Genomic DNA, 57,671 nt, shown 5'->3' on the forward strand with positions numbered 1-57,671 from the left:
CCCGCCGATGCCCCGGACGAGAAGGCCGGTTATGCGTTCATGAATTATCTCCTGCGCCCGGACGTCATGGCCGGCATCAGCAACTACGTGCACTACGCCAACGGCAACGAGCAAGCCGACAACCTGATCGACCCGGCAATCAAGAATGACACCAAGGTTTATCCGAGTCCGGAGATGATGGGCAAATTGTTCGCGCTGGAAGCAATGCCGCTAAACATCGACCGCATCCGCACGCGGGTTTGGAACAAGATCCGTACGGGTAGCTGACTCGCTTTTCCCCTGTAGGAGCTGCCGCAGGCTGCGATCTTTTGATCTTGCTTTTGAAAGGCAAAGTCAAAAGATCGCAGCCTCGTTTCACTCGTCAGCTCCTACAGTTTGGGTGAGCCGTTTGGTTGATATCAATACACTGGCATCGCACTAATAAAGTGCAGAAAATTGAGACGCGCCTAACAAAAAACAACTTACCCATATTTAATATTTAAATAGAAAATCGTCAGACAATTAGGCAAAAGCCGCACAACTAAAACATTCTTTCATCGCCACACGCTTTGTTTACGGCAGTTTCCCGAAACACTCCGGTTTGATCTCAAAAAAATCCTTTACGTCAGATTTCAAATTGTGTCAGGTTTCTGATGCCTTCATTGGGCGAGTGATAGGACTATCTCGCCAGAGATTGTCGCTATCGGACAAAAACTGTTCCATTGCTAAACAAGGAAGTGTGTTTATGTCGAAAGTTAAAGCTAATGCTATTGATACCGCCGAACAGGCTTTTTTGCTGTCTGCGGCGCCGCAACCTCTGGCCGCAGCCAGCTCGGCGTTTAACCAGATCGATAGCTTCAGCCACCAATACGATCGTGGCGGCAACCTCACGGTCAATGGCAAACCCTCCTTCTCTGTCGACCAGGCCGCAACCCAGTTGCTGCGCGACGGCGCTGCCTACCAGGACAAGGATGGCAGCGGCAAGATCGAACTCACCTACACGTTCCTGACTTCGGCATCGTCCAGCACGATGTACAAACACGGGATCAGCGGGTTCAGTCAATTCAGTGCACAACAACAAGCCCAAGCCAAGCTCGCCATGCAATCCTGGGCAGACGTGGCCAACGTGACCTTCACCGAGAAAGCCTCAGGTGGTGACGGCCACATGACCTTCGGTAACTACAGCGGTGGCCAGGATGGCGCTGCAGCGTTCGCCTATCTGCCAGGCACCGGTGCTGGTTATGACGGCACCTCGTGGTACCTGATCAACAGTGGCTACACGCAGAACAAGAACCCGGATCTGAACAACTACGGTCGTCAGACCCTGACTCACGAAATCGGTCACTCATTGGGCCTTGCTCACCCTGGCGACTACAACGCCGGCAATGGCAACCCGACTTACAACGATGCGTCCTACGGCCAGGACACCCGCGGTTACAGCATCATGAGTTACTGGAGCGAGAGCAACACCAACCAGAACTTCAGCAAGGGCGGCGTAGAAGCGTATTCCTCCGGCCCGCTGATGGACGATATTGCTGCGATCCAGAAGCTCTACGGTGCCAACACCACCACCCGAACCGGTGACACCACCTACGGCTTCAACTCCAACACTGGTCGTGATTTCCTCAGCGCTTCGTCGTCGAGTGACAAAGTGGTGTTCTCGGTGTGGGACGCGGGCGGTAAGGATACTCTGGACTTCTCGGGCTTCACCCAGAACCAGAAGATCAACCTCAATGACGCCTCGTTCTCCGACGTTGGTGGCATGGTAGGCAACGTGTCCATCGCCAAGGGCGCGATCATCGAGAACGCCATCGGTGGTTCGGGCAACGATCTGCTGATCGGCAACAGCGTGGCCAACGAGCTCAAGGGCGGTGCCGGCAACGACATCCTCTGGGGTGGCGGTGGTGCTGACAAACTGTGGGGCGGTGCGGGTTCGGACACGTTTGTGTTCGCAGCCAGCTCGGACTCCAAGCCAGGTGCGATCGATCAGATCCTCGATTTCGTCAGTGGTCTGGACAAAATCGATCTGACCGGAATCACCAAAGGCGCCGGCCTGCACTTCGTCAATGCCTTCACCGGTGCGGCGGGCGATGCAGTGCTGACTTCGTCGGGCGGTAACAGCCTGCTGTCGGTGGACTTCTCCGGGCATGGCTCGGCTGATTTCCAGGTCAGCACCGTAGGCCAGGCGGCGTTCAACGACATCGTAGCGTGATGTGAAGCAGGAAAGCGGCGCGTGATGCGCCGCTTTCTCTCCTTGCATCGTGTTGCTCTGTAAGCAAGGCTACACGCCGGAGCGAATATTCCCATGATCTACAAAGCTTTTCCCTACAAGGCAATGGCGTGGCTCGTGGCGGCGCTGATCACGATTTCAGGAGAAACCAGCATGGCAAGCAGCCTCAGACTCGAAGAACCCTCGGTGTTGGCCGGCCAGTGGCAGGCAACGTTGTCTACCCGGGATGAAGACCCGCAAACGCAACAGCAGCAGGACAAGCCTTCGAATACTTGCCTCGTCGAATTGCTCGCAAACAAGACTTTGGGTCAAGGCGCTGACTGCCTGGGCGCATGGCTTGATGAAACACCGATCGGCTGGTTTCCCGATCCTGACGGCCTGTCGATCACCGGCAAGGAAGGTTCAAGAATCCAGTTCTTCAGCCGACAACGTGACGGGCTTTACTTGACCACTTTGAAGTCGGGTCTGGTGATCACGTTAACGCACACAGTGAAACAGCCTTGATTATCGAATCCGCGACAAAGTTTTAATATTAAGCGCCACCAGCCGGTTATAAGAGACGCCGAATGACAACTGCACCGCTGTTAATTACGCAAGTTGTTATGAAAGTGTAAGCGGGTACTTGCAAGTCATCTTTCGCAGGTAAGCGGAACATTAATTGAGGCCTCGTCCAAGTGTGGCGAGACCGAACATTTCAGGAAGAATCAATGAAGATGGCGAAGGCCCCAGCCACCGCTCCGTTATTCAAGGCTTTGGGTGACTATAAAAGCATCCTGATCAGCGTCGGCTGCTTTACCGCGCTGATTAACGTGCTGATGCTGGTGCCCTCCATCTATATGCTTCAGGTCTATGACCGGGTGCTGTCGTCGCAGAACGAAACGACCCTGGCGATGCTGTCGTTGATGGTCGTCGGCTTCTTTGCCTTCATCGGCATGCTGGAAGTGATCCGCAGCTTTATCGTGATCCGCATCGGCAGCCAGCTGGAGCGCCGCTTCAACCTGCGTGTTTACCAAGCGGCGTTTGAACGCAATCTGTTCAAGGGCGAGGGCAACGCCGGGCAATCCCTGGGCGACCTGACGCACATTCGCCAATTCGTCACGGGGCCTGCGCTGTTCGCGTTTTTCGATGCGCCGTGGTTCCCGGTCTATCTGTTTGTGATCTACCTGTTCAACGTCTGGCTCGGCGTGCTCGCTACCGCGGGCGCACTGTTGCTGATAGGGCTGGCGTGCCTGAACGAATACATGACCAAAAAGCCGCTGGGCGAAGCCGCCGGTTATTCGCAGAAGTCCAGCCAGTTGGCCACCAGCCATTTGCACAACGCCGAAACCATTCAGGCGATGGGCATGCTCGGTTCCCTGCGTAAACGCTGGTTCCAGGTGCACTCGCGCTTCCTCGGCCTGCAAAATCAGGCCAGTGACACCGGTGCGGTGATCAGCTCTCTCAGCAAAACCCTGCGTCTGTGCCTGCAATCGCTGGTGTTGGGGCTGGGCGCATTGCTGGTGATCAAGGGTGACATGACCGCCGGGATGATGATCGCCGGTTCGATTCTGATGGGTCGTGTACTGAGCCCGATCGACCAGTTGATAGCCGTGTGGAAACAGTGGAGCGGGGCGAAGCTGGCTTACCGCCGTCTCGATGCACTGCTGCAAGCGTTTCCGCCCAGCGACGACGCCATGGCGCTGCCGCCGCCGAAAGGCCAGATCACCTTCGAACAGGTCAGCGCCGGCCCACCGGGGCAACGTGCGGCGACCCTGCAAATGGTCAATTTCAATCTGAATGCCGGCGAAGTGCTCGGCGTGCTCGGCGCCTCCGGCTCGGGCAAATCAACCCTGGCGCGGGTGCTGGTTGGTGTCTGGCCGACGCTGGGTGGCACTGTGCGTCTGGATGGCGCTGATATTCATCGCTGGAACCGCGACCAGCTCGGCCCGTACATCGGCTACCTGCCGCAAGACATCGAGCTGTTCAGCGGCAGCATCGCCGAGAACATTGCGCGTTTCAGCGAGGCCGATCCACAGAAGGTCGTTGCCGCCGCGCAACAGGCCGGCGTGCACGAAATGATCCTGCGCCTGCCGCAAGGCTACGACACGCAACTGGGCGAGGACGGCAGTGGCTTGTCCGGCGGCCAGAAGCAGCGCGTGGCCCTGGCGCGTTCAATGTACGGCACGCCGAGCCTGGTAGTGCTGGATGAACCGAACTCCAACCTCGACACCGTCGGCGAAGCAGCGCTGGCCAGTGCCATTGCCGCGCTCAAAGCCCAGGGCACCACGGTGGTGCTGGTGACGCATCGCTCTTCGGTGCTGGCCCAGGCTGATAAATTGCTGGTGCTCAACGACGGGCGTCTGCAAGCCTTCGGCCCGAGTCAGGACGTGCTTAAGGCACTCTCCGGCCAGCAAGAACAACAACGGGAAAAAGCTGCACAGGCACCGGGCGGGCTCAGCATGAGCCGACAGTATCAGCCCTCGACAAGGAATTCGGGTGTATGAGCAGCACAAGCATGAACACTGAAAACGAAGCGAGCATGGAGCACGCGTACATCACCGAACGCCCGGAACGCGACGCTAAATTCTTCGCGCGCATGGGCTGGATTCTGGCGATCGTCGGTGCCGGCAGTTTCTTCACCTGGGCGGCACTGGCGCCGCTGGATCAAGGCATTCCGGTGCAGGGCACGGTGGTGGTCTCGGGCAAGCGCAAAGCCGTGCAGTCAATGAGCAGCGGTGTGGTCAGCCGGATTCTGGTGCGCGAAGGCGAAATCGTGAAGCAGGGCCAACCGCTGTTCCGCCTCGATCAAACGCAAGTCGCCGCCGATGTGCAGTCGCTGCAAGCGCAGTACCGCATGGCCTGGGCCAGCCTCGCGCGTTGGCAGGCCGAGCGCGACAACCTCAAGCAAGTGACCTTTCCGGCAGAGTTGAGCAACGACCCGGACCCGCGCCTGGCACTGGTTCTGGAAGGGCAGCGGCAACTGTTCAGCAGCCGTCGCGAGGCGTTCTATCGTGAGCAAGCAGCATTGCGCGCGAGCATCGAAGGCGCCACCGCGCAACTGGCCGGCATGCGCCGCGCCCGCACCGATCTGAATGCCCAGGCCGACTCGTTGCAACAACAGTTGAGCAACCTGCAACCGCTGGCCGACAACGGTTACATTCCGCGCAACCGCTTGATGGAATACCAGCGTCAACTGTCGCAAGTGCAGCAACAACTGGCGGAAAACACCGGCGAAAGCGGCCGCGTCGAGCAGGGCATCCTCGAATCGCGCCTGAAACTGCAACAGCACGGCGAGGAATACCAGAAGGAAGTTCGCACGCAACTGGCCGAGGCGCAGTTGAAAAGCGTGACCCTGTCTGAACAACTGACTTCCGCCGGTTTCGACTTGCAGCACAGCGAAATCATCGCCACCGCTGACGGTGTGGCAGTCAATCTTGGCGTGCACACCGAAGGCGCCGTGGTGCGGCAGGGCGAAACCCTGCTGGAGATCGTCCCGCAAGGCACCACGCTGGAAGTGGAAGGGCACCTGCCGATCAACCTCATCGACAAGGTCGGCACGCATTTGCCGGTGGACATCCTGTTTACCGCGTTCAACCAGAGCAAAACCCCGCGTGTACCCGGCGAAGTCAGCCTGATTTCCGCCGACCAGATGGTCGATGAGAAAACCGGCGTGCCGTATTACGTGCTGCGCAGCAGCGTCAGTGATCAGGCCATGGAAAAACTCAACGGGCTGGTGATCAAGCCCGGCATGCCGGCAGAAATGTTCGTGCGCACCGGCGAACGTTCACTCCTCAACTATTTGTTCAAACCGCTGCTCGACCGGGCCGGCTCCGCGTTGACCGAGGAATAAGGATGTTCGGCTGTATGAATAAGCTTTCCATACTCGGGGCGGCAATGATGCTGCTCGCGAGTCACTCAGCGGTAGCGGCCATGGGGCCGTTTGAGATTTACGAACAGGCACTGCGCAATGACCCGGTGTTCCTCGGGGCGATCAAGGAGCGTGATGCGGGTCTGGAGAACCGCGCCATTGGCCGTGCCGGCCTGCTGCCGCGCCTCGGTTACACCTATAACAAGGGGCGCAACTCGTCGAAAGCCACTTCCCTGGATGACCGCGCGCGCAACCGCACCGACGACCGCAACTACAGCAGTTACGGCTCGGCCTTGACCCTGCAACAACCGCTGCTTGATTACGAGGCTTATGCCGCGTACCGCAAAGGTGTCGCGCAGTCGCTGTTTGCCGACGAAAACTTCCGTGGCAAAAGCCAGGAATTGCTGGTGCGCGTGCTGGATAACTACACCAAGGCGCTGTTCGCACAGGATCAGATCGACATCGCTCAGGCGAAGAAGAAAGCATACGAGCAGCAGTTCCAGCAGAACGAACACATGTTCAAGCAGGGCGAGGGCACCCGTACCGACATTCTCGAAGCCGAGTCGCGCTATGAGCTGGCCACTGCCGAAGAGATCGAGGCGCGTAACGAGCAGGATGCCGCGCTGCGTGAATTGGGCGCACTGGTCGGCGCACCGGCGGTGGATATCGGCGATCTGGCGCCACTGGATCAGAACTTCCAGACCTTCGCCCTGCAACCGGCCAATTACGATACCTGGCACGAGATGGCGGTCAGCAACAACCCGAATCTGGCTTCGCAACGTCAAGCCGTGGAAGTTGCGCGCTACGAAGTGGAGCGTAATCGTGCCGGGCATCTGCCGAAAATCAATGCCTATGCCTCGATGCGCCAGAACGAGTCGGAAAGCGGCAACACCTATAACCAGCGCTACGAAACCAACACCATCGGTTTTGAAGTCAGCGTGCCGTTGTATGCCGGTGGCGGTGTGTCGGCGTCCACGCGTCAGGCCAGCCGCAGCATGGAACAGGCGGAGTACGAGCTTGATGGCAAGACGCGCGAGACGTTGATCGAACTGCGTCGGCAGTTCAGCGCCTGCCTGTCCGGGGTGAGCAAATTGCGCGCTTATCAGAAAGCGCTGAGCTCGGCTGAAGCGCTGGTGGTGTCCACCAAGCAAAGCATTCTCGGTGGTGAGCGCACCAACCTCGACGCACTGAACGCCGAGCAGCAGCTGTTCACTACGCGCCGCGATCTGGCGCAGGCGCGGTACGACTATCTGATGGCCTGGACCAAGTTGCATTACTACGCCGGGACCTTGAACGAGCAGGATCTGGCGCGGGTGGATGAGGCTTTTGTGGTCGCTCAACAGCCCTCACCCTAACCCTCTCCCAGAGGGAGAGGGGACCGATCCGGGGATATTGCAGAAGTACACCGACTTGAACGAGCGTCACCGAATCCAACACCGACCCGGTTTTTCAGGTTGATGTAAGACGCAAGACATCTCGGTCAGCTCCTTCTCCCTCGGGGAGAGGGCTGGGGTGAGGGAAATGCTCTACCGAATCCATAATCGACGCGGTGTTTCAGGTCGATGCAAGACGCAAGACACCTCGGTCAGCTCCCTCTCCCTTGGGGAGAGGGCTGGGGTGAGGGAAATGCTCTACCGAATCCATAATCGACCCGGTGTTTCAGGTCGATGTAAGACGCAAGACACCTCGGTCAGCTCCCTCTCCCTCGGGGAGAGGGCTGGGGTGAGGGGGACAGGCAACACCGCAAAAGAACCTGCATAAAACAATAAAAGTGAGTGGTGAACATGGACGTACGCATCAAGCCGATTTCGGTCGGCACCCTGCTGCTTGTGATTTCTGCAAACCAGGTTCAGGCGCAATACCTGGAAACCGGTAAACCCGGCGACGCCGCCAGTTGGCGCAGTGCCGAATTCCTCCGTGACTGGGGTCTGGAGCGCATGCAGGCCGACCAGGCCTACGCCGCCGGCATCACTGGCAAAGGCGTGAAAATCGGCGCGCTCGATTCCGGTTTCGCTGCCGACCACCCGGAGTTCGCCACGGATCGTTATCACCCGGTACTGGCGAGCGGAAGCTACGTTGACGGCACGCTGTTCAACGTCGATGGCACCCTCAATCCCAACAACGACTCCCACGGCACTCACGTGGTCGGCACCATGGGCGCCTCGCGCGATGGCGGCGGCATGCACGGCGTGGCGTACAACGCGCAGATCTACGTCGGCAACACCAACAAGAACGACAGCTTCCTGTTCGGCCCGAATCCCGATCCACGTTATTTCAAAGCGGTGTACGACGCCTTGGCCGATGCTGGCGTGCGGGCGATCAATAACAGTTGGGGCAGCCAGCCGCCGGATGTCAGCTACCGCACCCTCGCGGATCTTCACGCCGCCTACGCGCAGCACTGGAACCAAGGTACCTGGCTCGACGCCGCTGCCGATGTCTCGCGGCGTGGCGTGATCAACGTGTTCAGCGCCGGCAACAGCGGCTACCCGAATGCCAGCGTGCGCTCGGCGCTACCGTACTTTCAGCCGGATCTGGAAGGTCATTGGCTGGCGGTGTCCGGGCTCGATCAGAGCAATCAGCAGAAGTACAACCAGTGCGGCATCGCCAAGTATTGGTGCATCACCACACCGGGGGCGAAGATCGACAGCACCATTCCCGGCGGCGGTTACGCGATCAAGTCCGGCACCTCAATGTCGGCGCCGCACGCCACCGGCGCTCTGGCGCTGGTGATGGAGCGCTACCCGTACATGAACAATCAGCAGGCGCTGCAAGTGCTGCTGACCACTGCCACGCAACTGGACGGTTCGGTGACCGACGCACCGACAGAACGAGTCGGTTGGGGCGTGGCCAACCTGCAGCGGGCGATGCGCGGCCCGGGGCAATTACTTGGCGCGTTTGACGCGAATCTGCCTGCCGGACAGCGCGATGTCTGGAGCAACGACATCTCGGATAACGCACTGATCCAGCGTCAGCGCGAAGACCTCGCCGAACACAGCGCCTGGCAGCAGACCCTGCAGGCCAAAGGTTGGCAAAACGGCATCCCCAGCGGCGCCAGTCAGCAGGATCAGAGCGATTACGCGGTCGGCATGGCCCGTGATGCAGCGGCAGCGACGCGGGTGTATCAAGGCAGCCTGATCAAGTCCGGCGGTGGGCAATTGCTCCTCAGCGGCGACAACACCTATCGCGGCCCGACCACGGTCAACGGCGGTTTGCTCACGGTCAACGGCTCGCTAACCTCGGCGGTGACGGTCAACGCCAGCGGCACCCTCGGCGGTTCCGGGAGCATCGGCGCATTGCTCGCCAACAGCGGCGGTCGCGTGACGCCGGGCAATTCCATCGGCACCTTGAACGTGGCTGGCGATGTGACTTTCGCAGCGGGTTCGACCTACGCGGTGGAACTGTCGCCCACCGCCAGTGACCGCATCGTCGCCGGCGGCAGCGCGACCATCAGCGGCGCTACCGTCAGCCTGTCACTGGAAAACAGCCCGACGCTGCTGAGTACTGCCCAAGTGCAAAGTCTGCTCGGCCATCAGTACAACATTCTGCAAGCGGCCGGCGGCATTCAGGGCCAGTTCGGCGCGGTGTTGCCCAACTACCTGTTCATCGGCGGCAGCCTCGATTACGCCGCCAGCGGCATTCAACTCAACATCGAACGTAATGCCACATCCTTCGCCAGTGTTGGCCAAACCCCGAACCAACGCTCGGTGGCCGCTGCGATCGAAGGGCTGGGCGCCGCTAACCCGGTGTTCGAAAGCCTGCTGCTGTCGTCATCCGCGGCATCCGCGCAACAGGCGTTTCAACAATTGAGCGGCGAAATCTACCCGGCGCTCGGTTCGATGCTGATCAACGACAGTCGTCAATTGCGCGATGCCGTGGACGAGCGTTTGCACAACGCGACGGCGGCGCAAAGCAATGGCTGGGTCAAAGCACTCGGCGCCTGGGGCAGCACCGATTCAAGCCACGACACGGCGGGTTACAGCACTTCGATTGGCGGCTTGCTGGCTGGTGTCGACGGCGCGCTGGATGAGCAGACACGCATTGGTCTGGTGACGGGTTACAGCGACAGTTCGTTGAGCATGGGCTCGGGCACGCATTCTTCGGCCAAGGTCGACAGCTATCACCTCGGCGCCTACGCGGGCCACGACATCGGCGCGTGGCGACTGAGCACTGGCGCGGCGTACAGCTGGCATCGCGGCGACGTCAAACGTGATCTGCAGTACGGCGAGGTCAGCGCCAAACAGAAGGCCAAGGTCGATGCGAGCACCACGCAAGTGTTCGGCGAAGCGGCGTATCAACTCCACCTGCAACCGTTGGCGCTGGAGCCGTTCGCCAACCTCGCCTATGTGCACGTCGACACAGAAGGGTTTACCGAGAAGGGCGATGCCGCCGCGCTGAAAAGCTCGGGCGATCAGCGTGACGCGGTGCTCAGCACCCTCGGCGTACGAGCGATCAAGACCTTCAATCTGTCGCCGGCGCAATCGCTCGATGTCAGCGGCCATCTCGGCTGGCAACACAGCCTCAGCGACATCGATGCCGAGCAACACCTGCGCTTCGCCAGCGGCGCCACGCCTTACCGCGTCGAGAGTTCGGCGCTGGTGCGCGACGCCGCGCTGGTCGGCGTGCAAGCCAGTCTGGCGCTGAGCCGCGACGTACGCGTGAACCTTGATTACAACGGACAACTGGCCAGTCGCGAGAAGCTTCATGGCGTTGGCCTGAGCCTTAACTGGCAGTTCTAAGCAAGATATCCCGCCAATGATCGTTCCCACGCTCTGCATGGGAATGCCTCTAGGGACGCTCTGCGTCCAGTGACGCGGAGCGTCAAGGGCTGCATTCCTTTGCTGCGCGTGGGAACGATCATTGCTCTGCGTGGGAACGATCAGGATTTTTCGCAACATCACTAAGGAAGGTCGCTGGATGAATAACAACAATACCCCCGCGCAAACGGGTGGCCGTTTTGCCCTGAAAACCCTGACATTCGCGGTGTTGTGCGCTATCGGCACGGCGCAGGCCGCGCCTTACGTGGAAACCGGACGCAGCGGTGATCCTTCAAGTTGGCGCAGCAACGAGTTTCAGGCCGATTGGGGCCTGAGCGCCATCGGTGCCGATTACGCCTACGCCGCTGGCTACACCGGCAAAGGCGTGAAACTGGGCATCTTCGATCAACCGGTCTACGCCGCGCACCCGGAGTTTTCCGGCAGCAATAAAGTCATCACCCTGGTCACCAGCGGGATCCGCGAATACACCGACCCGTACACTCCGGTGAAAGCGGGCGACGCGTTCCGCTATGACGGTTCGCCCTCTGTCGGCTCCGATGGCAAACTCGGCGCCCACGGTACTCACGTTGGTGGCATCGCCGCCGGCAGTCGTGACGGCGGGCCGATGCACGGAGTGGCTTTCGGGGCGCAAATCATCAGCGCCGACAACGGCGACCCGGGCCCGGAAGACGGCATTGTGCGCGGCAACGACGGCGCGGTGTACAAGGCCGGTTGGGATGCTCTGATCGCCAGCGGCGCGCGGATCATCAACAACAGCTGGGGCATCGGCATCACCGACCGCTTCGACCTCGGCGGCAAGGATCCGGCGTACCCGCACTTCACCGTCAATGACGCGCAGTTGCAGTTCAACGAAATCCGCACGTTGCTCGGAACCAAAGCCGGTGGCGCGTATGACGGTGCCATCGCCGCCGCACGCAGCGGTATCGTGACAATCTTCGCCGCCGGCAATGACTACAACCTCAACAATCCGGATGCCATTGCCGGCCTCGGCTATTTTGTCCCGGAGATTGCGCCGAACTGGATCACCGTCGCCGCATTGCAGAAGAACCCTGATCTGGCCAGCGCCAATCCGTACATCATGAGTACGTTTTCCTCGCGTTGCGGCTACACCGCGAGCTTATGCGTCTCGGCGCCGGGCACGAAAATCTACAGCGCAATCATCGAAGGCACCAACGCCGACAACCTGACCACCGGCTACAAAAATTACAACGGCACCTCGATGGCCGCGCCGCACGTGGCCGGCTCCATGGCCGTGCTGATGGAACGCTTCCCGTACATGAGCGGCGATCAGGTCGCCACGGTATTGCGTACCACCGCGACCGACCTCGGTGCACCGGGCATCGACGCCTTGTATGGCTGGGGCATGATCAACCTGCGCAAAGGCATTGATGGCCCGGCCATGTTCGTCACCGAGACAGACATTCCTGAGGAGTTCCGCATTCAGGGAGCCTATGGCTCCGGCCAGTTTGTCGCGGATTTGCCTGGCATCGGCGCGATCATCGATCAAGGCAAACCGACCGAGCGTCTGTGCAGCGACATCACCTGCGGCCTCGACACCTGGCGCAACGACATTTCCGGCCACGGCGGCTTGACCAAGCAGGGCATCGGTACGCTGGTGATGACCGGCAACAACAGCTACACCGGCCCGACGCTGGTCAATCAGGGCCGACTGGCCATCAACGGTACGCTGGCCTCGGCGGTCACCGTGAATGACAGCGGCATCCTTGGCGGTAACGGCCGCATCGGCGCACTGTCGGTGAAAAACGGCGGTACGGTGGCGCCGGGCAACTCCATCGGCACCTTGAATGTTGCGGGTGACGTGACCTTCGAGCCGGGTTCGACCTATGCGGTGGAAGTCTCGCCGACCGCCAGCGACAGGATTGTCGCCGATGGCAAGGCAGTGATCGAGGGGGCCACAGTCAGTCTGTCACTGGAAAACAGCCCGACGCTGCTGACCACCACTGAAGTGAAAAGCCTGCTCGGTACGCAGTTCAATATCCTGCAAGCGGCGGGCGGTATCGAAGGGCAATTTGGCCAGGTGCTGCCCGACTACGCCTTTCTCGGCGGCACCCTGGCGTATTCGGCCAGTGGCGTTCAGTTGGAGGTTGGGCGTAATGGCGCGTCGTTCGCCAGTGTCGGTCTGACGCCAAACCAGCGAGCGGTCGGTGCGGCTGCCGAGCGGCTGGGCGCAGGCAATGCGCTGTTCGAAACACTGCTGCTGTCGCCCAATGCGGCCGTGGCGCAACAAGCGTTCCAGCAGTTATCCGGTGAGATTCATCCGGCGATCGGCACGCTGTTGATCAACGACAGCCGTTACCTGCGCGAGGCAGTCGGCGAGCGCCTGCGCGAGCGTGATCTGTTCAACGCCGATGCACCGACTGATGATCGCAGCAATGCCTGGGTCAAGGTGCTGGGTTCGTGGGGCACCAGCGATGGCGGCAATAAAAACGCGGACTCCACCAGTTCCATCGGTGGTCTGCTGGCCGGTGTCGATGGCTTGATTGCTGAAGATACCCGCCTGGGCTTCGTTACTGGTTACAGCGACAGTTCATTGAGCATGGGCAGCGGCACGCATTCGTCAGCCTCGGTTGACAGCTACCACCTCGGTGCATATCTGGGGCATCAAATCGATGCACTGCGCCTGACCGTTGGCGGCGCCTACAGCTGGCATCGCATCGACGCGAAACGTGATCTGCAGTTCGCTGACGTCAGCGGCAAGCAGAAGACCAAACGCGACGCGAGCACGGCGCAATTGTTCACTGAAGCCGCTTACGATCTGGGCTTGCAACCGATGAACCTTGAGCCGTTCGCCAACCTGTCTTACGTGCACCTGAACACCGACAGCTTTACCGAAAAAGGCGATGCCGCCGCGCTCAAAGGTGGCGAAGACAACCGCGATGTGCTGTTGTCGACGCTCGGCGTACGCGCCAAGCGCAGTTTTGCTCTGTCGGACCAGCATCAACTGGAACTGGGGGCGAGCCTGGGCTGGCAGCACAACCTGAGCAGTGTCGACGCTGACAGCCATCTGGCGTTTGCCAATGGCAACAGCGCGTTCACCGTGCAGAGTGTGTCGATGGATCGCGACGCCGCCGTAGTCGGCGTGCGGGCGGGGCTGGCGCTCAACCGCGATGTGCGTGTGAACCTGGATTACAACGGGCTGATCGGCGCGAACGAGAAGGACCACGGGGTGGGCCTGACGCTTGACTGGCAGTTCTAGGCAGCGCCGGCAGTTCCAGACGAAACTGCCGGGTTTTTTAAAGGAAGAGAGGGCACAACATGGGATTGTTCGATTACAGGAATGCCGATGGCAAAGCGTTGTACAGCGACGCCATCGCACTCACGCTGTATGCCTACACGCCGACCGGCCAGCCATTGCCGGCGACGGGATGGGCACCCGTTGCCGCGACCGTGCTGGGTTATCAAGGCAAGGTCGGGGCGCAGGGTACGTTCTTCGGTGAGAAGGACGGCTTCACCAGCGCCGAAGCCGAAGTACTTGGCAAATACGACGCCGCCGGCAAGTTGGTTGGCATCGGCGTTGCCTTTCGTGGCACTGGCGGGCTGGGTTATAGCGATACCTTTGGCGACATGAAAAACAACTTGCTGGCAGCGATCGGACCATCGGATTACGCCAGCAACTACGCAAAAAACGCTTTCGACAATCTGCTCAAGGCTGTCGCCGCGTTTGCCATTGCCAACGGCATCGCCGCCAAGGACGTGTTGATCAGCGGCCACAGCCTTGGCGGGCTCGGGGTCAACAGCGTGGCCGAATTGAGCGCGAGCAACTGGGGAGGTTTCTTCAAGGACGCCAATTACATTGCGTTCGCCTCGCCAACCCAGAGCAGCACCGGTAATAACGTGCTGAACATCGGTTACGAGAACGATCCGGTATTTCGCGTGCTCGATGGCACTACGTTCAACACCGCGTCGATGGGCAAGCACGACAAACCGCATGATTCGACCACCGACAACATCGTCAACTTCAACGACAATTACGCCTCCACCGCGCAAAACCTGGTGCCGTTCAGCATCGTCAACCCGCTGAGCTGGTCGGCGCACGGCTCGCTGGGCTATGTCGATGGCCTGAATCGAGTGATCGATTCGAAGTTCTACAACCTCACCGGCAAGGACTCGACGATCATCGTCTCCAACCTGGAAGCGTCGTCCCGAGGCAAGACCTGGGTCGAGGATCTCGGCCGCAGTGGCGAGCCGCACACCGGCAGCACATTCATCATCGGCACCGACAGCAATGACTGGCTCAAGGGGGGCGCGGGCAACGACTTCCTTGAAGGTCGCGCGGGCGATGACCGTTTCCGCGATGACGGCGGTTTCAACATCCTGCTCGGTGGCCAGGGCCACAATACCTTCGAGTTGCAGAAACCATTGCAGAACTTCAGCTTCGCCAATGACGGCGACGGCACGCTGTATGTGCGCGACGCCTACGGCGGCATCAGCATGACCCGCGACATTGGTGCGCTGGTGAGCAAGGAGTCGGGTTCGTGGTGGGGCAGCAAGGAAATCACCTGGGGTGTGACGGCCAAAGGGCTGACCAATGGCAATGAGCTGACGCAGTACAACCATTCGCTCAGCGGTGATGGCTACGGCAACGCGTTGCATGCGACGGCCGATGGCGACTGGCTGTTCGGTCTCGGTGGCGACGACAGACTGATCAGCGACAAAGGCCACGTGACCTTTGTTGGCGGCGCCGGTAACGATGTGATGACGGCGGTTGGCGGCGGCAACACCTTCCTGTTCAGCGGCGCGTTCGGCTTCGATGCCATCAATGGTTATCAGGGCGGCGACAAACTGGTGTTCATGGGCGTCGAAGGCGCGGGGCAGGGCTACGACTACAAGCAACATGTGGCGCAGACCGGTGGCGATACGGTGCTGAAGATTGGCGACTTTGCCGTGACCCTGATAGGGGTGGGAGTGGCTAACCTGTCGGACTCGGCGTTCGTGTTCGCCTGACCAACGCCCCGGTAGGAGCTGCCGCAGGCTGCGATCTTTTGATTGTGTTTTTAAAGATCAACAGATCGCAGCCTCGTTGCACTCGACAGCTCCTACTGGGGGTTTACATGGGGTGTTGAAATGCTCCGGAGCGCTCCGTGAGGGGCGCACTGGCTGTGAGCTATCTCTGAACAATTCCAACAAAGAGAGAGGCAATAGCAATGGGTGTGTATGACTACAAGAATTTCGGCACGGACGATTCCAAGGCGTTGTTCAGCGATGCCATGGCAATCACTCTGTATTCCTACCACAACCTCGATAACGGTTTTGCCAGCGGTTATCAGCACAACGGTTTCGGTATCGGCCTGCCAGCCACACTGGTCACTGCGTTGATTGGCGGTACCGACTCGCAAGGTGTCATCCCGGGCATTCCATGGAATCCCGACTCGGAAAAACTCGCCCTCGATGCGGTTAAAGCGGCCGGCTGGACGCCGATCACCGCCTCGCAACTGGGCTACGAAGGCAAGACCGATGCGCGAGGAACCTTTTTCGGCGAGAAGGCCGGCTACACCAGCGCTCAGGTCGAGATCCTCGGCAAGTACGACGCCCAAGGCCATCTCACCGAGCTTGGCATTGCCTTTCGTGGCACCAGTGGCCCGCGAGAAATCCTCATTGGCGACTCGATCAGCGACGTGATCAACGACCTGCTCGCAGCCTTCGGCCCCAACGACTACGCGAAAAACTACGTTGGCGAAGCGTTCGGCAATCTGCTCAATGACGTGATGGCCTTCGCGAAGGCTAACGGCCTCACCGGCAAGGACATATTGGTCAGCGGCCACAGTCTCGGCGGCCTGGCCGTCAACAGCATGGCCGACTTGAGCGGCGGCAAGTGGGGCGGATTCTTTGCCGACTCCAACTACATCGCCTATGCCTCGCCAACGCAAAGCAGCACCGACAAAGTGCTTAACGTCGGCTATGAAAACGATCCGGTGTTTCGAGCTCTCGACGGCTCGACCTTCACCGGCGCCTCGGTAGGCGTGCACGACGCGCCGCATGCCTCGACCACTGACAACATCGTCAGCTTCAATGATCACTACGCCTCGACCGCGTGGAATCTGCTGCCGTACTCGATCCTCAACATTCCAACGTGGATTTCACACCTGCCCACCGGTTACGGCGACGGCATGACCCGTGTACTGGATTCGAAGTTCTACGACCTGACCAGCCGCGACTCGACAATCATCGTCGCCAACCTGTCCGATCCGGCGCGAGCCAACACCTGGGTGCAGGATCTCAATCGCAACGCCGAAACCCACAAGGGCAGCACGTTCATCATCGGTAGCGACGGCAACGATCTGATCCAGGGCGGCAGCGCCAACGACTATCTGGAAGGCCGTGCCGGCAACGACACCTTCCGTGACAGTGGCGGCTACAACATCATCCTTGGCGGGCAGGGCAGCAATACCCTGGACTTGCAGCAAGCGGTGGGCAAGTTCGACTTCGCCAACGACGGCGCCGGCAATCTGTACATCCGCGATGCCAACGGCGGGATCAGTATCACCCGCGACATCGGCAGTATTGTCACCAAGGAACCGGGGTTTCTCTGGGGGCTGTTCAAGGATGACGTCACTCACAGCGTCACCGCCAGCGGCCTGAAGGTCGGCAGCAATGTCACGGCGTACGAGTCCAGCGTCAAAGGTAGCGCTGGCGCCGACACGCTGAAGGCGCATGCCGGTGGCGATTGGCTGTTTGGCCTCGACGGTAACGATCACTTGATCGGCAGCACGGGTAATGACGTGTTTGTCGGCGGTGCCGGCAATGACCTGATGGAATCGGGGGGCGGAGCGGATACGTTCCTGTTCAACGGCGCGTTCGGCCAGGATCGGGTGGTCGGTTACACAACGAACGACAAACTGGTCTTCCTCGGCGTACAGGGTGTTCTGCCGACTGAGGATTTCCGTGCCCATGCCGCGACCGTTGGGCAGGATACGGTGCTGACGTTTGGCAACGACTCGGTGACACTGGTGGGCGTGTCGCTCAATAGCCTGAGTGCTGACGGTGTCGTGATCGCCTGATGTTGATGGGGTGCCGGTAAGGGCCCTTTCGCGAGCAAGCTCGCTGCCACACTGGATCTGTGTCGTTTACAGAACCCTGTGGGAGCGAGCCTGCTCGCGAAGAACGATCACGCGGTTTAAAAGTGACTCAACAGCCACTCCCTGACTCAAATCCCTGCCAAACAGGAAATGCGGCCTAAAGCCAGCACGTGCACACACGTCCTATAGCTAGCCGCCATTGAGTACAGGAGATTCAAACGTGAAAGGTTTCAAGGGGTATATCGGCTTCGTCGCACTGACGCTGTGTTCGGCCAATGTCTGCGCCGATCTGCCTCAAAGCTCGATTCTGAGCCGCTACGGCATCACCACCGACCAACTGCCGAGCCCGCCGAAAACCGAAGCAGTCGAACCGGTCGAAGAGAAAAGCCGCTTTCAGATTCAGCCTGAACAACCGTTCGTGACTCTGCGTCTGGGTGACGGCAAGCAGCCGCAGACCACCGGCAATCTGAGCATTGATCGCATGGCGCAGCAGGATCTGGAACGCTGCCGGCGTTTGCAAGGTGAAGTGGTCAAGCGGGGCGGCACGTACATGCCTTGCGATGGCAGCATTCCGGGCATGCCAACCTTCGAATAACACAAACATCCCCTGTAGGAGCTGCCGAAGGCTGCGATCTTTTGATCCGGATCTTGTAAATCACGAGCGAAAGATCGCAGCCTGCGGCAGCTCCTACAGAGATTGCGGGGGTTTCAGTCCTCTTCGCGGACCGTCGCGACTTCATCGGCGCGGACTTTCACCTTGGCCCCGGAAATATCCTCGAACTCATAGAAGCCATCCTTGGTTTTGGTCTTCGGCATGTCCTTGGTCAAATACTGGGTGCCGTTCTGCAAGGTCACCACTGTCTGGGTCGAGCAACCGCCCAGCACGAGCAGCGCGACGACTGCCAGGGGAATGCCCAGCCTGTTGATTTTCATACCCACCTCTACTTCCTCATGCGATGTGAACCCGAGCATTGTCGGTCCTGTAACGCGGTTGGTGCCACTGCGCCGGAAAAAGTTCGATTGCCCGGTTAAAAAATGCCATTGATCCTTTTCCATTTGCACCGGGCAGGGCAGAGCTGGTATCTGTACGCATAACCAGTACTCGTTCGCCATGGCCCTGAATTCCCGTGACTGCCAATCCCCTCGACGACCCGTTCTATTACCTCAACAACTTCCGGCAAGTGCTTGATTGGCTTGAGCTGCGCTATGCCGACGTGATGAGCGAAACCGAGCACGGCTTCATCCGCGATTTCAAGGCATTGCCCAAGGCCTCGCAGGGCCTGCTGGTGCGCATGGTGATGCGCAAGGGCGTGCACTTTCGTGTCGGTAAACTCAATTACCCTGAAATCGGTGACATCGCGCACGCCGCGCAACCGCTGCTGAATCATGGCTGGCTCGACGAATTCGCAGCGCTGACGATGGCCGAACTGTTCGATGTGCTGCTCAAGGCCGAGGTTCTCCAGGCATTTGGCGCGTTCATCGAGCAACCCAAGGGGCGCAAGGACGATTGGCTGCCGTTGCTCACCGAACAGTTCGCCGATGCCCGTAGCCTGCGCGATTGGGCGCCGTTACTGGCAGAGCGCCTGTTCAGCCTGACCATCATGGACCTGTGCGATCGCCTGCGTCTGATGTTCTTTGGCAATCTTTATCAGGACTGGTCGGAATTCGTCCTCGCTGATCTGGGGATCTTTACCTACGAAAAAGTCGAATTCTGCGCTGATTCGCGCGGCCTGCGCAGCCGCCAGGATGTCGACGCCTGCCTGTTCCTGCATAACTGCCAGTTGCGCTTCGAGGCCGGTGAACCGCTGCAAGCCATTGTCGAGCAAGTCGGCGCCTTGCACTTCGACAACCCCTGGTTGCAACGTCGACGTGGCAAGGTGTTGTTCCAGATCGGCCAGTATTGCGAGCGCATCAGCGAGTTTGCGCTGGCCTTGAGCATCTACCGCGACTGCGCCTATCCCGGCGCGCGATTGCGCATGATCCGCGTGCTGGAACGCTGCGGCGAATACGCCCTTGGCCTGGAACTCGGCACGCTGGCGGAACAGACGCCGCAAAGCGCTGCCGAACAGCAAGGCCTGCAGCGAATAATGCCGCGATTGCGGCGCAAACTCGGCGGGCGGCCACTCAAGCGTACAGCGGCGAAACCGGTCGAACGCCTCGATTTGCAGTTGCTGCGCAGCGATCCTGGGTTGTCGGTGGAGTTTTACGTGCAGGCGCACCTGCATGATGACGACGGCCCGGTGCACTACGTGGAAAACAGCCTGATCAACTCGTTGTTCGGTTTGTTGTGCTGGCCGGCGATCTTCGCGCCGTTGCCCGGTGCATTCTTTCACCCGTTCCAGCGCGGGCCGGTCGATCTGCTCAATGAAGACTTCCAGCCGCGCCGCGCCGAGCTGTTCCAGGCCTGTCTCGACGAGCTCGACGATGGTCGCTACGCCTCGACCATTCGCCAGCGATTCGTCGCCAAATGGGGTATTCAGTCGCCGTTCGTGTTTTGGGGCGCACTCAATGAACAGCTGCTCGAACAGGCGTTGGCCTGCCTGCCGGCTGAACACCTCAAGCACTGGTTCAATCGGCTGTTGCTCGACATCAAGGCCAACCGCGCCGGCATGCCCGATCTGATCCAGTTCTGGCCGCAACACAAAACCTACCGGATGATTGAAGTCAAAGGCCCCGGTGATCGCTTGCAGGACAACCAATTGCGCTGGCTGGAGTTCTGCCACGAACACCAGATGCCGGTGGCCGTGTGCTACGTGCAATGGGCGGAGCAGAGCGCTTGAGCTACAGCATTGCGGTGCGGGCGCTGTGTGAGTTCACCGCCAAGACCGGCGACCTCGACCTGCGTTTCACCCCGTCGCCGACGGCACTCGAAGGCATTGCCGGCCACCGTACCGTGGCCTCGCGGCGCAACGAGAAATACCAAAGCGAAGTGGCCCTGGAAGGCGAGTTTCGCCAGTTGAAGGTCAAGGGCAGGGCGGACGGCTACGATCCGGGGCAAAACTGCCTGGAAGAAGTCAAAACCTACCGGGGCGACCTGAGCAAACAACCGGCCAATCACCGCCGGTTGCACTGGGCGCAAGCGAAAATCTACGGCTGGCTGATGTGCCGCAAACTCGATCTGCAGCGGATCAATCTGGCGCTGGTGTATTTCGACATCGTCAGCGAAAAGGAAACCTGTCTGGTCGAGGCATTCAGCGCTGAGGCCCTGCAAGTGTTTTTCGAGCAACAGTGTGGCGTGTTCCTGCTCTGGGCCGAACAGGAAATGGCCCATCGCGAGGTGCGCAACCTGGCGGCGCAGCAACTGAGCTTTCCTCACGCCGAGTTTCGTTCGGGGCAGCGGCATCTGGCTGAATCGGTGTTCAAGGCGATCAGCACCGGGCGCTGCCTGATGGCCCAGGCACCGACCGGCATCGGCAAAACCCTTGGCACGTTGTTTCCGATGCTCAAGGCGCTGGCGCCGCAGCAACTGGACAAAGTGTTCTTCCTGACCGCCAAGACGCCGGGACGCAAACTGGCGCTCGATGCCAGCCAGGTGCTGTTCGAACAGTCGCCGAACCTGCCCTTGCGGGTTCTGGAAATGGTCGCTCGGGACAAGGCCTGCGAACACCCGGACAAAGCTTGCCATGGCGAATCCTGCCCGTTGGCACAAGGTTTCTACGATCGCTTGCCGGCCGCGCGTGAGGCCGCCAGCCGCATCAGTCTGCTCGATCAGCCCGCCATGCGCGCCGTTGCCGCGCAGCATGCGGTGTGCCCGTATTACTTGAGCCAGGAAATGGCCCGCTGGGCTGACGTGGTGGTCGCCGACTACAACTATTACTTCGATTTCAGTGCACTCCTGTTCGGTCTGGCCCAGCTCAATCAGTGGAAAGTCGCCGTGCTGGCCGATGAGGCGCACAACCTCGTTGAGCGCGGACGGCAGATGTACAGCGCCAGTCTCGATCAGTTCGTCCTTGGCGCCGTGCGTAAAACCGCCCCTGAACCGCTAAAAAAATCCCTGCAACGGCTCAACCGTGAATGGAACACGCTGCATGCTCCGCAACTGGCCGCGTATCAGGCCTACGACAAGGCGCCGGAAAAACTGCTGCAAGCGATCTCCCTGTGTTGCGCGGCCATCGGCGATTACCAGAATGACCATCCACAGGGACTCGACAGCGCATTGCAAGGCTTCTATTTCGAGCTGCTGCAGTTTGCCCGGGTCGCGGAGTTGTTCGATGAGCATTACCTGTTCGATATCAGCAAGCGCGACCTCGAGCGCAAGCGCCCGCTGTCGCAACTGTGCCTGCGCAACGTGGTCCCCGCGGCGTTTATTGGCCCGCGTCTGAAAGCGGCGCGCAGCAGCGTACTGTTTTCCGCCACGCTGAGCCCGCGCAACTATTACGCCGATTTGCTTGGCACACCGGACGATACGGTGTGGGTCGACGTCGAATCGCCGTTCAGCCCGGCGCAGTTGCAGGTGCAGGTGGTCAGCCGGATTTCAACGCGCTTCAATCACCGCCAGGCGTCGCTGGAGCCGATTGTCGAGCTGATCGCCAGGCAGTTCGGCGAGCGTCCGGGCAATTACCTGGCGTTTTTCAGCAGCTTCGACTATCTGCAGCAGGTCGCAACGTTACTGGCCGAGCGGCATCCGCACATCACGGTGTGGCAGCAGTCGCGCGGCATGCTCGAAGGGCAGCGGCAAGCGTTTCTCGACCAGTTCACCGTGCGAAGTCAGGGCGTAGGTTTTGCCGTATTGGGCGGGGCATTCGGCGAAGGTATCGATTTGCCTGGCGCACGCCTGATCGGCGCGTTCATCGCCACGCTCGGTCTGGCGCAACTCAATCCGGTCAATGAACAGTTGAAACGCCGCATGGCGGCAATCTTCGGCGCCGGGTATGACTACACCTACCTGTATCCCGGTGTGCAGAAAGTGGTGCAGGCCGCCGGCCGGGTGATCCGCACACGCGAAGATCGTGGTGTGCTCATGTTGATTGACGACCGCTTTGCCGAGCCGCGGATCCAGCAGTTGCTGCCGCGCTGGTGGTCAATCAAAAACGAGGCGGACGCTTTTCAATTCGCCGGATTAACGCATACTCCAGCACATAACTGTGTGCGGTGAATGTGATGATTGAAAAGAACAAGCCCGCGGCGATCGAGGAGATGCGTTTCAGGCTGTTGATCGATGCGGTCGTCGACTATGCGATCTACATGATCGACCCGGATGGCATCATCACCAGCTGGAACTCGGGCGCCAAACGCTTCAAGGGTTACGAAGAGGCGGAAATCCTCGGCGAGCATTTTTCGCGCTTCTATACTGCCGATGATCGCGCTGCCGGTCTGCCGCGACGTGCGCTCGATACCGCGATCCGCGAGGGGCGTTTCGAGGGCGAAGGCTGGCGGGTGCGCAAGGACGGCACCAACTTCTGGTCGCACGTGGTGATCGACCCGATCATTGATCCCGACGGCAAGTTGCTCGGTTTCGCCAAGATCACCCGCGACCTCACCGATCGCAAGATGGCCGAAGAAACCCTCAAGCAAAGCGAACAGCAGTTCCGCCTGCTGGTGCAGGGTGTCACCGACTATGCCATCTACATGCTCAGCCCCGAGGGCCGGGTCAGCAACTGGAACCAGGGCGCCCAGCGCATCAAGGGTTATCTGCCGGAAGAAATCATCGGTCAGCACTTCTCGATTTTCTATACCCCCGAAGACCGCGAACTCGGCGAGCCACAGCGGGCGCTGGAAATAGCCACTCGTGAAGGCCGCTTTGAGAACAAGAGCTGGCGCATGCGCAAGGACGGCACGCGGTTTCTCGCCCATGTGGTGGTCGATGCGATTCGCGGCGATACCGGCACTTTGCTCGGGTTTGCCAAGATCACCCGCGACATCACCGAAGCGCATCAGGCCCAGCAGGCGCTCGAGAAAACCCGTGAAGCCCTGTTTCAGGCGCAGAAGATGCAGGCCATCGGTCAGCTCAGCGGCGGCATCGCCCATGACTTCAATAATCTGCTGACAGTGATTCTCGGCAATCTGGAAATCGTGCAAAAGCGCATCGGTGACGACGCGAAAATCAGCCGTTTGCTGGAAAATGCCACCCAAGGCGCATTACGTGGCGTGTCGCTGACCCAGCGCATGCTGGCTTTTGCCCGCCGTCAGGAGCTCAAGACCGAGTCCGTCGACATCCCCCAACTGGTGCAAGGCATTACCGGACTGTTGCGCAGTTCCCTGGGGCCGGGCATCCGCGTCGATGCGCGGTTTCCCGAGGATCTGCAACCGGTGCTGGCGGACAGCAATCAACTGGAACTGGCCTTGCTCAATCTGGCGACCAACGCCCGTGACGCCATGCCCGACGGCGGCACGGTGATCATCAGCGCTGAAGCACAAGTGGTGCTCGAACTCGGTCATGCGGATCTGCCGGCCGGGCGTTATGTCTGTCTCAGTCTGATCGACAGCGGGGAGGGCATGGATGCGCAGACGCTGGCCTCGGCCAGAGACCCGTTTTTCACCACAAAAGGCTTGGGCAAAGGCACAGGGCTGGGGCTGTCGATGGTGCACGGGTATATGGAACAACTCGGTGGCCGCTTCGTCCTCAAAAGTGCAAAAGCCCAGGGCACCACGGCTGAACTGTGGATTCCGGTGGCTGACGAGGGTGTCTACAGCAAGCCGCTGTATCCGCCGGCAGAGCCGATCACGGTGCCCAGGCTCAGCGTGTTGGTGGTGGATGACGATTCGCTGGTGTTGACCAGCACCAGCCTGCTGCTCGAAGACCTGGGGCATCGAGTGATCAGCGCCACGTCGGGTTCGCAGGCGCTGACGCTGTTCGATCAGGGTGAGGTCATCGACCTGTTGATCACCGACATGGCCATGCCCCATATGAGCGGTGCGCAACTGGCCCACGCGGTGCGGGTGCTCAAACCGGATCTGCCGATCATTCTTGCTACCGGCTACGCCGAGCGCCTGGAGGGTTTTGCCGCACAACTGCCGCGGTTGCCCAAGCCGTTCACGCAGATGAATCTGGTGGCGATCATTGCGCAATCGATGAAATGAGGCGCCGGTCAATCCGGCTGAACTTGCGCGCAAACGGGGACTTCTAAACGTTTTTCCAACCCCGGAGCGTGCATCTTTTGTCTCGCATACTGACTGAGCCCACCGCTGAAGAAACCCTGACCGAACATGACGCCAAGATGTTCGGCTCACCCAAGGAACGGCTGGATTTCTATCGGCGGGAGATCCAGTACGAAACCAGCATTCTTGCCAACCGCACCGATGCCTATCTGGCGGCGCAGTCGTTCCTGGTGATCGCCTTCGCCTCCTGCATGGCCAACCTCAATCCGGAGTGGGGCAAGTTGTTCACGCTGGTGGTGCCACCGTTTCTGGCGCTGCTCGGGCTGCTCAGTTCCTTGAACGCCTGGCCGGGGATTCGCGCAGCGTACGACATCATCGATCACTGGCATTTCAAGCAGAGCCACTTGCTCCACAGCGAGCCGCTGATGGGCCTGGCGTATGACGAATCGCCGTTGTTCAGCGAGATGGAATCGAGCCACAAGGGTTATCGCAAGTCGCTGCTGTTCTCGGTGCGCACGCCTTGGATCTTTGCGACGTTCTGGGTGTTGTTGGGAAGTTATGCGGTGTTTATTCAGGTGACCAATCCTGGAGGGTGATGGGCAGGTATAGAAAAGCCCGGCTTATGTGGCCGGGCTTTTTCATTCGCTTGGATTTTGTGTTGCCATTCAGATCGATCCCCCTCACCCCAGCCCTCTCCCCCAAGGGGGCGAGGGGGAAGGGAGCAGATCTTCGCTGTAGTCAAAATCTGCGTTCGACTCGGTATCTCAGTGTCGTGGTCAAAATCTGCGTTCAACCCGGTATCTCAAGTCGGCATACCTCAACCATTCACCCCGGTCAGTTCCCTCTCCCTCTGGGAGAGGGCCAGGGTGAGGGGCTTTCAGGGTTCATATCGCAGAGAGCCAATATTTGCACTGCTCAAAATTTGCGTGCAACCCGGTATCTCAAGTCGGCGTACCTCAACCATTCACCTCGGTCAGTTCCCTCTCCCTTTGGGAGAGGGCTAGGGTGAGGGGCTTTTCCGCCTCACTCCACGGTCTCAAGCTCTCGACGCAACGCCACCGAGTTCTGCGAAGACATCGGGATTGGCGGGAAATCTTCATTCAAGACGCACAAATGATCGATGGCATCTTCAAACATCGAATCGGCTTTCTTGCGCAGCGCGCGGTAGCGCTCGAACTGTTCGATGTCCAGATCCTTGACGTCAAGCAGCGCATTGGCCGCTCGGTTGAGCGTGTGGGCGTTATCGAACAATTGACGATTGCGTTCCAGAGCCAGTGCTCTGCAAGCCTTGATTTGTGCAGGAGTCGAGCATTCTTTCATGTTCGTGACCTTATTCTTCAAGGATTCCGTTTCATAGGCGTATCGCCGCAGGGGAACCGAACCTGCCGGGCCCCGCCGGACACATCTGGCGGGGGGTTATGCTTGTGACTGTCGGCGATTAAGCAAGGATCCATTTTTTTACAGAAAAAAATTCGATCAATCCGTCGATAAAATCCGCGATTAAAAATCACGTTTTTTGTTTCTTGCGCTGTTCATAGCGAGCGAGGATCGGTTGGGTGCTGATCCCGTGAAGCAGGATGCTCAGCGCGACCACCGACAAGGTCAGGTCGGTGCATTGCGTGGCCACCGTGTCGGTCAGCCCGTGATTCAAGGCATAAAACAGATAAAACAGGCTGCCGATCCCGCGAATGCCAAACCAGCCGATCAACAGCCGTTGCCGTCCCTCCAGCAGCGCGCCCCATGGCATCAGCGCGACGCAGGCCGGGCGGATCAGGCAGAACAACACACCGCCCACCAGCAACGCCCGCCAATCCCAATGCGCCACCAGCACGACGCCGAGCAAGGTCACCAGAAACACTTCCATGGCGCGCTCGACCAGACTGCCAAATGACAACATGTCACCCATCATGATCCCCGCGGCAACCTGGCTGCTTTCCAGCCTTTCGGTGTCGCCATGCACCGCGTGTTGCGGTTCGACGTTCTGATGGCCGACCACCGGTTGCACCAGATGCTCGGCAGGCGGCTGGCCGGCGCCGGTGGATTGCACTTCGACCTGACGCAAACCCAGCCCGGCGGCGAACACCGACAGGAAGCCATAACCGCCAATCGCCTCGGCAACCACATAGGCCAGGGCAATCAACGACAACGCCAGATAATCATTGGGGCTGAGGGTGCTGTCGTCATTGCGGATTCGTAGCGAAAGCGTCACGCGCCCGATACCTCGGCCCATCCAGTAACCGGTGAGTAACCCGGCCGGCACCGCCCACAACACACTGCGCAAGACCCAGCCCTGCCATTCGCTGGCGCTGCCATCACCGTGCAGCAACAACAGGCCGAGAATCACGAAGGGGAAGGCGATGCCGTCATTCAATCCTGCTTCGCCCGAGAGCCCGAAGCGCACACTGTCGACATCCCGCGCATCGTTGACCTGGACAAGTGCCGCCAGTACCGGGTCGGTCGGTGCCAGAATCGCGCCGATCAACAGCGCCGGCCCCCACGGCAAGCGCAAGCCAAAATGCAGCAGCAGACAAACACCGATGATGGTCAGCAACATGACTGGCCCGGCCAGGCCAAAAGCAATCCGCCAACGCTTGTCGCGCAAAGGCAAACGTAACTTCAAACCGCAGACAAACAGGGAAAACAGCACCGCGACTTCCGTCAGGTGCTCCATCCACAGCGAAGCGTTTTCCAACGACAGTTTCAGCAGATCGAGGCCACTGGGGCCGATGCCGATCCCCAGCAACAGACACACTGCCGAAGTCGTCACCGGCATCCAGCGCAGATACGAAGAAGTCAGTGCCAACGTCAGCAGCACGGCACCGAGTACGGCAACCCACACAGTAAAACTCATGATTTGCCGCCTTCAGTGATTAATGACGGCCGCCTGCAGAGACCCTTTCGCTCCTGACGCCGCCCCTGTAGGCGTTGCCGCAAGCTGCGATCTTTGATCTTGTTTTAAAAATCAGAATCAACAGACCGCCGCCTGCGCAAACCCCTGCAGTGCATTTGCTCAAAGCATCGGCTTGCCACCGGTCACGCCATAGCGCTGGCCGGTGATATAACTCGCTTCGTCCGAGGCCAGCAGCACGTAGATCGGCGCGACTTCCACGGGTTGACCGGGGCGGCCGAGCGGGGTGTTGCCACCAAAGTTCTGTACTTCTTCATCGGGCATGGTCGAGACGATCAGCGGCGTCCAGATCGGCCCCGGCGCTACGCAGTTGACGCGAATTTCCTTCGGACCGAGCATCTGTGCCAGACCGCCAGTGAAATTGGCAATCGCGCCTTTGGTGGTGGCATAGGCGAGCAGGGTCGGTTTAGGCATGTCCGAGTTCACCGAACTGGTGTTGATGATCGACGCCCCGGCACGCATGTGTTTGATCGCTGCCTGACACAGCCGGAAGATCGCGGTGATGTTGACGTCGAAGGTCATCACCCATTCTTCGTCGGGGATTTCTTCGAAGGTTTCGTGGGTCATCTGAAACGCGGCGTTGTTGACCAGCACGTCGATGCGGCCGAAGCGTTCGACGGTTTTGTCGACCAAGGCCTGACACTGGGCCTTTTGCGCAATATCGCCCGGCAGCAGCAGGCATTGACGCCCGGCCTGTTCGACCCAGCGCGCGGTTTCCTTGGCGTCTTCGTGTTCGTTCAAATAGGCGACCGCCACGTCGGCGCCTTCACGGGCGAAAGCAATGGCCACGGCGCGGCCGATGCCGCTGTCGGCGCCGGTGATCAGGGCGATCTTGCCGGCCAGTCGCCCGGAACCGACATAGCTTTGCTCGCCGCAATCGGGATAGGGTTCCATTTTGCGTTGCGAACCGGGAACGGTCTGGGCCTGTGCGGGGAAGGGTGGTTTTGGATAGTCGGTCATCGCGGGTCTCCGAGGTCTCAGGGCTGGTATGGGCGGTTGACCCGGTGTGTTTGCCGTGAGTTCGATCGGATCTACGCCGAAGATTTTGCGTGAACACACATCCCCTGTAGGAGTGAGCCTGCTCGCGATAGCGGTATTTCAGTCAACAATGATGTTGGATTTTAGAACGCTATCGCGAGCAGGCTCACTCCTACAGGGGGATGTGGTGTTTTCAGGTGTTGCGCTGAGTCAGGGCGCGTTCCATGCGGGCGATGCCTTCTTCGAGCAACGAGCGTGGGCAGCCGAAGTTCAGGCGCACGAACTGCTGGTGTTGATCGCCGAAGTCCAGACCGGCGCTGAGGCCAACCTTGCCCTGCTCAAGGAAGAACTGCTGCGGATCGGCCAGATCCAGCGCCGAGCAATCCAGCCAGGCCAGATACGTGCCTTGTGGCACATTGATGGTCACTCCCGGCAAGCGGCTGCGCACCGCGTCCACCAGCCAGTCGCGGTTGGCCTGCAGATAGGTTTTCAACTCGGCCAGCCACGGCGCGCCTTCGCTATAAGCCACGCGGGTGGCTTCCATGCCCAGCGGGTTGACGCTGTCGACCATGCCGCAGCGGGCGTGGTTGACGCGCTCACGCAAGGCCGCATCTTGAATGATCATGAACGAGGTCTTCAGGCCGGCGATGTTGTAGGCCTTGCTCGCCGACATCAGAGTGATCGTGCGCTTGGCAATCTCCGGGCTCAACGAGGCGGTCGGAATGTGCACGCGACCGTCGAAGCACAGTTCGGCGTGGATTTCGTCGGAGATGATCCAGGCGTCCTGCGCCGCACAGATATCCGCCACCGCTTGCAACTCTTTACGGCCAAACACTTTGCCCAGCGGATTGTGCGGGTTGCTCAGCAACAGCGCGCCGCCACCGTTCAGCGATTCACGCAGCACGTCCAGCGGCGTCAGGTAAGTGCCGTCAGCTTGCGCGAGGAACTCCAGCTCAACCTTGTTCAAACCCCAGTGGCCCGGCGCATGGCGCAGTGGCGGGTAGTTCGGCACTTGCACCACGACATTCTGCTGCGGCTGTACCAGCGCTTTCAGAGCCATGTTGAAACCGGACTCGACGCCCGGCAGGAAGATCAGCTCTTGCGGTTTTACCTTCCAGGCGAACTTGGCCCAGAGGTCGGCGACGATGGCTTCACGCAGGTTGTCCTGCGCCACGCTGTAGCCCACCAGCGGATGCAGCAGGCGCTGTTGCAAGGCCTCGATGATGACCGGCGGCGCGGCGAAATCCATATCAGCGACCCACATCGGCAACACATCGGCCGGGTAGCGGCTCCACTTGGTGCTGCCGGTGTTGTGGCGGTCGAATAGCTGATCAAAATCGAAAGTCATGCGCGGTCTCGTGAAGGCGGGATTGGTCCTGCGGGCATGATAAGCCCATGGCCGTGCAGGAGCACACAAAACCTGTGGGAGCGAGCCTGCTCGCGAAAGCGGTCTGTCAGTCAATATTTGTCTCAACTGACAGGGCCTCTTCGCGAGCAGGCTCGCTCCCACAGGTTTTCCAGTGCATGACCGATTGTCGCCGACGGTCGGTTTTCACACAGATCGTGTGGTCATTGTCTACAGTGAAAAGGTCGGCACGCGTTTGCCGCAACCGTGATTGTCCAGATAAAACCCGGCACCAGTACCGGGTTCCACCTGATCAGGAGTGCACGATGGATCTCAGCCGTCGTCAGTTCTTCAAGGTCGCCGGTATCGGCCTTGCAGGCTCGAGCCTGGGCGCGTTGGGCATGGCCCCGACGCCAGCCTTCGCCGAGCAGGTGCGCCACTTCAAGCTTGCCCACACCCATGAAACCCGCAACACCTGCCCGTATTGCTCGGTCGGTTGCGGGTTGATCATGTACAGCCAGGGCGATACTGCGAAGAACGTCGCGCAAAGCATCATTCACATCGAGGGCGACGCCGACCACCCGGTCAACCGTGGCACCCTCTGCCCGAAAGGCGCAGGCCTGCTTGACTTCATTCACAGCCCCGGCCGTTTGCTCTACCCGCAAACGCGCAAGCCGGGCAGCAGTGAATGGACGCGGATCAGTTGGGACGAAGCGCTCGATCGCATCGCCGACCTGATGAAAACCGACCGTGACGCCAACTTCATCGAGAAAAATGCCAACGGGCAGACGGTGAATCGCTGGCTGAGCACCGGGTTCCTCGCCGCGTCGGCAGCGTCCAACGAAGCCGGTTACATCACCCAGAAGGTGATTCGCAGTCTCGGCATGCTGGGGTTCGATAACCAGGCGCGTGTCTGACACGGCCCGACGGTGGCAAGTCTTGCCCCGACGTACGGCCGTGGTGCCATGACCAATACCTGGACCGATATCGCCAACGCGAATCTGATCCTGGTGATGGGTGGCAACGCCGCAGAAGCGCATCCGTGCGGCTTCAAATGGGTGACCGAGGCCAAGGCGCATAACGCTGCGCGGCTGATCGTCGTCGATCCGCGTTTTACCCGGACCGCTTCGGTGGCCGACTACTACGCGCCGATCCGCACCGGCACCGACATCGCCTTCATGGGCGGCCTGATCAATTACCTGCTGACCGAGGACAAGATCCAGCACGAGTACGTACGCAATTACACCGATATGTCGTTCATCGTCAGAGCAGGCTACGGCTTCGAAGACGGCATTTTCAGTGGCTATGACGCAGAGAAACGCAGCTATACCGACAAGTCCGGCTGGGGTTACGAGATGGGCGACGACGGTTTTGTCAAAGTCGACCCGACGCTGCAAGACCCGCGCTGCGTCTATCAATTGATGAAGCAGCATTACAGCCGCTACAACATCGACCTCGCCAGCCAGATCTGTGGCATGCCGGTCGATGCCATGCAGAAAATCTGGGAAGAAATCGCCACTTGTTCGATTCCGGGCAAGACCATGACGATTCTCTACGCCCTCGGCTGGACCCAGCACTCGATCGGCGCGCAGATCATCCGCAGCGCGGCGATGGTGCAACTGTTGCTGGGCAACGTCGGCATGCCCGGCGGCGGGGTCAACGCCTTGCGCGGTCACTCCAATATTCAGGGGCTCACCGATCTTGGCTTGCTCTCCAACGCACTGCCGGGCTATCTGACCCTGGGTCAGGACAGCGAGCAGGACTACAACGCCTTCATCCACAAACGTACGCAAGTGCCGCTGCGTCCGGGACAACTGTCGTACTGGCAGAACTACAGCAAATTCCACGTCAGCCTGATGAAGTCGTGGTACGGCGCTAACGCCACGGTCGAGAACAATTGGTGCTACGACCATTTGCCGAAACTCGACATTCCCAACTACGACGTCCTGAAGATGTTCGACTTGATGAGCCAGGGCAAGGTCAACGGCTACTTCTGCCAAGGCTTCAATCCGATCGCTGCACTGCCGGACAAGAACCGCGTAATGGGTGCACTGGCCAAGCTGAAATGGCTAGTGGTGATGGACCCGCTGGCCACCGAAACCTCGGAGTTCTGGCACAACGTCGGCCCGTACAACGATGTGAAAACCGACGAAATCCAGACCGAAGTCATTCGCCTGCCGACCACTTGTTTTGCCGAAGAGGACGGCTCACTGGTCAACAGCAGCCGCTGGCTGCAATGGCACTGGAAAGGCGCCGACGGTCCGGGCGAAGCGCAAACCGACATCCGCATCATGAGTGAATTGTTCCTGCGCCTGCGCAAGCGTTATCAGGCCGAGGGCGGCAAATTCCCTGATCCGCTGCTGAAACTGACGTGGCCGTACAAGATCGCCGACGAACCTTCGCCGGAGGAATTGGCCAAGGAAATCAACGGCAGCGCCGTGGCTGATTTCACCGATGCCGCAGGCGTTGCGGTGAAGGCCGGCTCGCAACTGGCCGGATTCGGCTTGCTCAAGGATGACGGCAGCACCGCGTCCGGCTGCTGGATCTTCGCCGGCAGTTGGACCGAGGCCGGCAACCAGATGGCGCGGCGTGACAACAGCGATCCGTTCGGCATGCACCAGCACTTGGGCTGGGCGTGGGCCTGGCCGGCCAACCGGCGGATTCTCTACAACCGTGCTTCGGCGGACGTCGCCGGCAAACCGTGGGACCCGAAAAAACGCCTGGTGTGGTGGAACGGCAAGGCCTGGACCGGCACCGACGTACCGGACTACAAAGCCGACGTGCCGCCGGAAGCCGGGATGAACCCGTTCATCATGAACCCCGAAGGCGTGGCGCGGTTCTTCGCCGTCGACAAGATGAATGAAGGTCCATTCCCCGAGCACTACGAGCCGTTCGAAACACCGATCGGCATCAACCCGCTGCACCCGCAAAACAAGAAAGCCACCAGCAACCCGGCGGCACGGATCTTCGATTCGGTCTGGGAAACCCTCGGCGAGGCCAAGGACTTCCCGTACGCCGGCACCAGTTACCGGCTCACCGAGCATTTCCACTTCTGGAGCAAGCATTGCAAGTTGAACGCAATTGCCCAACCCGAGCAGTTCGTCGAAATCGGCGAAGTGCTGGCGAAAGAGAAGGGCATTGCTGCCGGAGATCGGGTGCGCGTCAGTTGCAAGCGCGGGTTTATCGAGGCGGTGGCGGTGGTGACAAAAAGGATCCGGCCGCTGCAGGTCAACGGCCAGGTCGTGCATCAGATCGGTATCCCGCTGCACTGGGGTTTCACCGGCCTGACGCGTCACGGTTATCTGACCAACACCCTGGTGCCGTTCCTCGGCGATGGCAATACACAGACCCCGGAATCCAAGTCATTTCTGGTCAACGTGGAGAAACTGTAAATGGCCAGCCAAGACATTATTGCCCGCTCGGCCACTACCACGGTGCCGCCGTCGGTGAGGAATCAGGAGGCGGTGGCCAAGCTGATCGACACCACCAAATGCATCGGTTGCAAGGCCTGCCAGGTTGCCTGCTCGGAATGGAACGAGTTGCGCGACGAGGTCGGCCACAACCACGGCACCTACGACAACCCGCAAGACCTCAGCGCGGACACCTGGACGTTGATGCGTTTCACCGAACATGAAACCGACGCCGGCAACCTCGAGTGGCTGATCCGCAAGGACGGCTGCATGCACTGCGCCGAGCCCGGTTGTCTGGCGGCGTGCCCGAGCCCCGGCGCGATCATCAAACACGCCAACGGCATCGTCGATTTCGATCAGGATCACTGCATCGGCTGCGGCTATTGCATCACCGGTTGCCCGTTCAACATTCCGCGCATTTCGCAGAAAGATCACAAGGCCTACAAATGCACCTTGTGTTCGGATCGCGTGGCTGTGGGGCTTGAGCCGGCCTGCGTGAAAACCTGCCCGACCGGTGCCATCGTCTTCGGCACCAAGGAAGACATGAAGGAACACGCCGCCGAACGCATCGTCGACCTGAAAAGCCGTGGCTTCGAAAACGCTGGTCTGTATGACCCCGCAGGTGTTGGCGGCACCCATGTGATGTATGTGTTGCACCACGCGGATACGCCGAAAATCTATGCGGGTTTACCGCAGGATCCCGCCATCAGCCCACTGGTGGGCCTGTGGAAAGGCATCAGCAAACCCTTGGGCCTGCTGGCCATGGGCGCGGCGGTGCTGGCCGGGTTTTTCCACTACGTGCGCATCGGGCCGAACCGCATAGAAGAGGATGAACATCCAACGCCAGCCGACACCTCGGTGCATGTCGTTGATCCGGCGGTACACACCTTCGATCCACGCGGGGAGGACCGGCCATGAGCAACAAGACGATCCTGCGTTATACCGCCAACCAGCGTACCAATCACTGGCTGGTGGCGATCCTGTTTTTCATGGCCGGGTTGTCCGGGCTGGCGTTGTTTCATCCGTCGCTGTTCTGGTTGAGCAACCTGTTTGGCGGCGGGCCGTGGACGCGGATTCTGCATCCGTACATGGGAATAGCGATGTTCGTGTTTTTCCTCGGTCTGGTGCTGAGTTTCTGGCGCGCCAACTTCTTCATCAGCAACGACGGCAAATGGCTGCGGCGTATCGATCGGGTGATGGTCAACGACGAGGAAAGCGTGCCGCCGGTAGGCAAATACAACGCCGGGCAGAAGTTGCTGTTCTGGACTTTACTGCTGTGCATGCTCGGTTTTTTGTTCACCGGGCTGGTGATCTGGCGCGCCTGGTTCAGTGCGTATTTCGGCATCACCGTGATTCGCTGGGCGATGCTGTTGCACGCGCTGGCCGGTTTCATTCTGGTGCTGAGCATCATCATTCACATCTACGCGGGGCTGTGGATCAAGGGTTCGGTGGATGCGATGCTGCATGGCTGGGTCAGCCGCGCCTGGGCGAAGAAACACCATGAACTCTGGTATCGCGAGATCACCCGCGATGAACGCCATCCGGACGTGCCGGAGCGACCGATCACCAAAAAGGGCTGACTTTTGCCAACCATTCTGGAACCTGGGGAAATCGAAGCGGCGGCGAGTTCGCCGCCGTTTCTGCATCTGCCGCCGCTTAACCTGTTCACCTTGCGCGCGCAACGGCTGGAGCAACTGGCCGAGGGGCATGCGCTGGCCGAGTATCTGCGCTTGATCGCCGGATTGTGCCGGGTGCAGCAGCAGGTGTTCGATGATCCACCGCTGGTGGCGCCGTTCGATCAGCAACGGATCGAAGCGTGTCAGCAGCATGGTTTGCCGCCGTTCGCGGCGGATACGTTGGTGCGCGAAGAGGGCTGGCAAGCTTATCTCGGCGCTGTTCTGCAGCGTTACCAGCCTTTGGGTCAACCCGCTGTCGTTGCAGCGGTGGACACGCTGCGCGCCGCCAGTTCCGGCCAGTTACGCTCATGGGCAGTGGCGTTGGTCAGCGGTCAATATTCGATGGTGCCGGCGCAACTGGTGCCGTTTCTCGGCGCGGCATTGCAAACGGCGTGGAGCCATTGGCTGCTCAGTGCGCCGGATCTGAAACTCAGACCCGGCGACAGCCTCAGCCAATGCCCGGCCTGCGGTTCACCGGCGATGGCCGGGGTGATCCGCCATCGCGGCAAGCACAACGGTTTGCGTTATCTGGTGTGTTCGCTGTGTGCTTGCGAATGGCATGTGGTGCGGGTCAAGTGTGTGTATTGCGAGTCGAGCAAAGGTCTGGATTATCTGAGTGTCGAGGACGATCGTCACGCGGCGAATCAGGCGCCGTTGCGCGCGGAGGTTTGTCCCGGCTGCAACAGTTATCTGAAACTGGTGTATCTGGAAAACGATGCCGACGCCGAGGCATTGTCAGCGGATCTGAGCAGTTTGCTGCTCGATATGCGTTTGGCTCAGGATGGTTTTCAGCGCCTGGCACCGAATCTGTTGCTGGCTCCGGGAGACGAATGACCGGCAGCGTCTACACTCTTGGGCGATAGCGGTTGTCTCCAGGAGTGACTGATGTCCCTGCGGTTACCTTCCATTGATGGTCTGTTGCGTCATCCGGCGTGTGTGCCTTTGCTCGAACGCCACGGGCGTGAGTCGCTGCTGGCGAGTTTGCGGTGGTTGCTCGATGAATTGCGGCCCGGCGTGGTGAACGGGCACTTGTCTGCGATAGAAATCAGTCCCGAAGTGTTGGCCGGGCGCGTCGGCGAACGCCTGGCGCAACTACAACGCAGCAACGTTCGGCGGGTGTTCAATCTCACCGGCACCGTGCTGCACACCAATCTCGGCCGCGCTTTGTTGCCCGATGAAGCCATCGACGCCGTGCAAATGGCCGCGCGTTATCCGCTTAACCTGGAATTCGATCTGGCCAGCGGCAAACGCGGTGATCGCGACGATCTGATCGAAGGCCTGATCCGCGAACTGACCGGCGCCGAAGCCGTCACCGTGGTCAACAACAATGCCGCCGCCGTGCTGCTGACGCTCAACAGTCTGGGCGCGCGCAAGGAAGGCATCATTTCCCGGGGCGAACTCATCGAGATCGGCGGCGCCTTCCGCATCCCCGACATCATGGCCCGCGCTGGCGTGCGTCTGCATGAAGTCGGCACCACCAATCGCACCCACGCCCGCGACTATGAAGCGGCGATCAACCCGCGCAGCGGTTTGATCATGCGTGTGCATGCGAGCAACTACAGCATCGAAGGCTTCACCGCCCGCGTACCGACTGCGGAACTGGCCGAGTTGGCCCATCGACATGGTTTGCCGTTGCTGGAGGATCTCGGCAGCGGCAGTCTGCTCGACCTGACTCGTTGGGGCTTGCCGGCGGAACCGACGGTGCGTCAGGCGCTGCTCGATGGCGCGGACATCGTCACCTTCAGCGGCGACAAATTGCTCGGCGGCCCGCAGGCCGGGTTGATCGTCGGGCGCAAAGAGCTGATCGCGAAGATCAAGAAAAATCCACTGAAACGTGCACTGCGCGTGGACAAACTGACCTTGGCGGCGCTGGAAGCGGTGCTCGGTTTGTATCGTGACCCGGATCGTCTCGCTGAGCGCTTGCCGAGTTTGCGCCTGCTGACGCGCCCGCAAGCTGACATCTTCGCGCAGGCCTCACGCTTGCAACCAGCGCTGGCTGACGTGCTAGGGGAAACCTGGACGGTCAGCGCCGTGCACGCCTTGGGCATGATCGGCAGCGGCAGCCAACCGGTGGCGCGACTGCCGAGTGCGGCGTTGTGCTGTCGCCCGCAAGTGTCAAAGCGACTGCGCGGGCGTTGTCTGTTGAATCTCGAAGCGGCGTTGCGCGGGTTGCCGATCCCTGTGCTCGGTCGTATTGACGACGACGCGCTGTGGCTCGATTTGCGCCAACTCGATGATGAGCCGGCGTGGCTCGCGCAATTGCCGCACCTGCAGGTCGCCCCGTGATCATCGGCACGGCGGGGCACATCGACCATGGCAAGACGTCGCTGCTGCAAGCCCTGACCGGGCAAACCGGCGACCGTCGCCCGCAGGAACGCGAGCGCGGGATGACCATCGACCTCGGTTATCTTTATGCCGAACTTGAGCCGGGCGCCGGACTGAGCGGATTTATCGATGTGCCGGGCCACGAGAAATTCACTCACAACATGCTTGCCGGAGCGCAGGGCATCGATCTGGTGTTGCTGGTAGTCGCAGCGGATGACGGCGTGATGCCGCAGACGCGGGAGCATCTGGCGATTGTCGAATTGCTTGGCATTCGGCGAGCAATGGTGGCGATCACCAAATGTGATCGGGTCGAGGCGGGCAGGGTGGAAGAGGTGCAGCGCCAGGTTCTCGATTTGCTGGAACCTGGGCCGTTTGCCGAGGCGCCGATCATAGTGGTCTCCAGCGTGAGCGGGCAGGGTATCGATGGGTTGCGAGAAACGTTGCTGCAGACGCAACGTGAAGTGCTGGAACGCAACCGCGACGGCGGTTTTCGTTTGGCGATTGATCGGGCCTTCAGCGTTTCCGGCGCGGGCATTGTGGTCACCGGAACGGCGTTGTCCGGGGTGGTTTCTGTTGGCGACAAACTCACCCTCGGGCCTTCCGGAAAGTCGGTCCGGGTTCGCGGCTTGCACGCGCAAAATCAGCCCACGGAACAGGCCTTCGCTGGACAACGAGTGGCGTTGAATATCAGCGGTGAACGCCTTGAACTGGCGCAGATTCATCGTGGCCAGTGGTTGCTGGCGGAATGGCTAAATGCACCGACCCAGCGCGTCGACATTGAATTCCGACTGTTGCCCGGCGAACGCACCTTCGAACACTTTCACCCGGTGCATGTGCACCTTGGGACACAGGATGTGATTGCCCGCGTCGCGTTGCTCGAAGGCCCACGATTGAGCGCCGGTGAACGCATGTTCGCGCAATTGCTGATCAACGCGCCGGTGCACGCGGTGAAGGGCGATCGCCTGATCCTGCGAGACTCCAGCGCCCAACGTACTCTCGGCGGCGGGCGCGTACTCGATCCCTTCGCCCCGGCGCGCCAACGCCGCAGCCCCGAGCGTCTGGCGCAACTGCACGCGTTACTGAGCAGCGACAGCCTCGAGCAAGCCTTGCCCGTGCTGTTAAATCACAGCGCCGGCGGCCTCGACCCGCTGCGGCTGGAACGCCAATTCAATCGCCCGCGCTCGAGCTGGTCACTGCCGGAAAACGTAAGGTTGATCGAAAGCCGACAGGGCCCGGTGCTGTTCAACCTGCAGCGCTGGGGCCAGCTGAAATTCAACTTGCTGGAGCAACTGGCGAAGTTTCATGAACTGGAGCCCGACCAGATGGGCCCGGATCGTGATCGACTGCGGCGCTTCAGCGCACTGGCGCTGGAGCGGTCGACATTTGCCAGTCTGCTCGATGAACTACGCGAAGCGGGTGTGATCACCAGCACTGGCCCGTGGCTGCATCTGCCCGATCATCAGGTGCGCCTGAATACCGAAGACGAAAGCCTGTGGCTACAGATGCAGCCGTTGTTTGAAAACGCAGGATTCGATCCGCCGTGGGTACGCGATGTGGCGAAAATGCTCGGTCAGGACGATGCCGTGGTGCGCCTGCTGTTGCGCAAATTGGCGCGGCTGGGATTGATGCACCAGGTTGTGCGCGACCTGTTTGTCAGCGACACGGTGTTGCGGCAGATGGCCGCCGTCTTGTTGAAACTGGCCAAGGAAAATCCGTCGATCCAGGTGACAACCTTCCGCGATGCGCTAGGCTTGGGACGCAAACGCTGTATTCAGTACCTCGAATACTTCGACCGCCTCGGTCTGACCCGACGCCTCGGCGAATCCCGCCAGATCCGCCCCGACAACGCGCTGGCTAACGCCTGCGCACACTGAGTTCAAGGAAGGCAATCGCGCCCGGTGGCGCGGCCGGGCTTCAAACCCGGTTGGGGACGGCATCCGTTCCCGGGCAGGTTCGACTCCGGCTGCCTTCCGCCAATTACCAAAAAGCCAAAGAACGGCTGCCGTTGATTGATCGTTCCCACGCTCCGCGTGGGAATGCAGCCCGGGACGCTCTGCGTCTCATCCAGAGCCGAACGCGGAGCGTCCGTTGAGGCATTCCCACGCAGAGCGTGGGAACGATCAAAGAACCTGTGGGAGCGAGCTTGCTCGCGATGGCGGCTTTGCAGATCGATTAGATTTAGCGGGAGTAAAAAGGGGGCGAATTAGAGATTTCGCTGCGCTTCCATTCGGTCATGCAAGACTCTGATGATCGCAATCCCGTAAGCAGTGATTCGGAAATAAATCATGTGCCGCTCCACGCGACAACGGCGGTAGCCTGCACGTATATCGTCGCAGGCTGGCGCTGTTTTTGGCCGCTCGGCCAACTGCAAGAACGCAGAGGTGAGGGCGTCGATGTAATTATTGCCTTGATCCACGCCCCACTGGCGTACGGTGTATATCCAGATTGCCTCCAGGTCAGCTTCGGCAGCGGGCGTAAGACGATATTCAGTCATGCGTGGTTAACATTCTCCGCTTGAATGCAACGGGATCGAATGGGCGAGGTTTTCCACTGGACTCACCCTCTCGAAGGGCTGCGCGAATTGTGTCGATCTCAGCGCTACGCTCCTGCTCACGGCGGATAAGATCGCGGATGTATTCGCTATCGTTGGTGTAATGCCCCGCCTCAATCTGCGCTTTGATCCAGTTGTCTTGCTGGTCGGTGACGGTGATGGTTTTGCGTACGGTTCCCATGATTTGGGCCTCCAGACAGATGGGCGACTGCGTGTAAATTATCATACTATTGGTGCGCTATCGAGCACTCGGGCCTGTCGGTCAAGCTATCCAAATCGCGCAGGAATGTTAGGGTTTTGGGTGCCGAATTACCTAAACGCTTCTGTTCAAGATGTTAATGAACGAGCGGATTCAAAACCCCAACGGGTACTGCACCACCACATAAATCCGGTCAATATCATCCCCAGCCTGCGCCTCATTGGCCCTATGCGAAACATGCGATAGCTGCACCGACAAATCCTTCGCCGCGCCCGATTGCACGATGTATTTCAAATCAATATCGCGCTCCCAATGCTTGCCACCATCACCTTGCTGTGGCTGATATTCGCCGCTGTCGGCATCGAACGGGTTATAGGCGCCGCCCTTAGGCGCGTGGGTGCCGTCGATGTGGCTGCCGGTGACGTAGCGGGTCATGAAAGTCAGGCCGGGGACGCCGAAGGCGCCGAGGTCGAGGTCGTAGCGCGCTTGCCAGGAGCGTTCGCCGGCGCCGTTGAAGTCGGCGTATTTGATCGAGTTGGCGAGGTAGATCGAGTCTCCGCCGACGAAATCGAACGGTGTATCGCCTTCTATTCGTTGCCAGCCGAGCATCACGCCGTGGGCGCCGTAGGTGTATTTGCCGGAGAGGCTGAACGCTGTGTTGTCGATGGCGCCGGCCAAGGCTCGACCGGTGTCGCGGGTGCGGTAGAGGTTGGCGTCCAGCAGAACCCCGGACTGCTTGAAATGCAGATTGCCGTAGTACTGGTGCCAGGTGTCGCTGAGTTCCGAGGCATACAGCGAACCGCCGACGGGGCTGTCGCTGAACAGATCCGCGCCGAGGAAGCTGATCCCGCCGGCTTCGGTGTTGGCGCCGTAGCCATAGAAGTCGCCACGACCGGAGGAACTGTCCTGGTTCTTGAAGGTGGTGAAGTGCCCGGCGACGAGATTCACGTTGTCGATTTCACGGCTGTTTATTAGAAACCCGGTGGCGTATTCCGGTTGCACACGTTTGTCGGAGGTGTCGAAAACTGGCGTTTCCACGGTCATTTCGCCGAACGCCAGGGTAGTGCGCGACACCTTCAGTTTGAACGCGCCGCCTGCGTCGGAGTAATTCGATTCGCTGCGACCGCTGCTGTCGACCGGTAGCAAGCCGGTGCCGGAATGTCCTTTGCCGCCATCCAGTTTCAGACCGAGAAAAGCGTGAGCATCGACGCCGAAACCGACACTGCCTGGCGTGAAGCCCGAGGTGAAGGTGCCAATGAAGCCTTGCGCCCATTCCTGTTTGTAGTTTTTGCCGGCGGGCGAGGGTGAGCGGTAGTCGTTGCTCAGGAAGAAATTGCGGCTGAGCACTTCGGTTTTCGAATCGTCGAGAAAACCGCTGGCACTGGCGGTTGCCTGCAGACCGCAGAGCAAAGTGAGCAGGCTGAGACGCAAAGGGGCATGGTCGATCATGGTCAGTGGCCAGCAATTGAATTGGCTGAATGATCGAGGAATATCCGCTGACAAGATTGAGCCGATGTGCTGAATTGCACTGACGCCATCGCCAGCAGGGCCAGCTCCCACAGGGTTTTGTGTCGGTCACACAATCCGGGGGCAACTCGGATCACTGTGGGAGCTTGCCCTGCAAGCGATGGCGGTGGGGCAGTCAATGGAGGTGTTGACTGTGCTGCCTCATCGCTGGCAAGCCAGCTCCCACAGGGTTTTGTGTCGGTCACACAATCCGGGGGCAACTCGGATCACTGTGGGAGCTTGCCCTGCAAGCGATGGCGGTGGGGCAGTCAATGGAGGTGTTGACTGTGCTGCCTCATCGCTGGCAAGCCAGCTCCCACAGGGTTTTGTGTCGGTCACAGAATCCGGGGGCAACTCGAATCATTGTGGGAGCTTGCCCTGCAAGCGATGGCGGTGTGTCAGTCAATGGAGGTGTTGACTGTGCTGCCTCATCGCTGGCAAGCCAGCTCCCACAGGGTTTTGTGTTGACCACTAAATTCATGTGCAGCACTGATCATTGTGGGAGCTGGCTTGCCAGCGATGGCGGTGGGTCATTCAACATCCATGTCACAGAACCACCGCTTTCGTGAGCAGGCTCGCTCCCACAGGAGATGGAGGGTGGTTTACAGGACGCCGTACTCCCGGGCGGTACGGTCGACAGCGATGCGGGTCTTGTCGATCAGTTCGTCCAGCTCGGCGCGGGTGGCGATCAATGCCGGGGCCATGATCATTCGGCCCAGCGTCGAGCGAATGATCAAACCTTCTTGAAAACCAATCGTGCGGCAACGCCAGGCGATGTCGTTCTCGTTGGCAAAACGCTTGCGCGTCGCCTTGTCTTGCGCAAACTGCAACGCCGCTACCAGCCCCACGCCCTGAATCTCACCCACCAACGGATGGTTGCCGAATACTTCGCGCAGGCAGTTTTGCAGATACGGGCCGGTATCGTTCTTCACCTGAGTGACCACACCTTCATCGCGCAACGCCTTGAGGTTGGCAATGGCCACCGCAGCGGCAACCGGGTGGCCGGAGTAGGTGAGGCCGTGAGCAAACACGCCACCTTTCTCGACCAACGCTTCAGCCATGCGCCGCGACAGAATCAAACCGCCCATGGGGATGTAGCCGGAGGTCAGGCCCTTGGCGATCGACAAGGTGTCCGGTTCAAAACCGAAGGCCTGATGGGCAAACCATTCGCCGGTGCGGCCAAACCCGCCAATCACTTCGTCCGCGCACAGCAGCACATCATATTTGCGGCAGATCCGCTGAATTTCCGGCCAGTAAGTCGCCGGCGGAATGATCATGCCGCCCGCGCCCTGGAACGGTTCGGCAACAAACGCGGCGACCTTGTCGGCACCCAGTTCGAGAATCTTGTCCTCCAGTTGCTGCGCAGCCTTCAGGCCGAATTGCTCCGGTGTCAGATCGCCTTCGTGGGCAAACCAATACGGCTCATCAATGTGCGCAACATCCGGGATGGTGCCGCCCATCTCATGCATGAACTTCATGCCGCCCAGCGCCGTCGCGGCGAGGGTCGAGCCGTGGTAGCCGTTCCAGCGGCCGATCATGATTTTCTTCTCGGGCTGACCCATCACCTGCCAGAACTTGCGCACGGTGCGGATCAGCACTTCGTTGGCTTCGGAGCCGGAGTTGGTGTAGATCGCGTGGCTGTAGTGCTTGGGCAGCAGACTGAAGAGCAGCTCCGACAATTCGATCACCGCCGGGTGGGTGGTGTGGAAGAACATGTTGTAGTAGGGCAGTTGTTCCAGTTGTTTCGTCGCCGCTGCGGCCAGATCCTTGCGTCCGTATCCGAGATTGGTGCACCACAGACCGGACATGCCATCCAGATAACGATTGCCGTCGTTGTCCCACAACGCCAGGCGATCACCGCTGACCATCACCCGCGGGCCTTCCTCGTTGAGGGCTTTCTGATCGACGAACGCGTGGATGTGGTGGGCGGCGTCGGCATCCTGATAATCACGGGTACTGCGGGTCGGATCGAATTCGGCGGACATGGCTGATCTCCAGAAATGGGCGAGTGAGTGCGTTCATACCAGCGGAGCACGGCTAATATTTGTCACTTTAAAATATTTTTGTAAAGAAAATATTTGTCGATGAAAAAAGATATCCGTAGGCTGAGCAGCATTGGCAAGGATCATCAGAGGCAACATGAGCGGACTCAGAGAGCGGCAAAAGGAACAGCGCAGGCAAGTGATCGCCGAGGCGGCGCTTGCACTGTTCAAGACCAACGGATTTGCCGCGACGACGCTGGATCAGATCGCCGTGCAGGCCGGGGTGTCCGCGCCGACGGTGGTGAATTATTTCGGCGGCAAGCAGGAAATTTTGCTCGCGTTGCTCAAACAACCCGACGAACAGGCCATGCGCGAGGCGCGGGCAAATCTGGACGATGACAGCGATCCGCTTGAAGCACTGTGCAAGTTCGAGCAGTTGATGACGGATTACCAGTTGCAAGCCATGCCTGCCTCGCTATGGCGGGAACTGGCGCCGTTTCTGCTCACCGGCGAATTGGCCGAGGCGTTGAGCCCGTGGAATGCAGCAGTGATTGAAGAGACGAAAGCGCTGGTGGAGCACTTTCAACGGGCAGGGAAGGTGCGCGAGTCGATTGATCTCGATGTGGTCGCAACGCTGTTCAATCAATACGCGAACATGGCGTTCATTCGACTGGCAACCCAGGAAACTCCGGACAGAGCCGCGCATGCGTTGCACATGCGCGGCGTCCTTAACCTGTTATGTCACGGCATGCTGGTGAGTTGAACACGGGCAAAATCTTTAAAACCGCCATGTGACGCCGCCGCCAACAATGTGCAACGCACTGTTGGGATAGCTGCCCGACAGCGTCTGTCCATTGCGTTTGGTCTGCTGCACGTCCATATCGCCGAGCCAGACCAGCGTGTAATTGAGGTTAAGGTCGGTGTCTTCGGCCAGTTTGTAGCTCAGCCCGGTCGCCAGCCGCCAGGTCTCGTTCATCGGGTTGTCGACGGTGCGATCCTTGTCCTTCACGGCAGAACTGTCGTAGCCCACGCCCATGTTCCAGCGCAGTTTCGGGCTGATCTGGTTTTGCGCTCCGATCGACAGGTGCCAGGTGTCCTGGTATTTGCGGTCGACCGCGCGGGACACGTCACCGGCGGCGCTATCCACCGATACGCCGATGTCGGCAAATTCGCTCCAGTCCTGCCAGTTCACCGAGCTCAACAACGTCCACTGCTCGTTCAACTGATGGGCGATGCTCAGGGTCGCGGTCTGCGGAATGTTCATGTCGATTTCGAGTTCGTCGACGTCCAGCCTCGATAACGCCAGATTGAGCAGTGGGTTGCGCACGCCATGCACTGAAGGCGAGTCCTTGAACTCAAGCTTGACCTTGCTGGTGTAAGCCAGACCCACGGTGGTGCGCTCGTTCACCTGATAGCGCAGGCCCAGGTTGATCCCGGTGCCGATGTCGGTGTCCTTGTACTGCAACTTGCCATCCTCCTGGAACGGCGTGCCGGGCAGGAAGGCGTTATTGTCGATGGCCATTTTTGTGTAGTAGTAGCCATAGACCAGGCGCGGGCCGATGCCCATCGACAAGTCGTCGGTGATCTTGTATGCGAAGGTCGGCTGCATTGAAATGCCGATCAGCGTCGATTCCTGGCTGAAATAGCGGCCGGCCCAGTCATCGTCGTATTTCACGCTCAGACCGAAGTTGCCATACATGCCGAAGCCGATACTGGCGCGGTCGTTGAGCTCATGGCTGATAAACAGACTGGTGCCCGGCAGGATCGGCAGCGGATTGCCGCCCTCGTTGCCGGAGAAATCGTTGTCGCCGTCGCGATCAAAGCCCAGACCACCGAATATGGCCTGACCGGTCAACGAAACCTGCGTGCCCTTGAGCGCGGCGATACCCGCCGGGTTGCTCATCAGCACGCTGGGATCGGTGGCCAGCGCCGCCGATCCGGCATTGGCCAGCCCCGCGCCTTCCTGTCCCGCTTCATACAGATCAATACCACCTGCCAACGCAGGACCGGATGAGCCCGCCAGCGCGAGAATAATCAGGGAATGCGTAGATTTCATCCCGGCGTCCTTATCAATGAAGATCAGCCTTCAGGTTTAGTCGCGAATTGGCCAGAGCACCAGTCGAGACGATTTGCCCGTTGTGAACTAGGCTCAGGTCGGTTCAACGCTGGCCCAATCAGGAGAGCCGAAATGGAAGACAAACCGCTGATAGCGTTCCAGAGTTCCAGAGTTCCAGAGCACTGCTGGATGTGCTCATACGTGCCGGTCTGATTACCGTGCTGGTGCTGTTCTGTTTCGACATCTTCCATCCGTTCCTCAATGTGATGCTGTGGGCGCTGATCCTGGCCATCACCTTGTATCCGCTGAATCAGAAGCTCGGCGCCAGGCTCGGTAACCGCTACGGCTGGGCCGCCATCGTGCTGGTGCTGCTCGGGCTGTTGATTCTGATGGTACCGCTGAGTCTGCTCGGCGCTTCCGTGGCTGACTCGGTGAAAGTCGGCATGCACACGCTGGAGGCGGGTTCGTTCGAAATTCCGCCACCACCGGCCAGCGTCGAGACCTGGCCGCTGATCGGTGCGCCGCTCTTCGGCATCTGGCAGCACGCTTCGCAGGATCTGAGCTGGGCTTTCAAGGAGCTGGCGCCGCACCTGAGCAGTTGGGGCAAAGTGCTGCTGCATCAGGCCGCCGGTGTCGGCGCAGGCATCGTGGTGTTTGTCGTCGCGATGATTGTCGCGGGGCTGATCATGACCCACGGCGAAAACGGTCACCGCACCGCCGTCGCCATCACCACGCGGATCTCCGGCCCGGTGCGCGGCCCGCAGATCGCCGAACTGTGCACCTCGACCATTCGCGCCGTGGCACAAGGGGTGGTGGGTATTGCTTTCATTCAGATGCTGTTGATCGGCGTGGCGCTGGTGATCATGGGCATTCCGGCCGCCGGCATTCTGGCCCTGATGGTGTTGCTGCTAGGCATCATGCAACTGCCGGTGCTGCTGATCACCATACCGGTGGTGATTTATGTTTTTGCCCACGACGGCGTCAGTGCCGGCACCGTCATCTTTACCGTGTGGATGATCGTTGCCGGGCTTTCCGACAACGTGCTCAAACCGATGTTGCTTGGGCGCGGCGTGGCGGTGCCGATGCCGGTGGTGCTGATCGGCGCGTTGGGCGGGATGGTCACCAGTGGCATCATTGGCCTGTTCACCGGGCCGGTGATTCTGGCGGTCGGCTATGAATTGTTCATCGGCTGGGTGTATCAACCCGCCGATGTCAGCCGTGTTGTCGAAGACAGACCAACGGAAAATCTGCCGTGACACTTATTGATTCGAGGAAATCTGACAACCGTTCATCGCTCAACTACGCTGGCTTACGTATCCCTATCTGACACTTGGGCGTAAGGAAACAGGCGCATGCGAAGCAGGCTGCTGACGGTTTGGATAGTAGTGTTTGCGGCGCTCTGGAGTGGACTCGGCTGGGCGGTCGATGACGCGGCCAAACCGGCCGGCGAGGCGGTTGAGCTGAAGGTGGCCAACCGCAGCATCATGTTGTTTCGCGCAACCATTCTGGGGGAAGCACCGGCCTCGCGGGTCAAACGGGCGAAGATGGTGATCAGCGAGGCGCTGGACGAAAACCCGACGCTGAACATCACCATCGACTCGATCCAGAACAGTTACATGGTGCTGATCGGTGACAAGCGGGCCTTTATCGTTGCGCCGCAGGATGTCGACAGCCTGGCCTATTCGTCGGTGCAACAGGCCGCCGAAGGCGCAGCGGAAAAACTGCGTCAGGTGGTCACTGAAACCCGTGAAGCGCGCAACCTGCAGATGATCCTGCGCTCACTGGGGCTGGCCGCTGTGGCCACGCTGATTTACGTTGCGCTGCTGTGGTGCCTGGCGTATCTGCGCCGCAAGCTGCTGGCAAAACTCCCCGCGCTGATGGATCGCCACACCCGGGCGCTGAAAGTCGGGCGGGTGCAACTGATCGATTCCAACTTCCTCTATCCCTTGGTCAGCCGTTTGCTCTTGCTGCTGCGCTGGCTGCTGATTTTGCTGTTGACCTATGAATGGCTGGGTTTCGTCCTGTCACGCTTTCCCTATACCCGGCCATGGGGCGAAAGCCTTAACAACTACCTGTTCGAGCTGGCGGGGTATTTGTTGCAAGGTATTGTTGATGCGATTCCCGGATTGGGCGTGGCGCTGGCGATTTTCTTCATTGCCCGTGGCGTGACTGCGTTTACCCGACGCATCCTGCGGCGCATGGCCATGCCCGGCACCTTCAGTTGGCTCAACCACGAAACCCTGCAACCGACTCAGCGCCTGACGGCTTTGGCAATCTGGCTGTTCGCCCTGGCAATGGCTTATCCATATCTGCCCGGCGCCGGCACCGATGCCTTCAAGGGGCTGTCGGTGTTGATCGGCCTGATGATTTCCTTGGGCGCGACCAGTGTCGTCGGGCAGGCCGCTGCCGGTCTGATCCTGACCTACACACGCACCTTGCGTCCCGGCGAGTTCGTCAGGATTGGCGACTACGAAGGCACTGTCACCGAACTGGGCATGTTCACCACACGCATCCGCACGGGGCTGGGTGAAGTGCTGACGCTGCCCAACTCGATGATCACCGGCACCGTCACCAAAAACTATTCTCGCACCGTGCAGGGCCCCGGTTATGTCGTCGATACGGTGGTGACCATCGGCTACGACACACCGTGGCGTCAGGTCGAGGCGATGCTGCTGGAAGCGGCCAAGCGCACCCCCGGCGTGCTGGAAGATCCACCGGCGCAGGTGTTCCAGACCGCGCTGGCGGATTTCTATCCCGAATACCGCCTGGTCGCGCAGGCCATCCCGAGTCAGCCACGTCCGCGCGCGGTGTTGCTGAGCATGCTCCACGCCAATATTCAGGACGTGTTCAACGAGTACGGCGTGCAGATCATGTCGCCGCACTATCTGGGCGACCCGCAACAGGACAAGTGGGTGCCAAGGGACAAGTGGTACACCGCGCCGGCTCAAGAACCGAAGGATCAGTGATCGCTGCTCAAGGGAGTTAGCCCCATGCTCGAATTTATCCTTCACGCCTTGCGCGCCACCCGGAAATCGGCGCGTTGCCGCCAGCGGCGCAATGGGCGTTTTCCGAGTTCGGCTTGACCGCGTTTGGCGCGGTGGTGGGCTTGCTCGCCGGGCCGGCGGCGTTTGCCGCGATGAAAGAGCAGGGCTTGGCGCTATTGCTGTCCGGCGCGGTGGTAACGATTTTACCGCCGCTGGTGGCGCTGTATTTCGGCCGCTACGTGCTGCGCCTGCACCCGATGATTCTGTTTGGCGCACTGGCCGCGGGTAGACGCGTACGTGGTCACCGGTGGCCATGCGGTGCACCTGATCCTGTGCAACATAGGCCAAACCACTGGGGGGCGACGATCAGCCCGGACAGCCGCGCTTCATGGCAGCAGGCGCTGGCTTCGCTGGTTTGCAGGCGCGAGGCGATGTCCGGCTCGTCGAGGGTAATCAGGGTTTCGACATCAGCGCGCAGGGGATTTGTGCGCATTGGCGCAGCCCTATATTGGCGTCTAGGCTGGACAGTCTGTCGCCCATTCGGGCGTCACGCCCAACGCAGGGACAGGAGCGGAACCGATGAAAGCCCCAGTCAGTATGGTCTGCCTGATGTTCACGCTGGTTCTCGCGCCGGGGGTCCGTGCCGATGATCCGCCCGCGACACCGGCCACACCCGTAACCGATGCGGCGGACGACACGCCGCTGGTCAACCCGCAGGTGGTCGACAAGCTCATCGACATGGGCGATTACCTGCGCAGCCTGGCGAAATTCCAGGTCGACGCCCAAGTCTCGCGGGACACCGTTCTGGAGTCGGGGCAGAAGATCAAGACCGAGTCGGTCAACACTCTGAAAGTGGTCGGCCATGATCGTCTGTATGCGAAAAGCGAAGGCGATGTGCGCACCCGAGAGTTCTTCTACAACGGCAAAAAACTCACCCAGTATTCGCCCTATCTGCAGTACTACACGACGGTGGACGCACCGGCGACCGTCGCGCAAACCCTGCACATGGTCGAGAACTACTATGGCGTGCAAGTGCCGATGGAGGATCTGTTTCTGTTCGGCAGCGACCAGGCGCAGATCGATGCCTTGAAAGCCGCGCTTTACGTCGGGCCGTCGATCATCAAGGGCCAGCTGTGCGACCACTTGGCGTTCCGCCAGGAGGGCATCGACTGGCAGTTGTGGCTGACCCGCTCGGACAAACCGTTGCCGTGCAAACTGGTGATCACCACCACTGACGACAAGACCTATCCCGAGTACAGCGCGGTCTACCAGTGGAACCTCAAACCGACGATTCCGGACAGCCAGTTCACCTTCAAACCGGGCAAGGGCGATGTGGCGATTGCGATGAAAAAAACCAGCGATCAGGGAGGGCAGTGACATGCATAAGTCAATGACGTGGAGTCTGTTGATCTCGCTGGCCACCGCAATGTTGTTGACCGCAGGTTTGGTCGCTGAGGCGGACGCCCGGGGGCAACGTGCCCAGGGCCATGCCCGCGCCAACGTCAACCGTGCGCCGGCGCCTCATGCGCAACGGGCACAGCGAATCAATGCGCCGCAGCGCGCCAACCATGTGAACGCCGGTAATCGGGTCAATTCGGGCAATCGGGTGAATGCCGGCAACAACGTCGGCAACCGCACCTACGTCAATAACAGCAATCGCAACGTCAACCGTGACGTCAATATCGACAACCATCGCGACGTCGACATTGATGTCGATGGGCATGGTCGTTATGGCTACGACGATCACTATCATCCGATCGCAACGGCCGCCGCCGTGACCGCGACGGTAGCGGTGACAGCGGCAGTGGTGGGCTCGATCTTCACCCCGGCGCAAATGCCCAGCAGTTGCGTGCAGGTGATTCGCTACAACGTCGCCTACATGCAGTGCGGTTCGACCTGGTACCAGCCGCAGTACCAGGGCAGCGATGTGACGTATGTGGTGGTCAACGCGCCGTGATCAGGCTTTCGGTACCCAGGGTTGCATCAGCGCGAGCATGCCGCGACCGCCTCGGCGCAACCCGCTGGCCAGGGCCAGCCACGACAGTTCGGTGACAATCACCTCACTGGCGGGCACCAGTCGGACTTCACCGGAGGTGCCGCCGGCAGGTCCGCCGTCGGGCATGAAGATCTTCAACCAGTCATCGACGCTTTCGACGACCAGGCACGGACGCCAGCCTTCGCCTTCAGCAATGATGCCGACCTTGGAGCCGTCCTCGTTTTCCAGCCCGGCGAATCGTGCGGTGGTGTCCTTGAACAACTGGTAGCCCGGCAAGTTGCTGAGCAACTTGTTTTCCGTGGCTTCCATGGCCCGCGCCGCCACTGAAGTGCGCGCCAGCAACCCGGCAAGAAAACACAGCACGATCAGGCCGATCAATGTCGCCAGACTGATCAGCGTGACGCCGGCCACGTCGTAATCCTTGAACATCGGCAGCAGCTTTTCCACCGGCCCGCGCAGCAGGTGAATGGCTTTTTCGAGCAGCACGACGATCAATACCAACGGCAGGATGAACAACAGACCACCGATGACGGTGGTCTTGATGAACTTGAACATGACGGCTCCTTGAATGACGGGCGATCCGCGTTCAAGGCTAGCTGATGCAGGCGAGGGGGAGGGCAAAGATGAAAATGGCGAGGGAGTTTGCTCCCTCGCCACGTTGACAGCGCCTTAGTTGATCCGTGGATGCTGTTGCACCAGATCCTTGCGCTTGGCTTCCAGTGCGGCGATTTCTGCGTCGATGTCTTCGATTTTCTGCTCGATGTTGTCGTGGTGTTCTTGCAGCAATTCCTTGGCTTCCTCCAGGTCGGAAGCCGCCGGCGCTGCGCCACGCAGCGGTTTGTTGGCGGTTTCTTTCATGGTTACACCGGTGACAAGGCCGACCACGGCAATCACCATCAGGTAATAGGCCGGCATGTAGAGGTCGTTGGTGCTTTCGACCAGCCAGGCCACGGCGGTCGGGGTCAGGCCGGCGATCAGCACCGAGACGTTGAAGGCACTGGCAAGTGCGCTGTAACGAATGTGCGTCGGGAACATCGCCGGCAGGGTCGAGGCCATCACGCCGATAAAGAAGTTGAGCAGCACGGCGAGGATCAGCAGGCCGGAAAAGATCAGGCCGATACTGCCGCTGTTGATCAACATGAACGCCGGAATGGCAAACAGGAACAGGCCGATGCTGCCGACCACAATGAAGGGCTTACGGCCAATCTTGTCACTGATAAAACCAATCAACGGCTGCACAAACAACATGCCGACCATGATCGCGATGATGATCAACACGCCACGGTTTTCGCTGTAATGCAGGTTGTGCGACAGGTAACTCGGCATGTACGTCAGCAGCATGTAGTAGGTGACGTTGGTCACGGCGACCACGCCGATACAGGTCATCAGGCTGCGCCAGTGCTTGGTCGCGACTTCCTTGAACGAGACTTTCGGGCCGCCGGCGAGGCCTTCGCGGTCACCTTGTTCGAGTTTCTCGACGTGCTGTTGGAAGGCCGGGGTTTCTTCGAGGGCGTGACGCAGATAGAGGCCGATCATGCCCAGCGGCAGGGCGAGGAAGAACGGCAGACGCCAGCCCCACGATTCGAATTGCTCCTCGCCCAGCGTGGTCGAGATCAACACCACCACGCCGGCACCGAGGACGAAACCGGCAATCGAGCCAAAATCCAGCCAGCTGCCGAGGAAGCCGCGTTTGCGGTCCGGCGCATATTCGGCGACGAAGATCGATGCACCGGTGTATTCACCTCCGACCGAGAAGCCTTGAGCCATCTTTGCCAGCAACAGCAGGATCGGTGCCCAGATGCCAATCGAGGCATAGGAGGGAATCAGGCCGATGGCGAAGGTGCTCAGCGACATGATCACGATGGTCGCAGCGAGGACTTTCTGTCGTCCGTACTTGTCGCCCAGGGCACCGAAGAACAGACCGCCCAGCGGCCGGATCAGGAAGGGCACCGAGAATGTCGCCAGTGCGGCAATCATCTGCGTGCCGGGGTCGGCGCCAGGGAAGAACACTTTGCCGAGCACATAGGCGACAAAGCCGTAGACACCAAAGTCGAACCATTCCATGGCGTTGCCCAGCGCGGCGGCGGTGATCGCTTTGCGCATCTTGGCGTCGTCGACGATGGTGATGTCTTTCAAACCGATTGGCTTGACGGTTTTCTTGCGTGATTTCATCCGGGTTTTCTCTTTGCTGATCCATCTTGCCGCGTAGATGCCATCTATTTGATGGCGCGTGCTCTTTGGCTCAGATACATGAGGACACGAAATAATTCAGTGCTTGGCGCTTTTTTTCCCTGAGGAGAGTGTAGGAGCTGCCGCAAGGATTGCCTTGAGCGCGGAACTCTCGGCGTAGGCAAGGGCGATGATGAGGAATATTGTCTGCTCGACATCAAGGAAGCCGTCGGCGCCGCTGCACCTCGAGCCGCCCGATTTGTCCGCGAACTGTTGCCGCAGGACATGAAGCTGGAACTCGATCAGTTGAGTCAGCGCGATGCGATGCTCGCGGCCAGGTATCTGGCGCGGGTCGTCGGCGTGGCGCATGCCCGGCAAATGGATCTGGCTACTCGATCCGAGTGGATGGCGGATCTGCAAACCTGCCGAACCAAACGTCTGGATGCGCCGTCCTGGCTGTAGACCAGTGTCGTGCAACTGGTTGGCAATCACGAAAAGGGCTATCTGGAACACTGCCGGCGTTACGCGCTACAGCATTGACCGCGTTATTGGGCGAGACCCGCCAGCGCAATCCCCAACGGCTGACCCGCACCCGACGCGGCGGCCTTCATTTCATTGCGATAACCGTGCGGGCTGGTGCCCAAGTGCTTCTGGAAGGCGCGACGCATGCGCTCCTCGCGGCCAAAACCCGCTGTTTCGGCAATGCGCTTGATCGGTTCGCTGGTGGTTTTGAGTAATCGGGTAGCGGTCTCCAGCCGCAGGTTCTCCACCGCTTGCGCCGGGGTTTCGCCAGTGGCGGCGACATAGGCGCGGGCGAAGTGACGGGGGCTCATGCCGAACTGCTCTGCCAGCCGTTCGACGCGCAAATCACCGTTCAGATTCGCCGCAATCCACCCGTGCAGCCGGGCCAGACGCACATCCGGATCGGTGCGCAGGGCTTTCGATTGAGCATTCAGCGAAGCGCTGAGCTGCGGTTGTTCGGCATCACGCCACATAAACACCGTGAAATACCGCGCCAGTGCGAGTGCCGTGTGGGCACCGAGATCCTGTTCGACCAGGCCGAGGGCCAAGTCGATGCCTGCCGTGGCGCCTCCGCATGTCCAGAGGTTGCCATCGTGCAGATAAAGCGCGTCGGTGTGGCAGTGCACAGCGGGGTAACGCGCTTGCAGTTCGGCGGCGAATTTCCAGTGCGTCACTACTTGGCGGCCATCGAGCAGGCCGGCTGCGGCCAAGGCAAAGGCACCCGTACCGATTGAACAGAGCCGACGGATATCAACGGAGCGGCGCCGCAGCCACGCGCAGGCCTCTTCGTCGGCTTCGAGGGCGGCCATGCCCGGTCCACCGGCGACGATCAGGGTGTCGATCAGCGGGACGATGTCATCGATCTGCTCCAGCGAACAGGTGGTCACGCTGATCCCGGAAATCGACATGACCTGACCGCCTCGCGGCGAGGCAATCAGCAAGCGGTACGGTGGGCTTGCGCTGTACTGCTCACCCAACACTCGCGCAATGGCGGCGAACACTTCCAGCGGCCCGGCGGCATTGAGCAGCAGCAGATCATCAAAGGCCAAAACCACCACGGTGCGTGTGTCCGCTGTGGCAGCAAAGGAGGGGTGTTTGGCATGGAGCGACACGGCGGGCCTCGACATACTGAAATCACTGCACAAATGAGCCTCCGACAATGCCGGTAAAACTTCCTGCTGCCAAGCGTCTGCTGGCGCTGCCCCTAAAAGCGCTGCTGTGCAGCGTTGCCTTGTTGTTCAGCCAAGCGCCGTTCGCCGTTGCCGAACCGTTGAAGGTCGGCGACCAAAGCGGCCTGACTCAAGCCTTGCTCCACGCCGCCGGCGAAGATCAAAACCTTGGCTATGCGCTGTCCTGGCACCCGTTTTTGGCAGGCACCACCATGCTTGAGGCGCTGAGCGCCGGTGCTATCGATGCCGGTGTAGTGGGCAACGCGCCGCCGGTGTTCGCTCAGGCGGGTGGCTTTGATGTGCGCATCATCGGCGTCGCAAGCGGTGCGCAAAACAACAATGCACTTCTGGTACCGGAAGGTTCGGCAGCCAAGCAGGTTTCCGACTTGAAAGGCCAGCGCATCGCCGTGGCCAAGGGCAGCAGCGGGCATTATTTGTTGTTGGCTGCGCTGCAACAAGCGGGCCTCACCCCACGGGAAGTGAACATCGCCTATGTCAGCCCGGTGGATGCGCAAAATGCCTTTGCCAGTGGCAAGCTCGATGGCTGGGCGGTCTGGTATCCGTTCGTTGGTCAGGCCACCTCACGTGGGGCGCGGGTTTTACTGGATGGCAGCGCATGGCCGGAAACCGGGCTGAATTTTACCGTCGCCAGCCTCAAGGCACTGGACGATCCGCAACGGGCAGCATCGTTAGGCGATCTGCTCGCCAGACTGACCCGAGCCCAAGCGTGGGCCACCGCGAACCCGCAGGCCTGGGCCGAGGTGTTCGCGCAAACCACTCGACTCCCGGTTGCCCTGGTGCAAGAGATGCTCGCCAAACAGGCGCTGCGTTACGTGCCGATCGAACCTTCGGTCATCGCCTCCCAGCAGCATCTGGCCGACCTGTTTGCCAGCGAACACCTGATTCCGCGACCGTTGAAAGTCGAGCAGATCTTCGACGACCGCTTCAACCCGTTACTGCCGCAAAACCCATAACCCATTCAGTTCACCTTGCCGCGTTGCTCGCGGCGCGGATTCATACGCCTGGAGAAAAGTGATGCCTGCTCTCGAAACCACCACCCTCAAACGCCGCAAGACCGGGCTGATCGCAGTCGATCCTGCGCGCAGCGCTGGCGGCTACACGCTGTTCGCCCCGCAAACCGCAGACGGCAACGTGTTCCTTATCGACCTCGATGGCGAAGTCGTCCACCGCTGGAAACTGCCGCAGCGCCCCGGCCGCGACGCGGTGATCCTGCGCAACGGCAACCTCGGCTACAACGGCAACCATCCGCATTCACCCGACCTGTTTCCGGGCTGGTCGGTGTGGCACGGCGGCGCGTTCAGCGAAGTGACGCCGGACGGCGAAGTGGTTTGGGAACACACGGATCTGCTGCATCACCACGATGCGCAATGGCTGGACAACGGCCATCTGCTCTACACCACGGCCGAGCCGTTGAGTGCTGAGCTGGCCCGTCGGGTGGTCGGTGGGATTCCCGGCAGTGAGGCGCAGGGCGGGGTGATCTATGCCGATGTGGTCAAGGAAGTCGATCGTCAGGGCAATGTGGTTTGGGAATGGCGCAGCTGGGAGCATCTGCAACCGGAAGACTATCCGCTGCACGAGGCCTTCGAACGTCACCACTGGCCGATGACCAACGCAGTGACGCCGGGCCACGACGGCAAGGTGATTCTCAGCCTGCGCAGCGTCTCTTCGGTGATTGCCATCCAACGTGGCAGCGGCGAAGTGCTGTGGCGTTTGGGTCACGATCTGGTGGCACAGCAGCATTGCCCGAGTGAACTGGAAAACGGCAACGTGCTGGTGTTCGACAACGGCATCTTCCGCCCGCACGTGAGCATGCCGCACTCGCGCATTCTCGAAATCAACCCGGCGACGCAACAGATCGAATGGCAATACGCCGATACGCCCGGCTACGCGTTTTTCACGCCGTTCATGGGCGGCGCGCAGCGTTTGCACAACGGCAATACGCTGGTGACCGAGGCCAACTTTGGCCGCTTGTTCGAAGTCAGCCCGGCGGGAGAAGTGGTCTGGGAATACGTCAATCCGCACTTCGCCAGCTACCCCGATGCCGCCTCCCGCCGTTATCTGCCGGGGGAAAACAACGCGATCTTCCGTGCCCATCGTTATCAGCGCGCCGACCTGCCTTGGCTGCGTGACTGAGCACGCCCGAACCTCCACCGCAACGATCACGCTCACGCAGGCCACGCGCAGCGAAGTATCGACTCCTCTCGAAGAGCGGCTTCAGGCCGCTCCAGGAATCACCGATGAAACTTCTTTATTCGCGCAACGTTAGCGCTGGCGCCCTGGGTTTGTGCTCGTTAATGCCATTGCTCCCGGCAACCGCCAGTGATCTGCCCGACAACAATGATGTGCTGCAAACCGTCACCGTCGAATCCCGGCGCCGCAGCGAAGACGCGCAGCAAGTGCCCACGGCGATGAGCGTGCTTGGCGCGCAAACCCTCGAGGAGCAACGCCTGTATCGCCTGCAGGATTTGCAGCAGGCGATGCCCAGCGTCAACGTCGCGTTCATGCACGCCCGGCAATCGAGCCTGTCGATTCGCGGCTTGGGTAACAATCCGGCGAGCGATGGCCTGGAAGGCAGCGCCGGGATTTATCTGGACAACGTTTACCTCGGTCGCCCCGGCATGGCGGTGTTCGATCTGCTCGACGTCGAGCAGATCGAACTGCTGCGCGGCCCGCAAGGCACGTTGTTTGGCAAGAACACCACGGCAGGCGTGCTGAACATCACCACGCGCCGGCCGTCATCGACGCCGCAAGGCAGCTTCGCCAGTTCGGTGGGCGAGGACGGTTATTCGCAGAATCAGGCAAGTTTTTCCGGCCCGCTCAACGACACGCTCAGTGGTCGCATCGCCGCCTACAAAACCCACGAAAACGGCTACGTGAAAAACGAATTCGACGGCCACACCCTCGGTGGCGGCGTGCGTCAGGGCGTGCGCGGCCAACTGCTGTTTCAGCCCAATGACGATTTCAATCT

The 57,671-nt window shown here is 60.2% G+C and carries 43 protein-coding genes, 1 tRNA gene and 2 pseudogenes (2 of these 46 cut by a window edge); 32 read left to right on the top strand and 14 right to left on the bottom strand.

Going from position 1 to position 57,671, the window contains the following annotated elements; translation table 11 throughout:
* From CQ009_RS11645 to CQ009_RS11695, 11 genes are all read left to right on the top strand, one after another.
* Positions 1-267, top strand: partial view of a polyamine ABC transporter substrate-binding protein gene (locus CQ009_RS11645; protein WP_105706254.1) — the 3' portion only. 819 nt of this gene lie to the left of the window's left edge; the window shows 267 of its 1,086 coding nt (coding positions 820-1,086); its start codon lies off the left edge, out of view; the stop codon is at positions 265-267.
* Between the two features lie 457 nt (positions 268-724).
* Positions 725-2,191: a serralysin family metalloprotease gene (locus tag CQ009_RS11650; RefSeq protein WP_105706256.1), complete on the top strand. Its 1,467-nt coding sequence runs from the start codon at positions 725-727 to the stop codon at positions 2,189-2,191.
* Between the two features lie 93 nt (positions 2,192-2,284).
* A complete protein-coding gene (locus tag CQ009_RS11655) occupies positions 2,285-2,713 on the top strand; it encodes an AprI/Inh family metalloprotease inhibitor (protein ID WP_158260936.1) in 429 nt (142 codons plus the stop codon).
* 203 nt (positions 2,714-2,916) lie between these two features.
* Positions 2,917-4,692, top strand: coding sequence for a type I secretion system permease/ATPase (locus CQ009_RS11660; protein ID WP_105706258.1), 1,776 nt, complete (start codon positions 2,917-2,919; stop codon positions 4,690-4,692).
* Positions 4,689-6,038: an HlyD family type I secretion periplasmic adaptor subunit gene (locus tag CQ009_RS11665; protein ID WP_064389900.1), complete on the top strand. Its 1,350-nt coding sequence runs from the start codon at positions 4,689-4,691 to the stop codon at positions 6,036-6,038. Before CQ009_RS11660 ends, CQ009_RS11665 begins: the two co-directional genes overlap by 4 nt.
* 2 nt (positions 6,039-6,040) lie before the next feature.
* Complete coding sequence (locus CQ009_RS11670; RefSeq protein ID WP_105706260.1) at positions 6,041-7,411, top strand: TolC family outer membrane protein; 1,371 nt, start codon at positions 6,041-6,043, stop codon at positions 7,409-7,411.
* 429 nt (positions 7,412-7,840) lie between these two features.
* Complete coding sequence (locus CQ009_RS11675; protein ID WP_105706262.1) at positions 7,841-10,792, top strand: autotransporter serine protease; 2,952 nt, start codon at positions 7,841-7,843, stop codon at positions 10,790-10,792.
* 178 nt (positions 10,793-10,970) lie between these two features.
* A complete protein-coding gene (locus CQ009_RS11680; protein ID WP_105706264.1) occupies positions 10,971-14,048 on the top strand; it encodes an autotransporter serine protease in 3,078 nt (1,025 codons plus the stop codon).
* A gap of 59 nt (positions 14,049-14,107) precedes the next feature.
* A complete protein-coding gene (locus CQ009_RS11685; RefSeq protein ID WP_105706266.1) occupies positions 14,108-15,796 on the top strand; it encodes a polyurethanase in 1,689 nt (562 codons plus the stop codon).
* 200 nt (positions 15,797-15,996) lie between these two features.
* Complete coding sequence (locus CQ009_RS11690) at positions 15,997-17,850, top strand: polyurethanase (RefSeq protein ID WP_105706268.1); 1,854 nt, start codon at positions 15,997-15,999, stop codon at positions 17,848-17,850.
* A 238-nt stretch (positions 17,851-18,088) separates the two neighbouring features.
* Positions 18,089-18,463 carry a hypothetical protein gene (locus CQ009_RS11695; RefSeq protein ID WP_105706270.1) on the top strand — a complete coding sequence of 125 codons (375 nt, stop codon included), beginning with the start codon at positions 18,089-18,091 and terminating at the stop codon, positions 18,461-18,463.
* Positions 18,464-18,576: 113 nt separating this feature from the next.
* On the opposite strand, the gene CQ009_RS11705 is transcribed toward CQ009_RS11695, so the two are convergent.
* A complete protein-coding gene (locus tag CQ009_RS11705; RefSeq protein WP_064390700.1) occupies positions 18,577-18,801 on the bottom strand; it encodes a YgdI/YgdR family lipoprotein in 225 nt (74 codons plus the stop codon).
* Between the two features lie 194 nt (positions 18,802-18,995).
* Here CQ009_RS11705 and CQ009_RS11710 point away from each other — a divergent pair, with 194 nt between their 5' ends.
* From CQ009_RS11710 to CQ009_RS11725, 4 genes are all read left to right on the top strand, one after another.
* Positions 18,996-20,648, top strand: coding sequence for a VRR-NUC domain-containing protein (locus tag CQ009_RS11710; RefSeq protein WP_105706272.1), 1,653 nt, complete (start codon positions 18,996-18,998; stop codon positions 20,646-20,648).
* Positions 20,645-22,963, top strand: coding sequence for an ATP-dependent DNA helicase (locus CQ009_RS11715; protein ID WP_105706274.1), 2,319 nt, complete (start codon positions 20,645-20,647; stop codon positions 22,961-22,963). Before CQ009_RS11710 ends, CQ009_RS11715 begins: the two co-directional genes overlap by 4 nt.
* A 5-nt stretch (positions 22,964-22,968) precedes the next feature.
* On the top strand, positions 22,969-24,888 hold the full coding sequence (locus CQ009_RS11720; protein ID WP_105706836.1) for a PAS domain-containing sensor histidine kinase: 1,920 nt from the start codon (positions 22,969-22,971) through the stop codon (positions 24,886-24,888).
* 77 nt (positions 24,889-24,965) lie between these two features.
* Positions 24,966-25,502: a hypothetical protein gene (locus tag CQ009_RS11725; RefSeq protein ID WP_016983364.1), complete on the top strand. Its 537-nt coding sequence runs from the start codon at positions 24,966-24,968 to the stop codon at positions 25,500-25,502.
* Between the two features lie 427 nt (positions 25,503-25,929).
* Here the strand turns inward: CQ009_RS11725 and CQ009_RS11730 are convergent, their stop codons facing one another.
* From CQ009_RS11730 to CQ009_RS11745, 4 genes are all read right to left on the bottom strand, one after another.
* A complete protein-coding gene (locus CQ009_RS11730) occupies positions 25,930-26,226 on the bottom strand; it encodes a hypothetical protein (RefSeq protein WP_064389907.1) in 297 nt (98 codons plus the stop codon).
* A 187-nt stretch (positions 26,227-26,413) separates the two neighbouring features.
* Complete coding sequence (locus CQ009_RS11735; protein WP_064389908.1) at positions 26,414-27,757, bottom strand: sodium:proton antiporter; 1,344 nt, start codon at positions 27,755-27,757, stop codon at positions 26,414-26,416.
* 159 nt (positions 27,758-27,916) lie between these two features.
* Positions 27,917-28,774: a glucose 1-dehydrogenase gene (locus tag CQ009_RS11740; protein ID WP_105706277.1), complete on the bottom strand. Its 858-nt coding sequence runs from the start codon at positions 28,772-28,774 to the stop codon at positions 27,917-27,919.
* A 211-nt stretch (positions 28,775-28,985) separates the two neighbouring features.
* A complete protein-coding gene (locus tag CQ009_RS11745) occupies positions 28,986-30,140 on the bottom strand; it encodes a MalY/PatB family protein (protein WP_105706279.1) in 1,155 nt (384 codons plus the stop codon).
* Positions 30,141-30,463: 323 nt separating this feature from the next.
* On the opposite strand from CQ009_RS11745, the gene fdnG reads away from it, so the two are divergent.
* The 7 genes from fdnG to CQ009_RS11785 all read left to right on the top strand — a co-directional run bounded on the left by fdnG (position 30,464) and on the right by CQ009_RS11785 (position 39,524).
* Complete coding sequence (gene fdnG, locus CQ009_RS11755) at positions 30,464-33,529, top strand: formate dehydrogenase-N subunit alpha (protein ID WP_146117535.1); 3,066 nt, start codon at positions 30,464-30,466, stop codon at positions 33,527-33,529.
* Positions 33,530-34,465 (top strand): formate dehydrogenase subunit beta, encoded by a 936-nt coding sequence (fdxH, locus tag CQ009_RS11760; RefSeq protein ID WP_105706283.1) that lies wholly within the window; start codon positions 33,530-33,532, stop codon positions 34,463-34,465. It abuts the gene before it with no gap.
* Entirely contained in the window at positions 34,462-35,127 is a 666-nt protein-coding gene (locus tag CQ009_RS11765; RefSeq protein WP_105706285.1) for a formate dehydrogenase subunit gamma, read from the top strand. Before fdxH ends, CQ009_RS11765 begins: the two co-directional genes overlap by 4 nt.
* A 3-nt stretch (positions 35,128-35,130) precedes the next feature.
* The gene (gene fdhE / locus CQ009_RS11770; RefSeq protein WP_105706287.1) at positions 35,131-36,057 is read left to right on the top strand and encodes a formate dehydrogenase accessory protein FdhE; all 927 of its coding nucleotides are present in this window, start codon (positions 35,131-35,133) and stop codon (positions 36,055-36,057) included.
* 48 nt (positions 36,058-36,105) lie between these two features.
* The gene (gene selA, locus CQ009_RS11775) at positions 36,106-37,509 is read left to right on the top strand and encodes an L-seryl-tRNA(Sec) selenium transferase (RefSeq protein ID WP_177430985.1); all 1,404 of its coding nucleotides are present in this window, start codon (positions 36,106-36,108) and stop codon (positions 37,507-37,509) included.
* Entirely contained in the window at positions 37,506-39,422 is a 1,917-nt protein-coding gene (gene selB, locus CQ009_RS11780) for a selenocysteine-specific translation elongation factor (protein ID WP_105706292.1), read from the top strand. The genes selA and selB overlap by 4 nt, the downstream gene beginning before the upstream one ends.
* 6 nt (positions 39,423-39,428) lie before the next feature.
* Positions 39,429-39,524 (top strand) — tRNA-Sec (locus CQ009_RS11785).
* A gap of 227 nt (positions 39,525-39,751) precedes the next feature.
* On the opposite strand, the gene CQ009_RS11790 is transcribed toward CQ009_RS11785, so the two are convergent.
* The 4 genes from CQ009_RS11790 to CQ009_RS11805 form a co-directional block, all read right to left on the bottom strand.
* Entirely contained in the window at positions 39,752-40,042 is a 291-nt protein-coding gene (locus tag CQ009_RS11790) for a type II toxin-antitoxin system RelE/ParE family toxin (RefSeq protein ID WP_105706294.1), read from the bottom strand.
* Positions 40,035-40,280, bottom strand: a complete 246-nt coding sequence (locus tag CQ009_RS11795; RefSeq protein WP_105706296.1) for a type II toxin-antitoxin system ParD family antitoxin — start codon at positions 40,278-40,280, stop codon at positions 40,035-40,037. The genes CQ009_RS11790 and CQ009_RS11795 overlap by 8 nt, the downstream gene beginning before the upstream one ends.
* A 171-nt stretch (positions 40,281-40,451) precedes the next feature.
* Complete coding sequence (locus tag CQ009_RS11800; RefSeq protein ID WP_105706298.1) at positions 40,452-41,747, bottom strand: OprD family porin; 1,296 nt, start codon at positions 41,745-41,747, stop codon at positions 40,452-40,454.
* Between the two features lie 659 nt (positions 41,748-42,406).
* The gene (locus CQ009_RS11805) at positions 42,407-43,789 is read right to left on the bottom strand and encodes an aspartate aminotransferase family protein (protein WP_105706301.1); all 1,383 of its coding nucleotides are present in this window, start codon (positions 43,787-43,789) and stop codon (positions 42,407-42,409) included.
* 154 nt (positions 43,790-43,943) lie between these two features.
* Here CQ009_RS11805 and CQ009_RS11810 point away from each other — a divergent pair, with 154 nt between their 5' ends.
* A complete protein-coding gene (locus tag CQ009_RS11810; RefSeq protein WP_064389923.1) occupies positions 43,944-44,549 on the top strand; it encodes a TetR/AcrR family transcriptional regulator in 606 nt (201 codons plus the stop codon).
* A 15-nt stretch (positions 44,550-44,564) separates the two neighbouring features.
* Here the strand turns inward: CQ009_RS11810 and CQ009_RS11815 are convergent, their stop codons facing one another.
* Entirely contained in the window at positions 44,565-45,842 is a 1,278-nt protein-coding gene (locus CQ009_RS11815; protein WP_064389924.1) for an OmpP1/FadL family transporter, read from the bottom strand.
* Between the two features lie 191 nt (positions 45,843-46,033).
* On the opposite strand from CQ009_RS11815, the gene CQ009_RS11820 reads away from it, so the two are divergent.
* From CQ009_RS11820 to CQ009_RS11830, 3 genes and pseudogenes are all read left to right on the top strand, one after another.
* Positions 46,034-47,098, top strand: a complete 1,065-nt coding sequence (locus CQ009_RS11820; protein ID WP_256585409.1) for an AI-2E family transporter — start codon at positions 46,034-46,036, stop codon at positions 47,096-47,098.
* A gap of 96 nt (positions 47,099-47,194) precedes the next feature.
* On the top strand, positions 47,195-48,808 hold the full coding sequence (locus tag CQ009_RS11825; protein WP_105706305.1) for a mechanosensitive ion channel family protein: 1,614 nt from the start codon (positions 47,195-47,197) through the stop codon (positions 48,806-48,808).
* Positions 48,809-48,858: 50 nt separating this feature from the next.
* Positions 48,859-49,116, top strand: a pseudogene (locus CQ009_RS11830) (aspartate-alanine antiporter); the annotation flags it as partial.
* 11 nt (positions 49,117-49,127) lie between these two features.
* On the opposite strand, the gene CQ009_RS11835 reads toward CQ009_RS11830, so the two are convergent.
* Positions 49,128-49,319: a hypothetical protein gene (locus CQ009_RS11835; RefSeq protein WP_241091102.1), complete on the bottom strand. Its 192-nt coding sequence runs from the start codon at positions 49,317-49,319 to the stop codon at positions 49,128-49,130.
* 86 nt (positions 49,320-49,405) lie between these two features.
* On the opposite strand from CQ009_RS11835, the gene CQ009_RS11840 reads away from it, so the two are divergent.
* Both CQ009_RS11840 and CQ009_RS11845 read left to right on the top strand, forming a co-directional pair.
* A complete protein-coding gene (locus CQ009_RS11840) occupies positions 49,406-50,203 on the top strand; it encodes a DUF2092 domain-containing protein (RefSeq protein WP_105706307.1) in 798 nt (265 codons plus the stop codon).
* A 1-nt stretch (position 50,204) separates the two neighbouring features.
* Positions 50,205-50,783, top strand: a complete 579-nt coding sequence (locus CQ009_RS11845) for a hypothetical protein (RefSeq protein WP_105706309.1) — start codon at positions 50,205-50,207, stop codon at positions 50,781-50,783.
* Here CQ009_RS11845 and CQ009_RS11850 read toward each other — a convergent pair whose 3' ends face one another.
* Both CQ009_RS11850 and proP read right to left on the bottom strand, forming a co-directional pair.
* Complete coding sequence (locus tag CQ009_RS11850) at positions 50,784-51,377, bottom strand: hypothetical protein (protein ID WP_105706311.1); 594 nt, start codon at positions 51,375-51,377, stop codon at positions 50,784-50,786.
* A gap of 114 nt (positions 51,378-51,491) precedes the next feature.
* A complete protein-coding gene (gene proP / locus CQ009_RS11855) occupies positions 51,492-52,994 on the bottom strand; it encodes a glycine betaine/L-proline transporter ProP (protein ID WP_064389934.1) in 1,503 nt (500 codons plus the stop codon).
* A 168-nt stretch (positions 52,995-53,162) separates the two neighbouring features.
* Between proP and CQ009_RS11860 the strand changes: the two are divergent.
* Positions 53,163-53,531 (top strand): annotated as a pseudogene (locus CQ009_RS11860) (DUF2252 family protein); the annotation flags it as partial.
* Positions 53,532-53,536: 5 nt separating this feature from the next.
* Here CQ009_RS11860 and CQ009_RS11865 read toward each other — a convergent pair.
* A complete protein-coding gene (locus CQ009_RS11865) occupies positions 53,537-54,625 on the bottom strand; it encodes a GlxA family transcriptional regulator (protein ID WP_256585410.1) in 1,089 nt (362 codons plus the stop codon).
* Between the two features lie 47 nt (positions 54,626-54,672).
* Here CQ009_RS11865 and CQ009_RS11870 point away from each other — a divergent pair, with 47 nt between their 5' ends.
* The 3 genes from CQ009_RS11870 to CQ009_RS11880 form a co-directional block, all read left to right on the top strand.
* On the top strand, positions 54,673-55,656 hold the full coding sequence (locus CQ009_RS11870) for an ABC transporter substrate-binding protein (RefSeq protein ID WP_105706315.1): 984 nt from the start codon (positions 54,673-54,675) through the stop codon (positions 55,654-55,656).
* A 61-nt stretch (positions 55,657-55,717) separates the two neighbouring features.
* Positions 55,718-56,836, top strand: a complete 1,119-nt coding sequence (locus CQ009_RS11875; RefSeq protein WP_105706317.1) for an aryl-sulfate sulfotransferase — start codon at positions 55,718-55,720, stop codon at positions 56,834-56,836.
* 104 nt (positions 56,837-56,940) lie between these two features.
* Positions 56,941-57,671 carry the beginning of a TonB-dependent receptor gene (locus tag CQ009_RS11880; protein ID WP_105706318.1) on the top strand. 1,567 nt of this gene lie beyond the right edge of the window, so only the first 731 of its 2,298 coding nucleotides appear in the window; it begins with the start codon at positions 56,941-56,943; its stop codon lies beyond the right edge, outside the window.

This window comes from Pseudomonas sp. MYb2 (genome assembly GCF_002979955.1).
Taxonomy (GTDB): domain Bacteria; phylum Pseudomonadota; class Gammaproteobacteria; order Pseudomonadales; family Pseudomonadaceae; genus Aquipseudomonas.

Bases quoted from the DNA above. Each gene is read 5' to 3' on its own strand.
- CQ009_RS11765 (WP_105706285.1), top strand. From the start codon at position 34,462: ATGAGCAACAAGACGATCCTGCGTTATACCGCCAACCAGCGTACCAAT.
- CQ009_RS11740 (WP_105706277.1), bottom strand. From the start codon at position 28,774: ATGACCGACTATCCAAAACCACCCTTCCCCGCACAGGCCCAGACCGTT.
- CQ009_RS11795 (WP_105706296.1), bottom strand. From the start codon at position 40,280: ATGGGAACCGTACGCAAAACCATCACCGTCACCGACCAGCAAGACAAC.
- CQ009_RS11690 (WP_105706268.1), top strand. From the start codon at position 15,997: ATGGGTGTGTATGACTACAAGAATTTCGGCACGGACGATTCCAAGGCG.
- proP (WP_064389934.1), bottom strand. From the start codon at position 52,994: ATGAAATCACGCAAGAAAACCGTCAAGCCAATCGGTTTGAAAGACATC.
- CQ009_RS11685 (WP_105706266.1), top strand. From the start codon at position 14,108: ATGGGATTGTTCGATTACAGGAATGCCGATGGCAAAGCGTTGTACAGC.
- CQ009_RS11845 (WP_105706309.1), top strand. From the start codon at position 50,205: ATGCATAAGTCAATGACGTGGAGTCTGTTGATCTCGCTGGCCACCGCA.
- CQ009_RS11705 (WP_064390700.1), bottom strand. From the start codon at position 18,801: ATGAAAATCAACAGGCTGGGCATTCCCCTGGCAGTCGTCGCGCTGCTC.
- CQ009_RS11735 (WP_064389908.1), bottom strand. From the start codon at position 27,757: ATGAGTTTTACTGTGTGGGTTGCCGTACTCGGTGCCGTGCTGCTGACG.
- CQ009_RS11825 (WP_105706305.1), top strand. From the start codon at position 47,195: ATGCGAAGCAGGCTGCTGACGGTTTGGATAGTAGTGTTTGCGGCGCTC.
- CQ009_RS11680 (WP_105706264.1), top strand. From the start codon at position 10,971: ATGAATAACAACAATACCCCCGCGCAAACGGGTGGCCGTTTTGCCCTG.
- CQ009_RS11675 (WP_105706262.1), top strand. From the start codon at position 7,841: ATGGACGTACGCATCAAGCCGATTTCGGTCGGCACCCTGCTGCTTGTG.
- CQ009_RS11875 (WP_105706317.1), top strand. From the start codon at position 55,718: ATGCCTGCTCTCGAAACCACCACCCTCAAACGCCGCAAGACCGGGCTG.
- CQ009_RS11815 (WP_064389924.1), bottom strand. From the start codon at position 45,842: ATGAAATCTACGCATTCCCTGATTATTCTCGCGCTGGCGGGCTCATCC.
- CQ009_RS11810 (WP_064389923.1), top strand. From the start codon at position 43,944: ATGAGCGGACTCAGAGAGCGGCAAAAGGAACAGCGCAGGCAAGTGATC.
- CQ009_RS11650 (WP_105706256.1), top strand. From the start codon at position 725: ATGTCGAAAGTTAAAGCTAATGCTATTGATACCGCCGAACAGGCTTTT.
- CQ009_RS11720 (WP_105706836.1), top strand. From the start codon at position 22,969: ATGATTGAAAAGAACAAGCCCGCGGCGATCGAGGAGATGCGTTTCAGG.
- CQ009_RS11850 (WP_105706311.1), bottom strand. From the start codon at position 51,377: ATGTTCAAGTTCATCAAGACCACCGTCATCGGTGGTCTGTTGTTCATC.
- CQ009_RS11870 (WP_105706315.1), top strand. From the start codon at position 54,673: ATGCCGGTAAAACTTCCTGCTGCCAAGCGTCTGCTGGCGCTGCCCCTA.
- CQ009_RS11840 (WP_105706307.1), top strand. From the start codon at position 49,406: ATGAAAGCCCCAGTCAGTATGGTCTGCCTGATGTTCACGCTGGTTCTC.
- CQ009_RS11660 (WP_105706258.1), top strand. From the start codon at position 2,917: ATGAAGATGGCGAAGGCCCCAGCCACCGCTCCGTTATTCAAGGCTTTG.
- CQ009_RS11655 (WP_158260936.1), top strand. From the start codon at position 2,285: ATGATCTACAAAGCTTTTCCCTACAAGGCAATGGCGTGGCTCGTGGCG.
- CQ009_RS11730 (WP_064389907.1), bottom strand. From the start codon at position 26,226: ATGAAAGAATGCTCGACTCCTGCACAAATCAAGGCTTGCAGAGCACTG.
- CQ009_RS11665 (WP_064389900.1), top strand. From the start codon at position 4,689: ATGAGCAGCACAAGCATGAACACTGAAAACGAAGCGAGCATGGAGCAC.
- CQ009_RS11800 (WP_105706298.1), bottom strand. From the start codon at position 41,747: ATGATCGACCATGCCCCTTTGCGTCTCAGCCTGCTCACTTTGCTCTGC.
- CQ009_RS11790 (WP_105706294.1), bottom strand. From the start codon at position 40,042: ATGACTGAATATCGTCTTACGCCCGCTGCCGAAGCTGACCTGGAGGCA.
- CQ009_RS11805 (WP_105706301.1), bottom strand. From the start codon at position 43,789: ATGTCCGCCGAATTCGATCCGACCCGCAGTACCCGTGATTATCAGGAT.
- CQ009_RS11670 (WP_105706260.1), top strand. From the start codon at position 6,041: ATGTTCGGCTGTATGAATAAGCTTTCCATACTCGGGGCGGCAATGATG.
- CQ009_RS11835 (WP_241091102.1), bottom strand. From the start codon at position 49,319: ATGCGCACAAATCCCCTGCGCGCTGATGTCGAAACCCTGATTACCCTC.
- fdxH (WP_105706283.1), top strand. From the start codon at position 33,530: ATGGCCAGCCAAGACATTATTGCCCGCTCGGCCACTACCACGGTGCCG.
- CQ009_RS11745 (WP_105706279.1), bottom strand. From the start codon at position 30,140: ATGACTTTCGATTTTGATCAGCTATTCGACCGCCACAACACCGGCAGC.